Source organism: Clostridium sp. UMB9555A (assembly GCF_030222355.1).
Taxonomy (GTDB): Bacteria; Bacillota; Clostridia; order Clostridiales; family Clostridiaceae; genus Sarcina; species Sarcina perfringens.
Genome location: NZ_JASORQ010000004.1, coordinates 115,344 through 173,014 on the forward strand (window position 1 = coordinate 115,344; position 57,671 = coordinate 173,014).

Annotated in this window: 49 protein-coding genes, 2 riboswitches and 2 other annotated features (2 of these 53 cut by a window edge); of the genes, 36 read left to right on the forward strand and 13 right to left on the reverse strand. The window is 29.2% G+C overall.

Translation table 11 applies throughout. The features are described 5' to 3' along the window. The 5 genes from adhE to QP548_RS12505 all read left to right on the forward strand — a co-directional run. Nucleotides 1-912 carry the 3' portion of a bifunctional acetaldehyde-CoA/alcohol dehydrogenase gene (adhE, locus tag QP548_RS12485; protein ID WP_061429302.1) on the forward strand. Its footprint begins 1,686 nt before the window's first position, so the window shows 912 of its 2,598 coding nt (coding positions 1,687-2,598); the start codon falls outside the window, past its left edge; its stop codon occupies nucleotides 910-912. A gap of 149 nt (nucleotides 913-1,061) precedes the next feature. After that, nucleotides 1,062-2,306, forward strand: coding sequence for an aminopeptidase P family protein (locus tag QP548_RS12490; protein WP_075808048.1), 1,245 nt, complete (start codon nucleotides 1,062-1,064; stop codon nucleotides 2,304-2,306). Between the two features lie 107 nt (nucleotides 2,307-2,413). Continuing rightward, nucleotides 2,414-2,752 (forward strand): phasin family protein, encoded by a 339-nt coding sequence (locus tag QP548_RS12495; RefSeq protein WP_061429301.1) that lies wholly within the window; start codon nucleotides 2,414-2,416, stop codon nucleotides 2,750-2,752. 130 nt (nucleotides 2,753-2,882) lie between these two features. After that, nucleotides 2,883-4,496, forward strand: coding sequence for an ABC1 kinase family protein (locus QP548_RS12500; protein ID WP_061429300.1), 1,614 nt, complete (start codon nucleotides 2,883-2,885; stop codon nucleotides 4,494-4,496). Between the two features lie 92 nt (nucleotides 4,497-4,588). Next, a riboswitch (Lysine riboswitch) is annotated at nucleotides 4,589-4,758 on the forward strand. Nucleotides 4,759-4,922: 164 nt separating this feature from the next. Then, complete coding sequence (locus QP548_RS12505) at nucleotides 4,923-6,638, forward strand: Na+/H+ antiporter NhaC family protein (RefSeq protein ID WP_075808049.1); 1,716 nt, start codon at nucleotides 4,923-4,925, stop codon at nucleotides 6,636-6,638. 129 nt (nucleotides 6,639-6,767) lie between these two features. On the opposite strand, the gene QP548_RS12510 is transcribed toward QP548_RS12505, so the two are convergent. Next, complete coding sequence (locus QP548_RS12510) at nucleotides 6,768-7,277, reverse strand: FUSC family protein (RefSeq protein ID WP_003450550.1); 510 nt, start codon at nucleotides 7,275-7,277, stop codon at nucleotides 6,768-6,770. 21 nt (nucleotides 7,278-7,298) lie between these two features. Then, nucleotides 7,299-7,880, reverse strand: a complete 582-nt coding sequence (locus tag QP548_RS12515; protein ID WP_003450545.1) for an FUSC family protein — start codon at nucleotides 7,878-7,880, stop codon at nucleotides 7,299-7,301. A 157-nt stretch (nucleotides 7,881-8,037) separates the two neighbouring features. Next, nucleotides 8,038-8,292: a binding site (T-box leader), on the forward strand. Between the two features lie 77 nt (nucleotides 8,293-8,369). Here QP548_RS12515 and metG point away from each other — a divergent pair. Together metG and QP548_RS12525 are read left to right on the forward strand one after the other, a co-directional pair. Continuing rightward, entirely contained in the window at nucleotides 8,370-10,307 is a 1,938-nt protein-coding gene (gene metG, locus QP548_RS12520; RefSeq protein WP_061429298.1) for a methionine--tRNA ligase, read from the forward strand. Nucleotides 10,308-10,407: 100 nt separating this feature from the next. Beyond that, entirely contained in the window at nucleotides 10,408-11,952 is a 1,545-nt protein-coding gene (locus tag QP548_RS12525; protein WP_061429297.1) for a methionine--tRNA ligase, read from the forward strand. 263 nt (nucleotides 11,953-12,215) lie between these two features. Here the strand turns inward: QP548_RS12525 and QP548_RS12530 are convergent, their stop codons facing one another. Then, nucleotides 12,216-12,896 carry a Crp/Fnr family transcriptional regulator gene (locus QP548_RS12530; protein ID WP_061429296.1) on the reverse strand — a complete coding sequence of 227 codons (681 nt, stop codon included), beginning with the start codon at nucleotides 12,894-12,896 and terminating at the stop codon, nucleotides 12,216-12,218. A 101-nt stretch (nucleotides 12,897-12,997) separates the two neighbouring features. Here QP548_RS12530 and QP548_RS12535 point away from each other — a divergent pair, with 101 nt between their 5' ends. The 11 genes from QP548_RS12535 (at nucleotide 12,998) to QP548_RS12585 (ending at nucleotide 23,474) form a co-directional block, all read left to right on the forward strand. Then, nucleotides 12,998-14,497, forward strand: a complete 1,500-nt coding sequence (locus QP548_RS12535) for a DUF445 family protein (RefSeq protein ID WP_061429295.1) — start codon at nucleotides 12,998-13,000, stop codon at nucleotides 14,495-14,497. 18 nt (nucleotides 14,498-14,515) lie between these two features. Then, the gene (locus QP548_RS12540) at nucleotides 14,516-15,286 is read left to right on the forward strand and encodes a TatD family hydrolase (RefSeq protein WP_061429294.1); all 771 of its coding nucleotides are present in this window, start codon (nucleotides 14,516-14,518) and stop codon (nucleotides 15,284-15,286) included. A 238-nt stretch (nucleotides 15,287-15,524) separates the two neighbouring features. Beyond that, on the forward strand, nucleotides 15,525-16,547 hold the full coding sequence (locus tag QP548_RS12545) for a ubiquitin-like domain-containing protein (RefSeq protein WP_061429293.1): 1,023 nt from the start codon (nucleotides 15,525-15,527) through the stop codon (nucleotides 16,545-16,547). 140 nt (nucleotides 16,548-16,687) lie between these two features. After that, complete coding sequence (rnmV, locus tag QP548_RS12550) at nucleotides 16,688-17,236, forward strand: ribonuclease M5 (protein WP_003450530.1); 549 nt, start codon at nucleotides 16,688-16,690, stop codon at nucleotides 17,234-17,236. A gap of 11 nt (nucleotides 17,237-17,247) precedes the next feature. Then, the gene (rsmA, locus tag QP548_RS12555; protein WP_061429292.1) at nucleotides 17,248-18,105 is read left to right on the forward strand and encodes a 16S rRNA (adenine(1518)-N(6)/adenine(1519)-N(6))-dimethyltransferase RsmA; all 858 of its coding nucleotides are present in this window, start codon (nucleotides 17,248-17,250) and stop codon (nucleotides 18,103-18,105) included. Nucleotides 18,106-18,204: 99 nt separating this feature from the next. Then, on the forward strand, nucleotides 18,205-19,842 hold the full coding sequence (locus QP548_RS12560; protein ID WP_061429291.1) for a hypothetical protein: 1,638 nt from the start codon (nucleotides 18,205-18,207) through the stop codon (nucleotides 19,840-19,842). A 148-nt stretch (nucleotides 19,843-19,990) separates the two neighbouring features. Continuing rightward, on the forward strand, nucleotides 19,991-20,563 hold the full coding sequence (locus QP548_RS12565) for a hypothetical protein (protein ID WP_061429290.1): 573 nt from the start codon (nucleotides 19,991-19,993) through the stop codon (nucleotides 20,561-20,563). A gap of 102 nt (nucleotides 20,564-20,665) precedes the next feature. After that, complete coding sequence (locus QP548_RS12570) at nucleotides 20,666-21,436, forward strand: prolipoprotein diacylglyceryl transferase (protein WP_061429289.1); 771 nt, start codon at nucleotides 20,666-20,668, stop codon at nucleotides 21,434-21,436. After that, complete coding sequence (locus QP548_RS12575) at nucleotides 21,426-22,265, forward strand: hypothetical protein (protein WP_061429288.1); 840 nt, start codon at nucleotides 21,426-21,428, stop codon at nucleotides 22,263-22,265. Before QP548_RS12570 ends, QP548_RS12575 begins: the two co-directional genes overlap by 11 nt. Nucleotides 22,266-22,285: 20 nt before the next feature. Continuing rightward, entirely contained in the window at nucleotides 22,286-23,140 is an 855-nt protein-coding gene (locus QP548_RS12580) for an Mrp/NBP35 family ATP-binding protein (RefSeq protein ID WP_061429287.1), read from the forward strand. Between the two features lie 145 nt (nucleotides 23,141-23,285). Next, nucleotides 23,286-23,474 carry a ferredoxin gene (locus tag QP548_RS12585; protein ID WP_003450562.1) on the forward strand — a complete coding sequence of 63 codons (189 nt, stop codon included), beginning with the start codon at nucleotides 23,286-23,288 and terminating at the stop codon, nucleotides 23,472-23,474. Between the two features lie 51 nt (nucleotides 23,475-23,525). Here QP548_RS12585 and QP548_RS12590 read toward each other — a convergent pair whose 3' ends face one another. From QP548_RS12590 to QP548_RS12600, 3 genes are all read right to left on the reverse strand, one after another. After that, nucleotides 23,526-23,966 (reverse strand): PadR family transcriptional regulator, encoded by a 441-nt coding sequence (locus tag QP548_RS12590; RefSeq protein WP_061429286.1) that lies wholly within the window; start codon nucleotides 23,964-23,966, stop codon nucleotides 23,526-23,528. 2 nt (nucleotides 23,967-23,968) lie between these two features. Further along, nucleotides 23,969-24,814: a DegV family protein gene (locus tag QP548_RS12595; protein ID WP_061429285.1), complete on the reverse strand. Its 846-nt coding sequence runs from the start codon at nucleotides 24,812-24,814 to the stop codon at nucleotides 23,969-23,971. A 259-nt stretch (nucleotides 24,815-25,073) separates the two neighbouring features. Next, nucleotides 25,074-26,141 carry a DUF3048 domain-containing protein gene (locus QP548_RS12600; protein ID WP_061429284.1) on the reverse strand — a complete coding sequence of 356 codons (1,068 nt, stop codon included), beginning with the start codon at nucleotides 26,139-26,141 and terminating at the stop codon, nucleotides 25,074-25,076. A gap of 259 nt (nucleotides 26,142-26,400) precedes the next feature. Here QP548_RS12600 and QP548_RS12605 point away from each other — a divergent pair, with 259 nt between their 5' ends. From QP548_RS12605 to QP548_RS12615, 3 genes are all read left to right on the forward strand, one after another. Continuing rightward, nucleotides 26,401-28,518: an anaerobic ribonucleoside triphosphate reductase gene (locus QP548_RS12605; RefSeq protein ID WP_284905449.1), complete on the forward strand. Its 2,118-nt coding sequence runs from the start codon at nucleotides 26,401-26,403 to the stop codon at nucleotides 28,516-28,518. A gap of 179 nt (nucleotides 28,519-28,697) precedes the next feature. Then, nucleotides 28,698-28,797: riboswitch (purine riboswitch) on the forward strand. Nucleotides 28,798-28,913: 116 nt separating this feature from the next. Next, nucleotides 28,914-29,912 carry an adenosine deaminase gene (add, locus tag QP548_RS12610; RefSeq protein ID WP_061429282.1) on the forward strand — a complete coding sequence of 333 codons (999 nt, stop codon included), beginning with the start codon at nucleotides 28,914-28,916 and terminating at the stop codon, nucleotides 29,910-29,912. A 381-nt stretch (nucleotides 29,913-30,293) separates the two neighbouring features. After that, nucleotides 30,294-31,685, forward strand: a complete 1,392-nt coding sequence (locus QP548_RS12615; RefSeq protein WP_061429281.1) for an MATE family efflux transporter — start codon at nucleotides 30,294-30,296, stop codon at nucleotides 31,683-31,685. A gap of 56 nt (nucleotides 31,686-31,741) precedes the next feature. Here the strand turns inward: QP548_RS12615 and QP548_RS12620 are convergent, their stop codons facing one another. Continuing rightward, nucleotides 31,742-32,350 carry an HD domain-containing protein gene (locus QP548_RS12620; RefSeq protein WP_061429280.1) on the reverse strand — a complete coding sequence of 203 codons (609 nt, stop codon included), beginning with the start codon at nucleotides 32,348-32,350 and terminating at the stop codon, nucleotides 31,742-31,744. 108 nt (nucleotides 32,351-32,458) lie between these two features. On the opposite strand from QP548_RS12620, the gene nrdG reads away from it, so the two are divergent. From nrdG to QP548_RS12635, 3 genes are all read left to right on the forward strand, one after another. Further along, on the forward strand, nucleotides 32,459-32,968 hold the full coding sequence (nrdG, locus tag QP548_RS12625; protein ID WP_061429279.1) for an anaerobic ribonucleoside-triphosphate reductase activating protein: 510 nt from the start codon (nucleotides 32,459-32,461) through the stop codon (nucleotides 32,966-32,968). 129 nt (nucleotides 32,969-33,097) lie between these two features. Continuing rightward, nucleotides 33,098-33,649 (forward strand): YcxB family protein, encoded by a 552-nt coding sequence (locus QP548_RS12630; protein WP_061429278.1) that lies wholly within the window; start codon nucleotides 33,098-33,100, stop codon nucleotides 33,647-33,649. A gap of 148 nt (nucleotides 33,650-33,797) precedes the next feature. Beyond that, on the forward strand, nucleotides 33,798-35,279 hold the full coding sequence (locus QP548_RS12635) for a leucyl aminopeptidase (RefSeq protein ID WP_061429277.1): 1,482 nt from the start codon (nucleotides 33,798-33,800) through the stop codon (nucleotides 35,277-35,279). Nucleotides 35,280-35,392: 113 nt separating this feature from the next. Here the strand turns inward: QP548_RS12635 and asnS are convergent, their stop codons facing one another. Next, nucleotides 35,393-36,790, reverse strand: coding sequence for an asparagine--tRNA ligase (asnS, locus tag QP548_RS12640; RefSeq protein ID WP_061429276.1), 1,398 nt, complete (start codon nucleotides 36,788-36,790; stop codon nucleotides 35,393-35,395). A 64-nt stretch (nucleotides 36,791-36,854) separates the two neighbouring features. After that, nucleotides 36,855-37,096, reverse strand: a binding site (T-box leader). Between the two features lie 105 nt (nucleotides 37,097-37,201). Here asnS and QP548_RS12645 point away from each other — a divergent pair. Next, nucleotides 37,202-38,416, forward strand: coding sequence for a cytochrome b5 domain-containing protein (locus tag QP548_RS12645; protein WP_061429275.1), 1,215 nt, complete (start codon nucleotides 37,202-37,204; stop codon nucleotides 38,414-38,416). 139 nt (nucleotides 38,417-38,555) lie between these two features. Here QP548_RS12645 and QP548_RS12650 read toward each other — a convergent pair whose 3' ends face one another. Next, the gene (locus QP548_RS12650; protein WP_061429274.1) at nucleotides 38,556-39,254 is read right to left on the reverse strand and encodes a metallophosphoesterase family protein; all 699 of its coding nucleotides are present in this window, start codon (nucleotides 39,252-39,254) and stop codon (nucleotides 38,556-38,558) included. Between the two features lie 174 nt (nucleotides 39,255-39,428). On the opposite strand from QP548_RS12650, the gene QP548_RS12655 reads away from it, so the two are divergent. Beyond that, the gene (locus tag QP548_RS12655; RefSeq protein WP_061429273.1) at nucleotides 39,429-40,505 is read left to right on the forward strand and encodes a M24 family metallopeptidase; all 1,077 of its coding nucleotides are present in this window, start codon (nucleotides 39,429-39,431) and stop codon (nucleotides 40,503-40,505) included. Between the two features lie 75 nt (nucleotides 40,506-40,580). Here QP548_RS12655 and QP548_RS12660 read toward each other — a convergent pair whose 3' ends face one another. The 4 genes from QP548_RS12660 to murC all read right to left on the reverse strand — a co-directional run bounded on the left by QP548_RS12660 (nucleotide 40,581) and on the right by murC (nucleotide 45,424). Further along, complete coding sequence (locus QP548_RS12660) at nucleotides 40,581-41,807, reverse strand: NupC/NupG family nucleoside CNT transporter (RefSeq protein ID WP_003450597.1); 1,227 nt, start codon at nucleotides 41,805-41,807, stop codon at nucleotides 40,581-40,583. Between the two features lie 79 nt (nucleotides 41,808-41,886). Beyond that, nucleotides 41,887-42,705: a purine-nucleoside phosphorylase gene (locus tag QP548_RS12665; protein ID WP_061429272.1), complete on the reverse strand. Its 819-nt coding sequence runs from the start codon at nucleotides 42,703-42,705 to the stop codon at nucleotides 41,887-41,889. Nucleotides 42,706-42,819: 114 nt separating this feature from the next. Next, nucleotides 42,820-43,839, reverse strand: a complete 1,020-nt coding sequence (locus tag QP548_RS12670) for a LacI family DNA-binding transcriptional regulator (RefSeq protein ID WP_061429271.1) — start codon at nucleotides 43,837-43,839, stop codon at nucleotides 42,820-42,822. A 211-nt stretch (nucleotides 43,840-44,050) separates the two neighbouring features. Further along, nucleotides 44,051-45,424: a UDP-N-acetylmuramate--L-alanine ligase gene (gene murC / locus QP548_RS12675; protein ID WP_061429270.1), complete on the reverse strand. Its 1,374-nt coding sequence runs from the start codon at nucleotides 45,422-45,424 to the stop codon at nucleotides 44,051-44,053. 359 nt (nucleotides 45,425-45,783) lie between these two features. On the opposite strand from murC, the gene purR reads away from it, so the two are divergent. The 10 genes from purR to QP548_RS12725 form a co-directional block, all read left to right on the forward strand. After that, nucleotides 45,784-46,587: a pur operon repressor gene (purR, locus tag QP548_RS12680; RefSeq protein WP_060795094.1), complete on the forward strand. Its 804-nt coding sequence runs from the start codon at nucleotides 45,784-45,786 to the stop codon at nucleotides 46,585-46,587. 110 nt (nucleotides 46,588-46,697) lie between these two features. Next, complete coding sequence (gene spoVG, locus QP548_RS12685) at nucleotides 46,698-46,970, forward strand: septation regulator SpoVG (protein WP_057258181.1); 273 nt, start codon at nucleotides 46,698-46,700, stop codon at nucleotides 46,968-46,970. Nucleotides 46,971-47,179: 209 nt separating this feature from the next. Then, the gene (glmU, locus tag QP548_RS12690; protein ID WP_061429269.1) at nucleotides 47,180-48,544 is read left to right on the forward strand and encodes a bifunctional UDP-N-acetylglucosamine diphosphorylase/glucosamine-1-phosphate N-acetyltransferase GlmU; all 1,365 of its coding nucleotides are present in this window, start codon (nucleotides 47,180-47,182) and stop codon (nucleotides 48,542-48,544) included. A gap of 56 nt (nucleotides 48,545-48,600) precedes the next feature. Continuing rightward, nucleotides 48,601-49,560: a ribose-phosphate diphosphokinase gene (locus QP548_RS12695; protein ID WP_060795098.1), complete on the forward strand. Its 960-nt coding sequence runs from the start codon at nucleotides 48,601-48,603 to the stop codon at nucleotides 49,558-49,560. A gap of 272 nt (nucleotides 49,561-49,832) precedes the next feature. Next, nucleotides 49,833-50,519 (forward strand): response regulator transcription factor, encoded by a 687-nt coding sequence (locus tag QP548_RS12700; RefSeq protein WP_003450635.1) that lies wholly within the window; start codon nucleotides 49,833-49,835, stop codon nucleotides 50,517-50,519. Further along, nucleotides 50,519-51,928 (forward strand): sensor histidine kinase, encoded by a 1,410-nt coding sequence (locus tag QP548_RS12705; RefSeq protein WP_061429268.1) that lies wholly within the window; start codon nucleotides 50,519-50,521, stop codon nucleotides 51,926-51,928. The genes QP548_RS12700 and QP548_RS12705 overlap by 1 nt, the downstream gene beginning before the upstream one ends. A gap of 20 nt (nucleotides 51,929-51,948) precedes the next feature. Beyond that, on the forward strand, nucleotides 51,949-53,106 hold the full coding sequence (locus QP548_RS12710; RefSeq protein WP_061429267.1) for a S1C family serine protease: 1,158 nt from the start codon (nucleotides 51,949-51,951) through the stop codon (nucleotides 53,104-53,106). Nucleotides 53,107-53,231: 125 nt separating this feature from the next. Next, a complete protein-coding gene (gene pth / locus QP548_RS12715; RefSeq protein ID WP_003450588.1) occupies nucleotides 53,232-53,798 on the forward strand; it encodes an aminoacyl-tRNA hydrolase in 567 nt (188 codons plus the stop codon). A gap of 30 nt (nucleotides 53,799-53,828) precedes the next feature. Further along, nucleotides 53,829-57,335: a transcription-repair coupling factor gene (gene mfd / locus QP548_RS12720; RefSeq protein ID WP_061429266.1), complete on the forward strand. Its 3,507-nt coding sequence runs from the start codon at nucleotides 53,829-53,831 to the stop codon at nucleotides 57,333-57,335. A 100-nt stretch (nucleotides 57,336-57,435) separates the two neighbouring features. Further along, nucleotides 57,436-57,671, forward strand: the beginning of a protein-coding gene (locus QP548_RS12725; RefSeq protein ID WP_075808050.1) for a peptidylprolyl isomerase. The gene runs 793 nt beyond the window's last position; 236 of the gene's 1,029 nt are visible here — the first part of the coding sequence; the start codon lies at nucleotides 57,436-57,438; its stop codon lies off the right edge, out of view.

The window sequence follows — 57,671 nt, forward strand, 5'->3', positions numbered from 1 at the left end:
GCTTTCGAAGATTTAGCAATGAGATTTATGGATATAAGAAAGAGAGTTTACCCATTCCCAACTATGGGTCAAAAAGCTATGATGATTTCAGTTCCAACATCAGCTGGTACTGGTTCAGAAGTAACACCATTCGCAGTTATAACTGATGAAGAATCAGGAGTAAAATATCCATTAGCAGATTACGAATTAACTCCAGATATGGCTATCATAGATGCTGAGCTTATGATGAACATGCCAAAAGGATTAACAGCTGCATCAGGTATAGACGCATTAACTCATGCTTTAGAAGCTTACGTTTCAGTTTTAGCATCAGAGTACACTAATGGATTAGCTTTAGAAGCTATAAGATTAATATTCAAATACTTACCACAAGCTTACGCTGAAGGTACTACAAACATAAAAGCAAGAGAAAAAATGGCTCATGCTTCAACAATGGCTGGTATGGCATTTGCTAACGCATTCTTAGGAGTATGTCACTCAATGGCACACAAATTAGGATCAGAACACCATATAGCTCATGGAGTTGCTAACGGAATTTTAATAGATCATGTAATAAGATTCAATGCTGTTGACAATCCAAGAAAACAAGCTGCATTCCCACAATACAAATATCCAAATGCTAAATGGAGATATGCAGTAGTTGCTGACTACTTAGGATTAGGTGGAAAGAACGAAGAAGAAAAAGTTAATAACTTAATCAAGGCTATAGATAACCTTAAGAAAACAGTTGGAATTCCTGCAACAATAGCTGACTGTGGAGTTTCAAAAGAAGCATTCTACGCTACATTAGAAAAAATGAGTGAAGATGCATTCGATGACCAATGTACAGGTGCTAACCCAAGATACCCATTAATCAGTGAAATCAAGCAAATGTACATCAATGCTTTCGAAGGTAAAAAAGACAGAGTTTAATAGCTTTGAAATAAGATAATAAAAAATACTCACTAGATTATCTAGTGAGTATTTTTTTCTATAAAAACATATAAAGATGTACTATTTGTTAAGATTTTAAATCTTATCTATGGTAAAATTTAATAAATAGGAATTGGAGGGATTAAGAGATGAAAAGTTCAGTTTTTACTAAAAACAGAGAGAATTTATTAAAGAAACTAGAAGACAATTCATTGTTAGTTTTATTTGCAGGAGAGGCTAAAAGAAAAACAGCAGATGAATATTTTCAATTTACTCCAAATAGAAATTTTTATTATTTAACAGGAGTAGATGAAGAAAAGCATATACTAATGATAAAGAAAATAAATGGTGTAGTTGATGAAGTCCTTTATATACTAAAGCCAAATTTAGAACAAGAAAGATGGACTGGAAAAACTATAAGAGATTATGAGGCTAAAGAAGTATCTGGCATAGAAAATATAAAATATTTAGAAGAGTTTAAAAGTGATTTAAATATGATTTTTACTAATGGAATTGCAGAAAATCTTTATTTAGATTTAGAAAGAGTTTCATTTAATGAAGAAATGAGCAAAAGTCAAAGCTTTGCAAAGGAAGTTAAGGAGAGATATCCTCAAATAGTTATAAAGGATGTTTATTCTGATATAGCTTCTTTAAGACAAATTAAATGTAAAGAAGAAGTAGAAGAAATAAAGAAGGCTGCTCATATAACAGCTAAAGGTGTAGAACTTTTAATGAAAGAATGTAAGCCTGGAATGAAAGAATATGAATTAGAAGCATATTTTGATTTTTACTTAAAACAAAATGGAGTTAAAGATTATGCTTTTAAAACTATAGCAGCTGCTGGAGTAAATGCTGCTACTTTACACTATGTTGATAATAATAGTGAAATAAAAGATGGAGATTTAATTCTTTTTGATTTAGGGGCTCAAGTAAATTATTATAATGGAGATATTTCAAGAACATTCCCTGCAAATGGTAAGTTTACTAAGAGACAAAAAGAAGTTTATGAAGAAGTTTTAAAGGTAAATGAAGAGATAATAAACTCTATTAGACCAGGAGTTGGATTCTATGAAATAAATGATAAAGCAAATAATCTTTTAGCTGAAGCTTGTGTAAGATTAGGTCTTATAGAAGATAAAAAGGATTATAGAAAGTATTATTTCCACTCAATAGGACATAGTTTAGGTCTTGACACTCATGATGTTGGTAAGAGAGATATCATTCTTGAAGAAGGTATGGTTTATACTGTAGAGCCAGGTTTATATATTGAAGAAGAAGCTATAGGAATAAGAATAGAGGATGATGTTTTAGTTACTAAAGATGGCTGTGAAGTTCTAACAAAAGAATGCATTAAGTCTGTAGAAGATATAGAAAATTTCATGAGTAATAGATAATTTTATAATTAACATTATTTTAAGAATAATAAGCTTTAAATTTGAAGAAATTAAGAGTAAAATGTAATAAAAATTAAAGAGCAAACTATGGTTTAGGAGATGATTTCATGATAAATGAATTAAAAAAAGCTATATTAGCTGGAATTGGAACTGCAGCTACTGCTTATGAAAAAACAGATTCCTTTATACAAGATATGGTTACTAAGGGAAAAATAACTGTTGAGGATGGTAAAGTTTTATCTGAAGAATTAAAAAGAGATATGGAAGAAAAAACTACACAAGCAACTAGTGAAATAATAACTAAGTTAGATAACATGAAACCTTTCACAAAAGAAGATTTTAAAGCTATGTTTGATGAAGCTAATAAATCTACTTTAGAAGAAATAAATAAATTAAAAGAAAGAATAGCCGTATTAGAAGCTAAATTAAATGAAGAAGAAATTTAGGCTATAAAATATAGAACTCTACAAGAAATATGAGGAGTAGAATTTATAGCTATGTAAATAGCTAGGATAAGTAAGCTTTTCAGTATCTTGTAGAGTTTTTATAGTTTATTATCTTATAGGAGGTGAATTTATGAGTAAGGGACAGAGTGCAAAAAGGTTAAAAGAAATAGTTAGAGTATTTACTTATTATGGTTTTGACTTTTTAATTTCATCAAAGTTGCCTAATAGTAAAAAGGCTGAGCCAAGGCCTCAAGCACTTAGAGAGGCTTTAGAAGAATTAGGGGCAACCTTTGTTAAAATTGGACAGATATTGAGTACAAGACCAGATTTACTTCCTAAAGCTTATATTGAAGAGTTGGAAAAGTTACAAGATAATAATGAAATAACAGACTTTAATAAAGTAAAGGAAATATTTTATGAGTCTTTTGGGACAGATATAAATACATATTTCTTAGAGTTTAGTGAAACTCCCTTAGCTTCAGCATCAATTGCACAGGTTCATAGAGCTAAATTAATAGATGGAAGAGATGTAGTAGTTAAGGTTCAGCATTATAAAATAGATGAAAAAATGAAGCTTGACTTAAGTATATTAAGAAGACTTAGCAAATTAACCTCTAATCATATAACGAATACATTAATTAATCCTGTTGAAGCTTTTAAGGAAATTGAAGATGCTACCTTAAATGAGCTTGATTTCGAAAAGGAAGCAAAGAATACTAAAAGGTTTAGAGAGCTTAATAAAAATGTAGCCTGTGTTGGTGCACCTATAATTATTGATAAGCTTACTTCTAAGAAAGTACTTACCATGGAATATATAGATGGTTGCAAAATAACAGATTTCAATATTTTAAAAGAAGAAGGATATGACTTTGAGGATATTGCAAACAAACTAGCAAATTCATTTTTTAAACAGGTTCTTGAAGATGGATTTTTTCATGGTGATCCTCATCCAGGAAATTTATTTATAAGAGAAGGCAAAATATACTTTATAGACTTTGGCTTAGTTGGGACTTTAGAAGCAAATTTAAGAAATTGGCTTAATAAGGCCATGATTGCTATGGTTTTAGGTGATATTGATACCTTAGTTGATTTTGTAAATGCCATAGGCATAAAAAAAGGAAAGGTTGAATATTCAATATTATATGATGATTTGAAAAATATAGTCTCAAAATATATAAATGCATCTTTAAAGACAATAAAGATATCAGATTTATTTAAAGAAATCTTTGAGATTGCAGAACGAAATAATGTTCAATTTCCAAGAGAATTGGTTACTTTAGTAAGATCTATAGTTATATTAGAAGGGGTTATAGCTAAAATAGATCCAGATTTAGAAATTATGGAATGTATTTATCCTTATGTAAAAGAAAGAAATAAAGAGGAAATGTTAAAAAGTTTAAACAAGGATAAACTTATAACTGAAGCCTATAAGTTTGCTTCTAAGAGTATAGAAATTCCTACTAAATTTTCAGAACTTGTGGATAGTTTGACTAAGGGAAGAGCTAAGTTGCAATTTGAAATGAAGGGCTTAGATAAGCCACTTACAGATTTGAATAAAATGGTAAACAGAATTGCTTTCTCTTTAATAGTTGGATGTATGATAATAGGTTCCTCATTAATAGTTAATGCTAAAACTGGACCTACTTTTCAAGGGGTTCCTATTTTAGGATTAATAGGCTTTATAGTGTCAGGAATTTTTGGCTTGTGGTTATTGATTTCCATAATAAAATCAGGATTTTTTTAATAAATAGTTAATAAAGTTATTAAATACTTGAAAGAAACATAGTTATGTTGTATAAATGTATACAATATAATAATTAAAAAGTGAATAATTTAAAAAGAGGTAGAGGCGCGAGAATCAAGATTACTAAAATGGAGTTAAGTAGCGTAGAAGTTTTAGGAAAGGGATTATCGCCGAAGTTTTTGGCTAATACTTTAAGGCTAAATGCTGGGGTTGTATAGAATATATACAACACTGTCACAAAATGTGGAGAGCTATCATCTTAGGGAATTAAATAAATAAAAGTTTATTTGCAAAAGTAATTTTATTAAGTATTAAGACCTTAGGTTGATCAAGCCTAAGGTCTTTTTTGTAGAAATTTTATAATAAGAGAAAATAAGGGAACACCTCTGTAAATTAATTCACTGCATATTTAAGGGGGAATTTATAATGAGAAACAAAACTAGATTTAAAGTTTTTCTAACGGTTTTTGCAATGACAATGTTATGCTCAACCTTAGTCTTTGCTGCTGAAGATGCTGCGGCGGTAAACTCAGCTAAGTTTGGAATGTGGACAGTGCTGCCACCATTAGTTTCAATTGTATTAGCTTTTTTAACTAAGAATGTTGTAGTTTCTTTATTCATAGGAACAATGACAGGATGTATAATGCTCAAATTAAATGGATTTAATATAATTACAGCGTTAACTCAAGGATTTATTGATTTTACTTATAGAGCTTTAAATTCCTTAGCTGATCCTTGGAATGCAGGGATAATTCTTCAGGTTTTAGTTATTGGAGGAGTAATTCATTTAGTAGCTAAAATGGGAGGAGCAAAGGCAATAGCTGAGGCTTTAGCAAGAAAGGCTAAGACTGTTAAAAGTGCACAACTTACAACTTGGCTTTTAGGCTTAGCAGTTTTCTTTGATGATTATGCTAACTCATTAATTGTAGGACCAATAATGAGACCAGTTACAGATAAATTGGGAGTTTCAAGGGAAAAATTAGCCTTTGTTATAGATGCAACGGCAGCACCAATTGCAGGGTTAGCAATAATATCAACTTGGATAGGCTTAGAGGTTGGATTAATTGGAGATGCTTTAAAAAGTGTAGGAATACAAGCAGATGGTTTTGGAGTATTTTTAGAAACAATACCATATAGATTTTATAATATATTAATTTTAGCTTTTGTTGTTATATCAGCAATAACTTTAAGAGAGTTTGGACCAATGCTTAAAGCTGAGAGAAGAGCTAGAAGAGGAGAAGTTTTATCTACTACAGAAATTTCATCAGATAGTGAAGATTTAGAACCTATAGAAGGAATTAAATTAAGTGTTTGGAATGCAATAATTCCAATTGGAGTTTTAATAGTATCATCTTTAATAGGATTTTATTATAGTGGATGGGTAACTATAATGAGTGGAGAAGATTTAGCAATAATAGAGCTTATGAACAATACACCTTTTAGTTTTGCTGGAATACAAGCAGCATTCTCAAATGCAGATGCTTCCGTAGTTTTATTCCAATCAGCTTTATTAGCAACTATAGTAGCTCTTATATTAGGAGTTTCTAGAAAAATCTTTACTATTTCAGAAGGAATAGGAATTTGGATTGAAGGAATGAAAGGACTTTTAATAACAGGAGTAATTCTTATATTAGCTTGGTCTTTAAGTTCTGTAATTAAGGAATTAGGAACTGCTTCTTATTTAGTAGGAGTATTATCAGATGCAATACCAGCATTTTTATTACCAGCAATAATATTTATTTTAGGTTCAATAATAGCCTTTGCTACAGGTACAGCTTATGGAACAATGGGAATATTAATGCCACTTGCAATTCCATTATCCTTTGCAATAAATCCAGAATGGAATTTTGTTATAGTAAGTACCTCAGCAGTATTAACAGGTGCTATATTTGGAGATCATTGTTCACCTATTTCTGATACCACAATACTTTCCTCAACAGGTGCAGGATGCGATCATATAGAGCATGTTAGAACTCAAATATGGTATGCAGTGTTTGTGGGAATAGTAACTGTATTATTTGGATATATTCCAGCTGGTTTAGGATTAAGTATTTTCATAGTATTACCTTTATCCTTAGTAGCTTTATTCATATTAACAATGATATTTGGTAAAAAAGTAGATGACAAAGTAGTTAGCAATTAAAAAGGACGTGTACCAAAATAACTTTTTATAAAACTTACAAACAGTATGAAGAGGAAATTTAGTAATTCTAGGAATATGTTTGTAAGTTTTATTATTATATTTTGATACAGCCCCTTTTATTTAAATATATTAATTTGTTTTCTCTTCAGTTTTCTTTTGGTAAGGGTAGACAAGTCTGTTAATTATAATAGCTATTATTACCCCAATAAATGTATCTAGGATTCTATTAAAAGCATAGTCATATGAGCCAACACCCTTTAAGTTTGTCATTATGGCAAAAACAACTATACATGCACTATTTATTGCGCCTTTACAATTAAATAAGATACATAGGTAAATGGCTATAGTTGTACCTATGGCTGTTAAAAGAGCATAAACAATAAAGTGTTGAATACTTAATACATTAAATATGGCTGTTAATAATAAACCAACAATAGCCCCTAAAAATGTACCAAGCATTCTGTTTTTTCCCATTTTATATGAATTTTCAACTGTATCTTGCATGCACATCATTGCTGCAATACAAGCAAAAAAGGCACTAGAACGGCCTAATAGTTCAAATACTATAATGCATATAAATACTGAAAGAGAAGTTTTAAGGTTTCTAGCACCTATAGTTTGCAGGTTAAATTTAAACAAATATTTCCCTCCTAAATCATATTAGTTCTTTTTATTTTCTTCTAGATTTTTTATATCATCTTTAACTTCTTTTTCAAGTCTAGAGATTTTTTCTTCTATATTTTCTAAATCTTTTTTTACCTTATTTTCATATTTATATATGTAGTTATTTATTAATAGAGCAATTATTATACCTATAAAAGTATCTATAATTCTATCAACTGCATAGGCATATGGAGCTTTACCATGTAAGTTTGTCATAATTGCTATTAATACTATACATGCTATAGAAACAGACCCTTTTCTGTTAAAAACATTAAGTAGATAAATGGTTATAACTATTCCAATCCCTGTTATTATTCCTGAGAATCTTGTAAGATTAAAGTTTAAAGCTATAAAAGTTAAAGCTAAACCAACAAGTCCACCAGTTATTGTACCAATCATTCTGCTTTTTCCCATTTTATATGAGTTTTCAACAGTATCTTTCATACAGATTACAGCGGCTATACAAGCGTAAAAAGGATATTGTCTGTGTATTAGCTCAAAAAATCCTATGCATAAAGTTACAGCCAAAGCTGTCTTTAAGTTTCTTGCACCTATTTTAGGTAGGGCTAAACCTTTCATTTAAATAATACCTCCCCAACAATTTATATATTATTATAGATAGTATATAACATTTTTATATTAATACAAATTATGACTTAACAAGAATTTTAAAGAATTCAAAAATAAAAACGATTGACATTAATATAAAACTAATCATATAATTAAAATTAAGTGAGAAAATGCAATGAAGAGAAGAGTAATAAAGAAGATTGTATAAAAGAGAGCTGGGTTAGGTGAAAGCCAGATACATGAGACTTTATGAAGATGGACTTGGAGCAGACTTTTTGAGAATTTTAATTTTAGAAAAGTACGGTGGCAACCGTTATATTGCAAAGTAATAAAATAAGTTAAACTTAGGAGTTACTTAGTGAGATATTTATGGTGACATAAATATGAAATAGAGTGGTATCGCGTAATTAACGCCTCTATGGGATTTCCCATAGAGGTTTTTTATATTTTTGAAATATTGGAAACAATAATAAGTAAGAATACAAGGAGGAAGAAATAATGTGTAAAAAACCATATTATATTACAACGCCTATTTATTACCCATCAACAAATCTACACATAGGTAATACTTATACAACTGTGGCTGCTGATGCTATAGCAAGATTCAAAAGACTTACAGGTCATGAAGTAATGTTCTTAACAGGAACAGATGAGCATGGTCAAAAAATAGAAAGAATAGCTAATGAAAAAGGAATTACTCCAAAGGAGCATGTTGACGAAATAGTTGCAGGAATTAAAGATCTTTGGAAAATGATGAACATAAGCTATGACAAGTTTATAAGAACAACTGATGATTATCATGTGAAAGCTGTTCAAGAGATTTTCAAAAAGTTATATGATCAAGGAGATATATATAAAGATTCTTATGAAGGTCTTTACTGTACTCCATGTGAATCATTCTGGACAGAAACTCAATTAGTAAATGGAAACTGCCCTGATTGTGGAAGACCAGTTGAAAAAGCTAAGGAAGAAGCTTATTTCTTTAAAATGAGCAAATATGCTGATAGATTAATTCAGTATATAGAAGAACATCCAGATTTCATTCAACCAGAATCAAGAAAGAATGAAATGTTAAATAACTTCTTAAGACCAGGATTACAAGATCTTTGTGTTTCAAGAACAAGCTTTACTTGGGGAATACCTGTAAGCTTTGATGAAAAGCATGTTATTTATGTTTGGATAGATGCATTATCAAACTACATAACTGCCTTAGGATATGGTCAAGAAAATCAAGAATTATACAAAAAGTTCTGGCCTGCTGATGTTCACTTAATAGGAAAAGATATTTTAAGATTCCACACAATTTACTGGCCAATAATGTTAATGGCTTTAGGATTAGAATTACCTAAGCAAGTATTTGGTCATGGATGGTTACTTGTTGATGGAGGAAAAATGTCAAAATCCAAAGGTAACGTTGTTGATCCAGTAGTTTTAGTTAACATGTTTGGAGCTGACGCTGTAAGATACTACTTATTAAGAGAAATACCATTTGGTTCAGACGGATTATTCAACAATGAAATATTTATAAAGAAAGTAAATACAGACTTAGCTAATGACTTAGGTAACTTATTATCAAGAACAATAGCTATGGTTTATAAATACTTTGATGGAGTTATTCAAGCACCAACATGCAAGGAAGCTATTGATGATGAATTAATAAACTTAGCTTTATCTACTCCAGGAAAAGTTGAAGCTAGCATAGACGCATTAAAGATTCCAGAAGCGTTAGAAAGTATATGGACTTTAATAAGTAGAGCTAATAAATATATAGATGAAACAACTCCTTGGATACTTGCTAAGGATGAAGAAAAGAAAGAAAGACTAGGAACAGTTTTATATAACTTATTAGAAACCTTAAGATTTGTTTCAGTAATGATTTCACCATTCTTAACAGAAACAAGTACAAAAATAAATGCTCAATTAAACACTAAAGTTACAACTTGGGAAAGTTTAAAAGAGTTTAACGGAACTGTTGCAGGAGATAAAGTAGTTAAGGGTGATGTTATATTCCCAAGAATAGATGTTGAGGAAAAATTAGCAGAACTTGAAGCTTTAAAACCAGCTCCAGTTAAACCAGCTAACGAAGAGTTAGTTAAAAATCCAATAAAAGAAGAAATAACTATAGATGACTTTGACAAGATAGATTTAAGAGTTGTTAAAGTATTAGAATGTGAACCAGTTAAAAAAGCTAAAAAGTTATTAAAACTTAAAGTTGATTTAGGTGGAGAAGAAAGACAGGTTATTTCAGGAATAGCACAATACTATAAACCAGAAGAGTTAGTTGGAAAGTATGTAGTATTAGTTGCTAACTTAAAACCAGTTAAATTAAGAGGAGAATTATCTCAAGGTATGATACTTGCAGCAGCACCTTCAGATGATTCAGAACTTCTATTAGTTAACCCAGGAGAAATGTTAACTGGAAGCCAAGTAAGATAGTAAAATTAAAAAACTCTTATATTCATACTAGATTGTGGAATATAAGAGTTTTTTTGTATCATAATATTGTAGATAGAAGCATTTTAAGGGGGCTAATAAAATGAAAGTAATTATAGGTAATGCTTGGCCGTATGCCAATGGCTCACTTCACATAGGAAGAGTTTCATCTTGGATGGCAGGAGATATATTAGCAAGATATCATAGGGCTAAGGGTGATGAAGTTATCTTTGTTTCAGGATCTGACTGTCATGGATCTCCAATTTTAAATAAAGCCAAGGAGATTAATAAGTCACCAGAAGAGCTTATAAATAAGTACCATATGGAATTTGTTAGATGTTTTAATAAATTAGGATTTTCCTTTGATATATTTACAAGAACAGATAGTGAGTATCATGAGGAACAGGTGAAAAATATAATAAAAAGCCTTTATAATAAGGGATTTATATATGAAAAAGAAACAGAAGAATTTTATTGTCCAAAATGCTGTGAAACCTTAGATGAATTTGGGGTTAAAGATGGACTTTGTAATGAATGTAATAGTAAAGTTGAAGTTAGAAGTTCTAATAATCTTTTCTTTAAATTATCTTATTTTCAAGATTATATTCAAAATATATTAGATGAAGAAGAGAGTTGGAGAGAAAATGCCATTAAAATAACTAAGAGATATTTAGAGGGCGGGCTAAGAGATAAGATTCTAACAAGAGAAATTAATTGGGGAATAGAAGTTCCTGTAGAGGGCTTTGAAGATAAAAGAGTTTATGTTTGGATTGATGCTTTATTAGCTTATGTTACTGCATCTAAGAAAGTTATAGAGGAAAAAGGACAATCTTTAGAAGAATATTGGAACAATGAAGAAAGTAGAATATATTTAGTTCATGGTAAGGAAAATATACCCTTTCACACAACAATGTTTCCAGCAATGCTCTCTGGCATTGGATTAGATAAAAGTGAAATTAGAATATTTTCTTCTCAATATTTAACCTTAGAAGGAAAAACTTTTTCTACCAATAGAAACTGGGCTATATGGGTGCCTTACATTATGGAAAGATATAATATAGATTCTATTAGATATTATTTAATAAGTAGAGGTGCTGAAGAGAAAAATTCTGACTTTACTTGGAGAGATTTTATAAATGCAAATAATAATGAATTAGTAGGAGAACTGGGAAACTTTACAAATAGAGTTTTAACCTTTATAGAGAAAAACTTTAATAGGGAAATAAAGGGAGAAGAACTTCCTCTTCAATGGAAAAACTTAATAAGAAGAACTTATGCTTCTGTAGGTAATAAATTTGAAGAGGGAGAATTTAAATCAGGAGTAAAGGAAATATTTAATCTTATAAAACATGGAAATAATTTCTTTGACAAAAATAAACCATGGATTTTAATAAATAATAACAAGAAAAAATGTGAAGAGGTACTGTATATTTGCGCTCAAATATTAGTAGCTTTAACTGATTTAATGAATCCTATAATTCCTTTTACTTGTGAGAAGATAAGAATGTTTTTAGGTATAAAGGATACAAAGTGGAGTTTTGAAGGGATGAAGAATATAAGCGTTAATAGAGTTGAATTTTTATTTGATAAAATAGACAAGAAAGTTGCTATAGAAGAACTAAATAGATTAAAGAATAAAAAGATATAAATAAAATAAGCCTTGCTTCTATTAATATTAGAAACAAGGCTTATTCTACATCTTAAGGTTTAAGGTTAGGAATTATTATATAGAAATTTTTTAAATTGATTAAACTTAATAGCCCTTGATATTTGCGTAAGGGGGACAAACTATTCAAGGGCCATTTAAGGGGTAAAATTAAATTAGTGTTTTAGCTACGTTACAATTATTATATTAAGCTTCTTATGTGGCATTTATGTGTCAAAAAGTGTACAAAAATATTAACATTTAATTTAAAGTAAATTAGATTTTAATCCCTCTAAATCTTTTATTTCTATTATGTTTTTTGAAAAGTCTATAAGCCCTGCATCTCTCATTTTCATAAGCTCTCTAGACAATGAAGGGCGTTGAACTCCAAGTTTGTCAGCCCAATCCTTTCTTGAAAATTCTAACTTTATAGTTGTGGATTTTTCTTTGTTATATTTTTTTAATAAGTAATTGCAAATCATTTCTCTAATAGATTTCATTGTCACTTGTTTAAGTTTGGAACTTAGATTAAGAGCTTTATTTGAAAGAATTCTAAGTAGTTCTCTTAAAAAAGGTTCATTTGAGGAACAGAGCTTATAGATATAATCCTTTTTTATATGTAAAACTTGAGAATTTTCTTTAGCCACAACAGACATTGGGTAAAAGTTCCTATCTCCAAAAAGAAGATTTTCCCCAAAAACATTTCCTCTATTTAAGGTTGCAACCACTAATATGTTTCCGTTAGAATCTAATTTTTGAATTTCTATTTTCCCTTCTATAACTACACTTAAAAAATCGCAATACTCTCCTTCAGAAAACAGTAAGTCTTCCTTTGAATAGGATTTTACTGAAGCGAAACCAGAGCTTAATAATTCTTGAATATCTTGATCGCTGAAGTGGGAAAATAACCTACACTCTTTTATATTAGATAATTTTTTAAAATCCATTTTATTCACCACCCTTAAAAAATAAGTAGTATTATATTAATATAAATATATAATATTTTACACTATTTAAGTGAATTTTAAATTGATAGGAGTGAAAATAGATGAAAATTTATATTATAGGAGCCTTAATTGGAGCAGTAATAGGCTACATAACAAACTGGCTTGCTATAAAAATGTTATTTAGGCCAAGGGAAGCAAAGTATATCTTTGGTATGAAACTTCCTTTTACACCAGGATTAATACCTAAGGAAAAAAGTAGAATAGCGAATAAGGTTGGAGAAACTGTAGGCACTCATTTATTAAATTCAGATAGCTTAAGTAAGGCTTTAAAGGATGATAAAATAAAAGCAAAATTTAATGAGGTTGCTAAAGAAAAAATTAATCAAGTTATTAATAGTAATTCAACTTTAGAGGAAGCATTAAAAAATACTTTAGGGAAAAATTACTATGCTCTAAAGGGAAATATGATAGACAATATAACTAAGACTATTTTAGAATCAATTCAGGAAGAGGAATTTAAAAATAAGGTTAAATTTTATATAGTAGATTCTATTAAAGAAAGACTAAATAAAAATCCTGAAAAGATAATTGATTTTATAAATAGCAATAAATTTAGAGAAGTAATAATAAACACTTTAGAGGAAGAAAAAACAAGAGACATAATAGGAAAAGCTCTTCTTAAAGAAGTAAAAACTTTAGGAAAAGAAGATTTAACTATTGAAGAAGTAATTCCAGAAAATATTAAACCTTACATAGAAGAATATGTAAAATCTCAAAAGGATACTCTTGTAGATATCATAAAAAATCTTCTTAGAGATGATGAGGTTTCACATAAGATAAAAAGTGCAATAAATGATAATATACCATCTATAGTATCAATGTTTTTAAGTGGAGATGTAATATACGGAAAGTTAGTTTCATTAGTTGATAAATCTTTAAGTGAAGAAGAAAATAAAGAGTATATATGTGATGCGGCTTTAGCTTTTGTACATGAAAGTATGAAGAAAAAAGTAAGTGATGTAATAAATAATGTTGGAGAAGAAAAGCTACAGGTAATATCAGATGCCTTAGGAGATAAGATTTCAAAAAAATTAAATACAGAAGAAAATATAGATTCTATAATAAGAAAACTAAATTGTAAAATTTCTTCTTTTAATAGTTATGAAGAAATTATAAAAGTGTTATTCAATGACTATGAAAATATTCTAATTGATAATATAGATTCAATGATTTCTCAAATTGTTAATAATAACCAATTATCTGGTGAAATGAGTAAAATAATTGAAAAGGTATTTGATAAATTTTTACAAAATTCCTTAAATGATATATGTTATAATAAACAAAACTTAGAAAATAGTATTATGAGTATTTTAGATAATTTATATAATGATTTTGTGGAAAATAAATCAGCTAAAGTACTAGAAATTGTGGATATTTCCTCAATAGTAGAAGAGCAAATAAATGCTTTTGAAGTGGATTATGCAGAGGAAATCATAATTGGAATAGCTAATAAAGAACTTAAGGCAATAACTTGGTTGGGAGCTTTATTAGGAGGAATTCTAGGAATTTTATCACCACTTTTATCTACAATTTATATGTAAAATTCAAAGGAGAAAATTATGAAATATAAAATATTTGATACACATGCACATTATGACTCAGATAGTTTTGATGAAGATAGAGAAAATGTAATAAAAGAACTACAAGAAAATGGAGTTATTGGAGTTTTAAACTGTGGATCTGATCTTTATGGATTAAGAAAATCAGTTGAACTTGCAAAAGAGTTCGATATGTTTTATGCAGCAGTTGGTATACATCCAGAAAATGCAGATGAATTTAATGATGAGGTTGTAAAAGAAATAAAAGAATTTGTTAAGCATGAAAAGGTTAAAGCCATTGGAGAAATAGGATTAGATTATTATTGGGAAGAAAATCCTCCTAGAGAAGTTCAAAAAGAAGTTTTTAGAGCACAAATGAAATTAGCTGATGAATTAAATTTACCAGTTGTTATACATGATAGAGATGCTCATAAAGACACTTTAGAAATTATTAAAGAGTTTCCAAATGTAATTGGAGTAGTACATTGTTTTTCAGGTTCAGTTGAATTTGCAAAAGAGTGCATTAAGTTAGGATATTACATTGGATTTACAGGGGTTTTAACATTTAAAAATGCTAAAAAATTAGTAGATGTTTGTAGAGAAATACCTGCTGAAAGAATGTTAGTTGAGACTGACTGTCCTTTTATGGCGCCAGTTCCTTTTAGAGGCAAAAGAAACAAGTCAGATTACATTGAATATATCATAGATAAAATGAGTGAAATAAGAGGTATTTCAGGTGAAGAAATGAATGAAATCTTATTAAACAATAAAAAGAGATTATTTAAAATTTAATATAACTAGACTAAAGAAAAAATAAATGTAATAACATAGAAAGTACACTAATATAATATAGTGTACTTTTTTAAATATAAATCAACCGTTATTTACCAAATCCCTGTATAAGCAGAGGTCAATTATTTATTATAATTTACAACTAAAAGTATAAGTTTTAGGAGTCATCAGATTTGACATACTTGAAAAGGTAATATATAATGTCGAAATGACTCTTGCCTAAAAGGGGGAAGATTATATGAAAAAAATAATTAAGGCATTGAAAGAGAAGGTTGCCTCGAAAAATGGAAAAATTGTATTAGGAGTATTTAGTTTAGTTTTAGTAAGTTTTATAGCAGTTTTAGTTACAGCACATAAGAATATAACCATAAACTTAGATGGTGAAAATTTAGAGGTTGCCACATTTAAAGGAAATGTACAAGCAGTTTTGAGTCAACAAGGAATTTATTTATCTGACAAGGATAAAATAGAACCAAGTTTAACAAGCGAGATTTCTGATAATGATGTAATAAGCATTAAAAAAGCAGTTCCAGTGGAAGTGATGGTTGATGGAAAAAATATAGAGATAGATTCTGCGGAAGATTCAGTAAAGAATATGCTGGTTAAAGAAGGAATTAATCTAAATGATTTAGACAAAGTAGAACCTTCATTAGAAACAGAACTATCAAAGGATTTGAAAATAAAGATTACAAGAGTTGAAGAGAAGACCATAGTTGAAAAAGAGCCAATAGACTTTGAAACTGTAGTAAAAGAAGATAATAGCTTAGAGAGTGGAGTTAAAAAGACTACTCAAGAGGGTTCTGCTGGAGAAAAGGAAATAACTATGAAGTTAGTTATGGAAGATGGAAAAGAAGTATCTAGAGAAGTAGTAGAATCTAAAGTTGTTAAAGAACCAGTAGACGAAGTAGTGGTTAAAGGAACTATGGAGAAATTAGTTCTTTCAAGAGGAAACGATAATATAAATTATAAAAAAGCAATGGTAGTAGAAGCTACTGCCTATTCTGGAGATGGAATAACAGCTACAGGAACTGTACCTAAGAGAGATCCAAATGGATTAAGTACAATAGCTGTTGACCCTAGAGTAATACCTTTAGGAACTAAGGTTTATGTAGAAGGATATGGCTATGCAGTAGCAGAAGATACTGGTGGAGCTATAAAAAATAATATAATAGATTTATTCTTAAATTCAGCACCTGAATGTAAACAGTGGGGAAGAAGAAATGTTAATCTTTATATAATAGCTTATCCTGGTGAATGGTAATGCCAATTCTAAGAGAGGGATTCTAAAAGAGTATTCTTTTAGACCCTCTATTTATTTTGTATTAAAGCATTTTATTGACAGTTAAATGAGATATAGGTAAATTAAATATAGTACATATAATAAGAAAGGGAGTTTTAACCTTGATTAAAGAAGTTATAGTAGTTGAAGGTAGAGACGATATAACAGCAGTTAAGAAAGCTATAGATGCTGAAATCATAGCTGTTGGTGGATTCGGAATAAATGCAAAGGTTATAGAGAGAATAAAAGAAGCTCAAAAAAGAAAGGGAGTTATTGTATTTACTGATCCAGACTTTGCTGGAGAAAAGATAAGATCAATAATATCAAAGAGAGTTAAAGGCGTTAAGCATGCTTACATAGGAAGAGCAGAAGGAACTAGAGCTAAGGATGGAAACATAGGCGTAGAGAATGCATCACCAGAGGCTATAATTAGGGCCTTAGAAAATGCAAAAATAACTTTAGAAGAAAAAAGAGAAGAATTTACAATACAAGATCTAATATACTTTGGATTATCAGCAGATCCAAAGGCTAAAGTGAGAAGAGAGTTACTTGGTAAAGAATTAAGAATCGGTTATGGAAATGCAAACCAAGTTCTTTCAAGATTAAATAACTATGGCATAACAAAAGAAGAATTTGTTAAAGCTATAGAAAAGATAGAAAAGATGATATAGGAGAGTAGTGAATGGATATAAACGAAATAAAAGATATAAAGACAAAGGAGCTTGTTCAGAAATATAATTTTAGATTTTCAAAAAGCTTAGGACAAAACTTTTTAATTGATGATTCTGTTCCAAGAGATATAGTAAATGGAGCAGATGTTTGTGAAGATGATTTAGTAATAGAAATTGGACCTGGAGTAGGTACTCTTACTGTACAATTACTTAAAAAAGCAAAGAGAGTTGTTGCTATTGAATTAGATAGTTCACTTATTCCAATATTAACAGCTGAGCTTGGAGATAATCCAAAGTTTCAATTAATACATAATGATGCCTTAAAAGTTGACTTTAACGAAATTATAGGAGATGAAAAAAGCGTTAAGCTAGTTGCAAACTTACCTTATTATGTAACTACTCCTATAATAGTAAATTTATTAAAAGGTGGATATAACTTTAAGTCATTAACTATAATGATACAAAAAGAAGTAGCAGAAAGAATGAATGCAGAACCTAACTGTAAAGATTACGGTGCTTTATCAATTTTAGTTCAATACTACTGTAATACTAAAATAGTTAGAAAGGTACCACCTTCATGCTTCATACCAAGACCAAAGGTTGATTCTATAGTAATAAGATTAGAAAGATTAGAAGAGCCAAGTGTTAAGGTTAAAAATGAAAAATTATTCTTTGAAATTGTTAGACATGCATTTAACATGAGAAGAAAAACTTTATGGAATGCAACTAAAAATGTAAAACTTCCTAAGGAATTAATGGAAAAGGCTTATGAAGAGGCGGGAATAGATCCTAAGAGAAGAGGAGAGACTTTAAGCTTAGCAGAGTTTGGTGCTCTTTCAGATGCAATAGATAAATATATGAATAACTAGAATATTTAGAGAGAATAAGAATTTTTAAATTTTTATTCTCTTTTTTTTTGTTCTCTCATATACTGTAGAGAATAAAATTATATTGGAGGGACCAGAGAATTGGCACATAATAAATCATATAGAACTTTTATAATATTACAAGAAGATGAAAAGGGGCATTCTATAGCTTCAGATAAGCCTTTAACTGGATATGCCAAGATAGAAACTAAGAATGATAAATGTAAAGTTTCTTTTTACGCTCAAAACTTAAAGAAAGAATACAAAGATTGTTATATGATGCTTATTTGTAACAAGAAAGATTTTAAGAAGAATATAAATCTTGGTCCAATGAACATAAATCAACAAGGCAAGGCAGAAATGAGTTTAGAATATGATTCTATCAACATAGGAGATTTAAATGTATCTTATGAGAATATAGTAGGAGCTGCTATAGGAAAAAACATTAATGGTAGAACAGTATTCTTTATGTGTGGATTTTTAAATAATCAAATGCCAAAGGATAATTGGAAGAATTATGAGATTAAGATGATATCAGGCAAAGAAAAGTCTCATTACGATAAAAATAATAAAGAAGATGAAATGAAAAAAGAATGTCCTATTAACATGAAAGAGCATAAGGAAAAATATAATGATGATAAAGATTATTATAAGGACAAGAAAGACAAAGATGAAAAAGATAAGTATAAAGAGTATCTAAAAGAAAAGGACAAGGATTATTTAAAAGAAGAGAATAAAGAAAAGGAATGTAAAAAAGAATATTGCAAGGATAAAGAAGATAAAGAGGATAAAGAGGATAAAGATGATTGCAAAGAGCATTTAAAAGAAGAATATAAAGAGAAAAAAGATGACTGTAGAGGAAAAGACAAAGAAGAGTGCAAGCACCATGATAAAGAAGAGAAGCATGAAGAAAAATGTGAAGATAAGAAAGAAGATAAGTGTGATAAAGAAGACCAATATAAGAAAGAAGAGAAATATAAAGATAAAGACAAAGACGAAGTAGATGATGATTGTAAAGATAAACATGAAGAGCATAAAGAATATAAGGATAAATATACGGATAAAGATAAACATGAAGAAAAGAAAATAGAAGGTTATAAAGACTGCTATAAGGAAAAATATCACCGCAATGATAATTGGGATTATAGATCAAAATTACAAGAGTGTGATAGGTTTATAAGCAAAATAGATTTAGAAAGAGAATATGATCCTTATGATGGAGAACGTTATGAACTAGGTAGAAGATTTGCAGAGTACGAAAATGAAATAGAGCAAATGAAACTTAGAGATTGTAAGGAGAAAGAAGAAAAAACTTATGAAGTTGACTTTGATTGTCCTATAGGTGAAGTTTTAATGGGAGCTTTAGAAGGATGTAAGAAGGTCTCTAAATTTGCAGAGGATATAAAAAGATGTGCATGGTATAAGGTTGATGTTAGAAACTTCGATGATATGTGTAATATGTCAAACTATAATAAATACACAATGATGTATTATCCTATGATTAATTACTATCCTTATATAAGCAAAGCAGGTCATTTCTTCTTTGGTGTAAAGTGTGATAAGGATGGAGATATAAAATATATTTTATATGCTATTCCAGGAACTAAGGATAGAAAAGATCAACCATACGGTGGTAGAACTGGTTTCGTTACATGGGATAGATATGGAGATAGAGAAAATGGCTATTGGATAATGTTCTATGATTTTGAAAATTCATCTGTAGTTATTCCTATGAAATAATCAAGATAAAAACTGTTTATATAGATTTTATTTCTATATAAACAGTTTTTTATTTATGTAATATTAATACCCTATTTAGTAATTTTTAATTAGTTGCTGAATATATTTTAAATATAGACTTTCCTAAAAGATGAAAAGAGGTGATTTTTTGAATAAAAAACAATTTGGTATAACCCTAATATTAGTTTTGCTTATGATAATATTGGTAACTGGTGAAAATATGTTTACTGGAAATATAAAAAAAGTTGCATTAACAAATAATAATATTGAAGGGCTAAGTACATATACCGCCCTAGATGGTCTTTTAACCTATAAGTTACCTGATAGTTGGGACGTTGAAGAAAAAAAATACCCAGGAAATTATATTATTTATGATAATAGTTTCATAAGTGACACTATGGGCTTATGGGGATATGTGCAGATTTTAAATTCAAATGATGATTTAGAAAAGATGGTTGAGAAGGAAAAAGGGGTTATTAGTAAGAATGATATAAGTGACTATTTAGTATCTGATGAAAGTCTTAATGATGAATTAGTAAAGAAGGTAGTTTTTAAAGAAAAAAATGATAAGGGAATGACCTACTTTAATACTGTTTATTATAAAAAGTTGGGAGAAAATAAAATAATAAAGGTATTATTTAGTGCAAGTGAAAGTAAGCAAAAAGAAGATTATTCAATAATATATAAAGCCATAATTGATAGTATAGAGCATGGAGAGTAGAAAATTTGATTTGCTTTAATAGAAGTATTATAATTAAATTTAAAAGAGAAGCATAATAATATGCTTCTCTTTTAAATTTACAAATAAATATTGGAGGAGTTTATGAGGATTGTTTTAGGGGAAATCTTTGGACTTAAGATTTATAGCTATGGATTTATGATAGGATTAGGTATAATCTGTGCAACATTATTATTCTTAAAGCGAGGAACTCAAAGAGGCTATAACGAAGATAGGCTTTTTAATGCTACTATCTTAACTGTTATTTCAGGAATTTTAGGGGGAAAAATACTCTATATAATAACTGAGTGGAAAACAGTTATGCAAGATCCAGGTTTAATATTTAGAGATTTTGGAAATGGCTTTGTAATTTATGGAGCCATAATAGGAGGAGCCTTAGGAATTGCTCTATGCTCTTTAAAGAATAAGTGGAATGTATTAGAGCTTGCAGACTTAGTAGTGCCAGGTTTAGCCTTAGCTCAAGGATTTGGAAGAATAGGATGTTTACTTGCAGGATGTTGTTATGGGGCTGAAACTACAAGTTCTATAGGAATTATATTTCCAGCTGATTCATTAGCTCCAGCAGGGATACCATTATATCCAACACAAATCTTTTCGTCAATTTTTGATTTTGCCTTAGGTTTATTTTTACTATGGTATGGAAATAAAAACAAAGAAAAAGGAAAAACTATGAGCATGTATATGATAATATACAGTATAGGTAGATTCTTTGTAGAGTTTTTAAGAAATGATCCTAGAGGTAGCGTAGGATTATTATCAACATCTCAATTTATATCAATATTTATATTAATAGGGGGTATATTACTATATAATATAAATAAATTAAAAGGGAGAAAAGAAACAAGTGAAAAATAAGAAATTAATTCTAGTAATACTTTGCTTAGTTTTAGGATTAGGCATTGCTGGATGTTCAGCTAAAGATATAAGCTCAAAATTTGTTGGGAGTAATAATAATGACTTTGAATATATAAAAGAAAATAAAGTTGATAAAATAGTTATTCAAAGTACAAGAGATTCTGGTTTTAGGTTTTTAGTAAAAGAAAAGTCAGTAATAGACAATATATACAGTATGTTATCTAAAGCTGAGGTTGTTAGTAAAAAGACAGATTTACCTCCAGATTATATTTTTGAAATACATGTTGGTGATGAAGAAAAGAAATTCTATTATGTAACAGGTGTAAAAAATAATGGAGAAGGTAATTTCTACGATGGAGATCACTTTTATAGAATATCTAAGAGATTAGACAACTATTTAATGCAAAATATGCAGGCGATAAGAAAACCTAGAGCTTTTGATGAAATATACTATAATTCAATACTTGAAGTAATGAAAAAAGAAAAAGATGAACTAAACAAAGATAATGCCAAAGTTGGTATTGATATACTTGGAGATAGAGATTGTACAAAATATATGTTATCATCAGATATTGAAGATTTTGAAAAAGATGTAAAAAAAGTAGTTCCAAATGCTTCAATAATGAACCATAATAGAGATGACTTTGATATAATAGTTACTGTAAGAAATTATGGTTATACATCTACTATGTTTAGAACTGTAATAACTATTGAAAACAGACTAACTCATTCAGAGAAAAAATTCTATGTAGATGGAGTTTATAAGAACTCTTGGGACATCAATGTTTTTGATAGTTGGAAAGATGTTCAAAAGGAATGGGATAGATAACAGAATGGAGGATTTTTCTTATGGGAAGTTGTGCAAGTTGTGCAAATAAAGACAAATGTAGTTCAGCTAGTAAGGATGGAGGATGTAATTCATCAGTACCAGCAAAATTAGGAACTAACTATGGAAATATTAAAAATGTTATAGGTGTTATAAGTGGTAAAGGTGGAGTTGGTAAATCAACTGTTACTGGAATATTAGCTACTCAACTAGCTAAAAAAGGATATAAAGTTGGAGTATTAGATGCTGATATAACAGGACCATCAATGCCAAGATTCTTTGGGATAAATGAAAAAAGAGCAGATATAGTTGCCATGGATAGTGAAGGTAAGCAAGTTAAATTTGTTCCAGTAAAAACTGAGCTAGGAATAAAAGTTATATCAATGAACTTACTTATGGAAGTTGAAGATGATCCTGTAATTTGGAGAGGCCCAATGGTTACAGGAGTATTAAACCAAATGTTTAAAGATACTGATTGGGAAGAGTTAGACTACTTATTAATAGATATGCCACCAGGAACAAGTGACATAACATTAACAGTAATGCAAACATTCCCTATAAAGGAATTAGTAATAGTTTCAACACCTCAAGACATGGTATCAATGATAGTTAAAAAACTAGTTACTATGGCTCACAAAATGAATGTTTGTGTAAGAGGAGTAGTTGAAAATATGGCTTACATAGAGTGTGAGTGTGGTAAGAAGATGAGAGTATTTAGCAAGAAATCTTCAGAAGAGCATGCTGAATATTTAGGACTTCCTTTAATAGGAGAACTACCAATAAACTTAGACTTAACTGAAGCTTTAGAGAATGGAAAAGCTGAAGAGTATGTGGCTGAAAATCCACTATATTCATTAATCTTTGAAGGATTATATTAGTATAAATAAAAGAATGGATCAAAATAGTTATATTATTTTGGTTCATTCTTTTTATTTTTTTAATTAAGTTTATTATAAAGTAATATAAATTAAAATTTAGGGAATGATAATGTTATTAAAATAAAATTTTAAGGAGGAAATAATTATGAAAGCCAATGTAGATAAAGATACATGTATTGGATGTGGATTATGTCCAACAATAGCACCAGAAGTTTTTGATATGGATGATGATGGAAAAGCTCATACAATAGTTGAGGAAGTTCCTGAAAATAGTAAAGAAGCAGCAAAAGAAGCAGAAGGTAGTTGTCCAGTAGCAGCTATTTCAGTTGAATAATAATTAAAATTAAAAGATTCTAAAAGATTATATAATCTTTTAGAATCTTCTTTATTTATAAAGATGTGAATATATTATTTTAAAAACTTCCAAAGCTTCTTTAATCTTAGGTTTTAATAAATATTTTTTCTCTTCAAACTCTTTAAAGCCTTCTGGCGTTAAAGAATATACTTTTTGTATTTTTCTTTTAGGATCATCCCAAGAGCCAGTTACAAAGCCTTGTTTTTCTAATTTCTTTAGTAAAGGATATATTCCACCTGTACTAGGAAACCAAAGGCCATTAGTTTGTTCGCCGATTTTCTGAGCTAAATCGTTTCCGTTAGTAGGTTGAATACTAAGAATATATAATGCGTATATAGGAAGAAGACCTTTAGTAAAGACTTGTCCTACAGCATCTTTTTCTTTTTGCACTTTTTTTAGATTGGCTACTTGTTTTTTATATTCATCATAAAGGCGTTTTTCTTCAGCTTTTATAAATTCATCATTATACATAACTAAATTTCCTTTTGAATTGAAACACCTACCATACCAGGGCCGGCATGAACACCCATAGCAGCTCCTATATCTCTTACTTGAGATTTTAATAAGTTAGGATGAGAACTTATTGAATCAAGAACTTGATTAGCCTCTTCTTCTGCCATACCGTTAAGAAGGGCTACGTTACATTTATATTCATCAAGATGCTCTAAAATTATGCTAGCAAGTTTTTTCAAAGATTGTTTTCTTCCTCTGGCCTTAGAAACTGTTGTATAAGCACCATGTTCATCAACTGATATTATTGGCTTAAGATGAAGTAAATCCCCAACTGTTCCGGCAACTTTTCCTATTCTTCCACCACGTCTTAAATATTCTAAGGTATTAAGAGTATAATATCCAGTTGTAGCTTCTCTTATGCTTGGAAGAGCTTCAACTATTTCTTCAAAGCTTTTTCCTTCCTTAACAAGTTTAGCTGCTTTTATAACTATAGAACCTAAAGGATAACCGATTATTTTACTATCGAATAAGTAATATTTAAAAGAATTACGTTCTTCAATAACTAATCTAGCAGCATTGAATGTACCTGATAATGAGCTAGATATAAATATACCTATTAAGTGAGTATATCCTTCAGCTTCTAATTTATCTAATACTGAATTTATATAGTCAGGACTACATAATGAAGTTGTTGGTACTTCATTGTGTAAGTTTTCATAAACATCAATTGGTTTTATATCAAAAATATCATTATATTCTCTGTCTTTATATATTATCTTTAAAGGTAATATATTTAAATTATATTCTTTTATTTCATCTATAGTTAAGTCACAAGAGCTGTCTGTTATTATAGCAATTTTTTGCATTTTATATGCCCCCAATCATTTTATACTTACTAAATAAAATAATAAGTTATATTCTATTTAGTGAATTCAATCGCAAACCGAATAATTCAACATTTATAGAAATTAATGAGAATTAAGTTTAGCTTTAACTGAATTATATATCAATACTGATACCATTATCAATATTGATAATGGTACAAAGAGAGAATAATCTGTTAATAATATATTAAAACAGATTATTCTCTTAGAAAACGGTTTACTTATGAACTTAATTCGGGATTTAATTGAAAGACAAAGAAGAATTTTTATCTACTATATTCCAAATTGTGTTACCTCTAGATAAGTAAATTGGAGTGCCATCTTCAGTTTTTAATATGGTTTTACTATTAGAATCTTCTTTTTCCCAATGAATTTTTTCCATTCTTCCATTAGAGAAAACATAGCCCTCTCCAGTACCTGTTAAATCAATATCTAAATGAGTATTATCAGATTGGAGTGACATATCAGTTATTTGCACCACTATATTTTTAAATTTAAGAGGCGAGTTGGTATTTTTATCTATGGCAAGCTCTCCATCCATATACTTTTCATAAAAGCCATCTACATATTTATAAGAGGTTTTGTAATAGTCACTTAGATTAAGTTTTATTTCAGATATATAGTTAGAAGAATTTAATAGAGAATTATCTTTAAAACTTAATGTATTGTTTTTAGAATACTCATATCCATTATCAGAAATGAACTTTCTTATATTTTTAGCTGAAGTATAAAGATTATGAGGGGCTTTTCTTGTGTTATCTCTCCAAAAAGCACTTCCATTTTTAATTTCATTTATACTATTTAAGGATTTGTCACTAGAAATTGTAGCTAGTGCTTCTGCACTTCCTCCACAATGTGCAAAGGGTAAGTCATGTTCTTTAGAAATATCTAAAAAATAAGGGCGTACACTTCTTACTGGCCCAATAACCTCAGGAGAATTTTCATAAAATACAGCTAAGAATCTAGGAATTCCTGCCTCGGCCATGGTTTCATAAACTATATCTGCTTCTGAAAGTCCACTTTGAGGACGAGCTGCTCTAGAATTTTCAATTATACACATAAAAGGAATATTATCTATTGAATCTGATTCTAATATGTTTCCTGTGTATGGGCTAAGGGTTTCTAAAGATAACTCTTCCATATCAAAGTCATAGGGATTTTCTTCATTCATTGTTAAATCTATTGGCTTTAGTTCTTTTAAGGTATCTATTTTTTCTGATGTTTTTAAAGGCATAATTAAATTTCCAAATATGAATCCAACTAATAAACTTAATATTAATTGAAAAGCAATTAATGCTATTTTCTTCATTTAAACTCCTCCTATGAATTACTTTTCATATATTTATTATGTTACATTATATGGAATATTATTCATCTTATGGAGAAGATAAGAATAAGTTTTTGCCAATGTCAACTAAAGAAAAATTGAATATAGGCTAAGAAAAAGAAGGAAAGAGGGAGATAATAAGTATTTTTTTTAGTATAAGGATTTTTTAAAATTAGCATAACTAGTAATAGTAGAGTATAATGATTCGAGTACAAGATATAGTGGAGTGGAGGAATTGAAAATGCTACATGTTGTGAAAAGGGACGGTAGAGAATCTAGGTTTAATGCGGATAAAATAGCAAATGCAATAAAGAGAGCAGCCAATGAAGTTGGTATTGCAATAAGGGAAAGCCAAGTTTTAGATACTATACAGAAGGTAATTAATTATATAGAAATGTCAGGTAAGACAGATGTCACTGTTGAAGAAATTCAAGTTTTAGTAGAAAAGGCTTTAATGGATAATGGTTTTAATCAAGTAGCAACAGCATATAAGGCATATAGAACTGAAAGAACTAAAGTTAGAGAAATAAAATCAGACTTAATGAAAGCTATAAGTAAGATCGGAGTAGAGACTGATAGAGATAATGCCAATGTAGGAAATAACTTCTCATCAAAGCTTTTAAGAATAGCTTCAGAATCTAACAAATGGTATAACTTAGCTACAATGCCTAAAGAATTAGCAAAAGCTCATGAAAATGGAGATGTGTATTATCATGACTTAGATAGTTATAACTTAACTACTAACTGTTTACACATACCAACTGGTGAGTTATTACAAAGTGGATTTAACACTGGATACGGAACTATTAAGGCGCCAAGAAGAATAGAGACAGCAGCTGAATTATCATGTATTTTATTACAATCAACTCAAAATGACATGTTTGGAGGACAGTCACATTCAGACTTTGATAATGATATGAGTGTGTTTGTAGAACCTACAAGACAAGAAATAAGAGAAGAATACATAGGATTAGGCTTAGAAGGATCTAAGTTAGATGAACTAGTAGAGAAGAAATTAAGAGAAAGAGTACATCAAGCAATGCAAGGAGTTGTTTATAATCTAAACACTATGCATTCAAGAGCAGGATCTCAAGTTCCATTTAGTTCATTAAACTTAGGAATTCCATATAATGAAGATGCTGCTTTAGTTTGTGAAATATTCTTATTAGAATACGAAAAAGGATTAGGAAGAGGAGAACAACCAATATTCCCTAACATAATCTTTAGAGTAAAAGAAGGCGTAAATAGAGAAGTAGAGGATCCATATTTCTATTTATATGAATTAGCTTGCAGAGTAGCAGCTAAGAGAATGAATCCAACTTTCATGAATATCGATGCGGACTTTAATAAGGAATACTATGATAAAGGATATATGCCAGCAACTATGGGATGTAGAACTTATCTTATGAAAAATGTTAATGGTGAGCCAGGATGTAAAGGAAGAGGAAATATAGCTCCTACAACTATAAACCTTCCTAGACTTGGAATATTAGCTAAAAAAGATATTAATAAATTCTTTGAATTATTAGATGACAGATTAAGAATATCTAAAGAATCTTTAATGCATAGATATGGAGTTCTTAAAAACTTAAGAGTTAAGGATTTACCTTTTGTTGCAGGTCAAGGATTAATGAAAGGTGCTGAGAATTTAGGACCAGATGATTCAATAGAACCAATTTTAAAACAAGGTACTTGGGGAATTGGATTTATAGGAGTTGCAGAAACTTTAATAGCCTTAACTGGAAAACATCATGGTGAAGATGAGGCTTCAAGAGAATTAGGAATAAAAATAGTTGAAAGAATAAGAGAATATTGTGATAGATTAACTGAGGAAACTAAATTAAACTGGAGCTGTTATGCTACTCCAGCAGAAGGATTATCAGGTAAATTTATAAAACAAGATCAAAAAGCTTTTGGAATAATTAAAGGAGTAACAGATAAAGATTACTATACAAATAGTTACCATGTTCCTGTTTACTGTCCAATATCAATAAAAAATAAGATAGATATTGAAGCACCATATCATAAATTATGTAATGGTGGACATATCAGTTATATAGAAGTTGATGATTGTCCAAATGCAGAAACTATAATGAAAATAGTTAACTATGCTTACAAAGAAACTAATATAAGTTATATGGGAATTAACTTCCATATAAGATATTGTAAAAATTGTGGAACATATCTTCATAACAATGAGTGTAAGTGTACTAATTGTGGATGCCAAGATATTCAAGGAATATCAAGGGTTACTGGATACTTAAGTCTTGATGAAAGATTTGGTCCAGGAAAATATGAAGAGAGAGAAGATAGACGTTCTCATTTAGAAGGTAATAAAAAAGCTTATCATTGTGTTTAATATTTTAAATAAAATAATTTAAATAAAGCTTATAAAAAATCTATGACATGTATTTTAGAGATTATCTTAATTAGGTAAAATTCTAATACATGTGCATAGATTTTTATTTTTAGTTTAAAAATCATTTAAAATTTCTTTGATAATTTATTATTGACTATAAATTTTTATATGGTAAAATAAATAAAAAATAAATTTTGCTTCGTATAACTCTAATGATATGGATTAGAGGTTTCTACCAAGAACCGAGAATTCTTGATTACGAAGAAAGCTTATTTGCTTTCTTCGTAATCAAGAATTTTTTTTAACTTTTTTTAGGATATATAAATTCTTTATTTAATATTAGAAATTTTGATTTTAGTTGCAATATAAATATTTAATTAATGGAGGAAATATAAATGAATTTATTAGATTTACCAAAGATAGAATTACATTGTCATTTAGACGGATCCTTAAGAGTGGAGACTGCTATTGAGTTAGCTAAAAAAGAGGGAGTTAAGCTAGATAGCTATGAATATGATAAGGTAAAAGAATTATTAGTTATTCCTAAAGACTGCAATTCATTAGAAGATTATTTAAATAGATTTTCTCTTCCAGTAAAACTGTTACAAAGAGCTGAGAACTTAGAAAGGGTTACTTTTGAACTTATGGAAGATGCAAGCAAGGAAAATGTAAAATACATAGAAATAAGATTTGCTCCATTGTTGCATTTAGAAAAAGGGATGACTCAAAAAGAAGTAATATCAAGTATTATAAAGGGAATGAGAAAAGCAGAAGAGCTTTATGACATACAAGGAAATATAATATTATCTTGTTTAAGACATCATTCTGTAGATAGTGTATATGAGGTAATTGAAGAGGGAAAAAACTTCATAGGAAAAGGTGTTGTAGCCATAGACTTAGCTGGTGGTGAATTAGAAGGTTTTGTTAAGCCTTATGAAGAAGCAATGAAATTAGCAAGAGAATCAGGTTTTAGAGTTACAATACATGCTGGTGAAACTGGGGATGGTAAAAATGTTAGAGAGGCTATAGAAATTCTAGGGGCTGAGAGAATAGGGCATGGCTTATTTATATTTAATGATGAAGAGGCTTATAATTTAGTAAAAGAAAAAGGTGTAACATTAGAAATGTGCCCTAAGAGCAATATAGACACAAAGGGTGTGAATAAATATGAGGAACATCCTATTTATAAATATCATAAAGATAACATAAGAGTTAATTTAAGTACAGATAATAGAACAGTTTCTAATATAAATCTTACTGAAGAATTTGAAAATATACATAAGACATTTAATATAGATTTTGAAGATTATAAAAAGATTTATTTAAATAGTGTGGAAGCTTCCTTCTGTTCAGAAGAGTTAAAGAAAAAATTAAAATTATCCATAATTATATAAATTCAAAATAATCCACAGCAAATTAAGTTTTATTTGCCTGTGGATTATTTTTTTATTCAACAACTGTGGATATTTTTCAAAAAGTTATTCTGTGGATAAATTTTTTGAACGTATTATTGTTAGTAATTTGGTGTACTTTCACTAAAAGATTTAGTGCGATGTATATTATACAATAGAATCTTAGTGAAATTCCAGTAAAATTTTGAAAAGTAAAAAGTTTTAAGAGTAAATATTTTAAAGAAGTGTAAATAAGATAAGGATACTATTGACTAAGAATTAGATTTATTAGACAATTAATAGGATTTAAAAGCAGATGGGCGGCTAAGGACTACCCATTTGCTTTTATTTTTTTGTATTTTTTTAAAAGGGGGATTAAATTTCATGAAAGGTTTTAAGAACAAAGAATTCTTACCTACTATGATAATGATGGCTGTTCCTATAACAATTCAGAGTTTTATTACATCATCATTAAATCTAGTGGATAATTTAATGGTAGGAAAGCTAGGAGAAGAGTCGATAGCCTCAGTTGGATTAGCTAACCAATATATATTTATTTTTACCTTATGTATTCTTGGGATAAATGCTGGAGCTAGTGTTTTCATGTCTCAGTTTTGGGGGAAAAAAGATTTGAAAAATATTAAAAAAGTTTTGGGACTAGATATATCTATTGGACTTATAGTTTCAACTCTTTTTGCCTTAGGCTCTGGATTTTTTTCTTATGAAATTATGGAGATTCTTTCTAATGATTTAAATGTTATAGAATTAGGAGCTAAATATCTACAGATTGTTTCTGTAAGTTGTATATTTACTAATTTTACTCAAGCTTATTCTTCAGCTTTAAGAAGTACAGAGCAACCAAGTGTGCCTATGTATGCAAGTATAGTTGGAGTTTTTATAAATGTATTTTTAAACTGGGTATTTATATTTGGAAATTTAGGTTTTGAGCCTATGGGAGTTAATGGAGCAGCTTTGGCAACCACTATTGCAAGATTAGTAGAGATGATATTTATAGTTTCCTTTGTATATTTTAGAAAGAATAAGGTGGCATCAAGATTAAATGAGCTTATATCCTTTGATTTAAATTTTGTAAAAATATACTTTAGAACATCTTGGTCAGTTATAGTAAATGAAATAGTATGGTCTTTAGGTATGACTGCATATTCCATAGCCTATGCTAGAATAGGAACAAATGCTGTTGCTAGTATGCAGATTGCTACCACATTAAATAATATGTTTATGGTATTACTAATAGGTTTAGCCACAGCTTCCTCTATAATGATAGGGAATAAAATTGGCTCTAATGAGGAAGAAATAGCAAGAGAATATGCTAAGGATATAGCTGTAATAGCTGTTTTAGTAGGATTTATTTTAGGAATTTTAATATGGATAACAGCACCATTAGCATTAAAGCCTTTTAATGTAAGTGAAGGAACTTATTTGGACACAGTTAAAGTCTTAAGAATAATAGGATTGTTCTTTACAATAAGAGCTTTTAATATGGTTATGATTGTTGGTGTATTTAGAGGAGGTGGAGATACTACTTACTCTATGCTAGTTCAATGTGGGACAATATGGCTTTATGCTGTACCAATGGCTTTCCTTGGAGCTACAGTATTCTCTTTACCTGTATATGGAGTATATTTCTTAATTTGTACAGAAGAATTCTTAAAGATAATTTTTGAGGTAGTAAGATTAAAATCAGGAAAATGGATAAAGAATGTTATAAGTGATATTGAAGAAGATGAATCTGATAATAATTTAATTACAGTATAAATAAAAAGGTTATATTAATAGAATTTTATTTTTAAACTATTAATATAACCTTTTATTTATACTATTATTTCTTTTAATGGTAAGCAGGTTTTACTAGACATGATTTTAAGAAATTGATTACTAGCTAAAAGATTTTTCTCTAGGTCATTATTTTTAGAACTTAGATTTCCTAGCCTATTACATAGTGATAATAGAGCAACATCATGAATATCTGCTGTATTTATTAGATCTATTATGCTATAGGAGACCCTATTAATAATAAATATAGGTGCAGAATGATGTTTTACTAGAGATATAATTTTTTCGTTTAAGTAAGTATCATCACTATATTCTCTAAGTAATCTTCTTGTTATTTCTCCTCCAACTCTATCATGGATTGGATTTAAAGTTCTTATTTTTCCAATATCATGGAATAAAGCTGCCCACATAAAAGCTTTTGGGTTATTAGATAAATCTTTGTATTTTGAAGCTAGGTCTACTACATTTAATGTATGAGTCCAAGGATTAGATTGATGGATTTGATTTTCCTTATTAAGTTGGTTGAAAATATTAAAAGAAGAATTTTTAAATGATTCTTCATTTTTAATTTTATTTAAGAATATGGATGGTTTTACATCCTCTAATAAATGCTTTTCTATTTCTAAAAATAAGTTTTGATTAGTCATTTTGTACCCCCTAATTAATACTTATTTTAATGATTAACAATAGTTAGCATTTTTAAACAGATAATTTTAAAAAAAGGAACATATAAATAATATAGGAGGTAATTTTCTATGAGTAATACTATTAGATTATCAGGAATAGCCTATGAGAGCTTAGTAAATGGTCCTGGAATAAGAAGAGTTTTCTTTTCACAAGGATGTAAACATAATTGTAGAGGTTGTTTCAATCCCGATACTCATGATTTTAATGGTGGAGAAGAAAGAGACATAGAGGAATTAATAAAGGATTTAGCTGATAATCCATTTATAGATGGAGTAACATTTAGTGGTGGAGATCCCTTAGAACAAGCTAATAAATTTATATATATTGCTAAAGCTGCAAAAGAATTAGGATTAAATATTTGGAGTTATACAGGGTATAGATTTGAATATTTATTAGAGAATGCTAATGAGTTTAATAAGTGGAAAGAATACTTAGAAAACATTGATGTTTTAGTTGATGGAAAATTTGATATAAATAAAAAAGAAGATGGATTAAAATTTAGAGGTTCTTCAAATCAGAGAATAATAGATGTTAAAGAAAGCCTAAAAGAAGGAAAAGTAATTGAACTAGAATTTTAAAATTAAGATTTTAAGAAATTTCAATTGTAATATGTTCATAATAGTTTATTTAAAAGAGCTATGGTAAAATTATTTATATAAATTGTGGAAAAGTGGAGATTAAATGCTTAAGGGGAGTAGAAAGCGCATATGTTGGAATTTGTTTTAAACAAAAATGAATTTGTAAAATGTAGAAAAGAGTTTATAAGCAGAGAAATTTTCTTTTGGACTTTGTTTGAAATCATAGGGGCTATATTTGTATTTATAATGACCATGGTTTTTATTAAAGCCAGTAAAAATCTAAACAATAGTTTTTATTTTGTTACATTATTGGCATGGTTTATTTTTTCTATAGTATGTAATATTAAAAATAAAAAGATAATAGAGCGTGATATAGAAGATAAGGTTAAATTCTTAGAAAATAAAAATATGTTTGGTAACTGTAAAGTAGAGATTTTAGGAAATGGAATAAGAATTGAATATAATGAAGGAGCAGTAGAAAGAATATATCCTTGGAAAATTATAAGAGAGGTATTTTCTTTTAAGGAGAATATATATTTCTTTATATCTTCAATTGATTATGTTTCAATTCCAAAAGGAGCTTTCAAAAACAAAGAAGAGCGTATTTCTTTTTTAAACAAGATAAGTAGTGATAGAAATAATGTTAGAGAACGTATATTATCTATTATTGGATTAGCATAAGCTTAACTTTTTAGTTAAGCTTTTTTTCTTATATTTATTTGGTAATCTAGGTTACATACTTTTTTATAATTTAGGTATATATTAAAGATAGATTATTAAAGGCAAGTGTGATATATTAATTATAAAAATTTAAAGAGGTGGAAAATAAATGTATAATTTTTTAGTGAAAAAATCAAAGTGTACAGAGACAGATGCATTATTAATCCCATATTTTGAAGAGAAAACGAATATACCTAATGAAGAAATAAATAATAAGATAGATATACTTAAGAAAAAAGAACAATTTAAAGGCGCTTATGGAGAAATATTTAATATAACTAGAACAACTGAGGATAATATACAAGATATTATATTATTAGGTCTTGGAAAAGAAGCAGAGATAACTAAAGAAAAAATTAGAAGAGCTTTTGGTAAAGCTGTAAATGAGATTAAGAGATTAAAAAGTAAAAGTGTATTCTTAAGATTTGATTCAGTAGAGGCTATTGGCTTAGAAAATACATTAAAAGCAATGGTTGAAGGATTGGCCTTAGGATCATATTCATTTAATAAATATAAGAGTGATAAAAAAGAAGAGGTTAAAGTTACAGTTCATATTGGTGGACACAATATAAAGGAAGCAGAGGTAGATCTTTGTGAGAAAGCTGTTAATGAGGCTGTTCTTCTTTCGGAAACTACTTGCTTAGCAAGAGATTTAGTAAATGAGCCTGCTAATAATATGTATCCAGAAACTTTGGCCAAAGAGGTTAAAAACATAGGTTCTAAGTATGGCTTTGAAGTTGAAGTATTTGATGAAATGCAAATAGAAGAATTAAAAATGGAATCTTTCTTATCTGTTGGAAAGGGATCAGACAATTTACCTAGACTTATAGTTATGAGATACTTTGGAGATAAGGATAATATGGATCAAAGGCTAGCCTTAGTAGGAAAGGGATTAACATATGATTCTGGTGGATATTCTTTAAAAACTAATGCTGGAATGGTAACAATGAAGGCTGATATGGGTGGAGCCGCTTCTGTAATAGGAGCAATAAGTGCCATAGCTAAAAGAAATTTAAAAATAAATGTAATAGCCGTGGTAGCTGCTTGTGAAAACTTAATATCAGGGCATGCTTATAAGCCAGGGGATATTATAGGATCAATGGCAGGAAAAACTATAGAAATATTAAATACAGATGCTGAAGGAAGACTTACTTTAATAGATGCTGTAACTTATGCTATAGAAAAAGAAAAGGCTAGTGAGATAATCGATGTGGCTACATTAACTGGGGCTGCCGTAGTTTCCTTAGGAGAGGATGTTACAGCCGTAATAACTAATAAGGATGAATTCTATGGAGAGCTAAGAGAAGCTTCTTATGAGACTGGAGAAAAGGTATGGCAAATGCCTAGCTTTGAAGATTACGATAAGCTTATAAAGTCTAATATAGCAGATTTAAAAAATATAGGTGGAAAGTATGCAGGAACAATAACTGCAGGATTATTTATTGGAGAATTTGTTCAAAATAAACCTTGGTTACACTTAGATATAGCTGGCCCAGCATTCTCAGAGAAAAAAGGAGATTATTGTCCAGCTGGAGGAACAGGTGCAGGAGTTAGAACTTTATATGAATTAGCTAATAGAAGATGTAAATAATATAAAAATTAAGAATTAAGATTATAACCTTTATTAATTTTAAAATCTAATAGTTAAGAAATAAGAATTTATTTTATAAATAAAAAAAGAAGTGGAATAATCCACTTCTTTTTTTAGAATTCTGCAGTACCAGTAGTTCTTGGGAATGGTATTACGTCTCTTATGTTAGCCATTCCAGTAATGTACATGATTAATCTTTCAAAACCTAGACCAAATCCAGAGTGAACAGTTTCACCGTATTTTCTAAGTTCTAAATACCACCAGTAATCTTCTTCATTTAAGTTTAATTCAGCCATTCTAGCTTTTAAGACATCAAGTCTTTCTTCTCTTTGGCTACCACCTATGATTTCTCCTATTCCAGGAACTAAGCAGTCCATAGCAGCAACTGTTTTTCCGTCTTCATTTAATCTCATGTAGAATGCTTTAATATCCTTTGGATAATCAGTTACAAATACAGGTTTTTTGAATATTTGCTCTGTTAAATATCTTTCATGTTCAGTTTGAAGATCTATTCCCCACTCAACAGGATATTCGAATTCTTTACCTGATTCTTGAAGTAATTTAACAGCTTCAGTATAAGTAACTTTTCCGAATTCTGAGTTTACAACATGGTTTAATCTCTCTAATAAGCCTTTATCAACAAATTGGTTGAAGAAAGCTATTTCTTCTGGACATTCATCCATAACGTATTTTATAACGTATTTTAACATGTTTTCAGCAACTTCCATGTCATCTATTAAATCAGCAAAAGCCATTTCAGGTTCTATCATCCAGAACTCAGCAGCATGTTTTACTGTGTTTGAGTTTTCAGCTCTGAATGTAGGACCAAATGTATAGATGTTTCTAAATGCTAAAGCGAAACACTCAGCGTTTAATTGTCCTGAAACTGTAAGGTTAGTTTCTTTTCCAAAGAAGTCTTGTGAGAAGTCAATTCCACCTTCCTCTGCTATAGGAGGAGCCATCATGTCTAAAGTTGTTACTCTAAACATTTCTCCAGCACCTTCACAGTCTGAACCAGTTAATATTGGAGTATGAGTGTAAACAAATCCTTGATCTTGGAAGAATTTATGGATAGCGTAAGCTGCAACACTTCTTACTCTGAATGTAGCTGAGAAAGCATTACTTCTTGGTCTTAAGTGAGCTATTGTTCTTAAGTACTCAAAAGTATGTCTTTTCTTTTGTAGAGGATAATCTGAATCTGACATTCCTTCTACTATTATTTCTTCTGCTTGAATTTCAAATGGTTGTTTTGAATCTGGAGTCTCAACTAAAGTTCCTATAACTGATATTGATGAACTTATAGGTAATTTAGAAATTTCTTTGTAGTTTGCTATCTTAGCGCTATCAAAAACTACTTGAACGTTTTTAAAGAATGAACCATCGTTAACTTCTATAAATCCAAAAGCATTTGATGCTCTTAAAGTTCTTATCCAACCTGAGATTTTTACTTTTTTATCACTATATTCACTAGTGTTTCTGTAAAGACTTTTTACTAAAACTACATCTTTCATTATTATTTCCTCTCTTTCCTAATTAAGTTTTATTCCAAATAAAAAAGCCCTTCATCCACATAATTAATGGGACGAATGGCATTATTCGCGGTACCACCCAAATTGCTATAAAATAGCCGGCTTTATGAACACAAAAATGTTCTTCAAGTATAACGGCCTGAAACCGTCTAAGTCTACTCTCCTAAAAGGGATTTCGGTTAGAAACTCAGAGATGTTCTTCAAAATAGGATACACTGCAGAACTCACACCATAATCTGCTCGCTGAGAGTTACTTCCTAAGTTTACTCTTCTCTTCATAGTAAATAAAATCGTATTTAGTTCGATTAATAATGATTTTACAATAAAACATTAACATTTGCAATATTAACCACATAGAAATATATAGATATAGTGTGTAATATAGGAGTTTTTATGTGCAATTTTTTTGAAGAAAAGTTTGAGCAAATAAATAAATTGAAACATTTAATGACTTTATCTAAAGGAAATAATCAAGCTAAAATATATAAAGAACAAATAGAAGATATTTTTAAAGAATTTCAAAGGGACTATATAAGAGAAGAAAGTAATACTATGCTTATTCTGACAAAGGAGGAATTAGCAAATTTTAATGGGGAAAATGGAAATCCAGCCTATATTTCTATAGATGGTATTATATATGATATTTCAAATATAGAATTGTTTAAACAAAGTCCTTATAACAGTTTAAAACTTGGAAGTGATGTAACAGAGGCCTTTTATGAGTTAAATGATGGAGATGAATCTATATTAAGAGATATTCCTATGGTAGGGCTTTTAGCAGAGCCTGAGGAAGCTGAATTTATGGATGGAGTAGAAGAGTATTATCCACAACAAAGGCTTAAAATAATGAGTTCAGAAGAACTTAAAAAATATAATGGAGAGAATGGAAGTTTAGCATATGTAGCTATTGAAGGAATAGTTTATAATATAACTAATTCATCAGTTTTAGATCTATTTAATGGGACAAACTTAAGATTAGGCTTTGATATTACTGAAGAATTTAAAACTTATTACAGAGGGGATAAGGAGCTTTTAAAGGATGCTAAAGAAGTAGCAATATTACATGATTTTAATGAAAGTCAAAGGGGAAAACATATTGAACGCAATCTTAATGATTTAACCTTAGAGGAGTTATCAAAATATGACGGGAAAAATGGAAATCCAGCTTATGTAGCAGTTGATGGGATAATATACGATGTTACAAATGAAGATATTTTTAAAAAGAGTCCACATAATTCATTAAACTTAGGAACTAATATTACTAAAGAATTTAATGGATGTCATAATGCAGATGAAAGTGTTTTAGCTAAGTTACCTATAGTTGGAACAGTTATATGTAATAATGAACCTTTGGTGGAGTGTGATGATTCTAAAGAATTTAATATAAATGAACTTAGTAATTATAATGGAGAGAATGGAAAGCCTCCTTATATAGCAGTATTCGGTACAGTATATGATTTAACTGATGTGAATAAATGGCAAGAAAAAAACATAAAAGTAGGGTGCGATTTAACAGGAGAATATAAAGAAGTTTATGGGAATGATAAATCTCATTTAAAAAATTTAAAAGTTGCAGGGGTATTAACTTGTAGCTTAAATGATTATTAAAAAAATAAAAGCTAGATTCACTTATGAACTACTTAGTATGAAATCTAAATAGAGAATTTTATCAAGTTTTTCTTACACAAAGTACTTTAAATTCTCATTTATTGAAATATAGTAGTTTAAGTTTAATCTAGCTTTTTACTTATTCTTTACCAAATTCATAAGAGTATATTAACTTTTGTGGGAAGTTTTTTAATTCCATATCTTTCATAGTTCTTTTAAATTCATAAGGAACAGTTTTCATTTCTACCTTTAATTTAAATTCATTTGAAAAATCTAATATAACATAAGTAGCATGAGGTTTACCGTTTTTAGGTTTACCAACACTACCATCATTTATAATAACTTTATTACCTATTTTTTTAGCATATGGAATATGAGTATGAGCACAAACTAACACATCTTCCTTAAGCTCATCCATTATCTTATCTAATTCAGAATAATCTTCACTTAAATATTCATTTATTCTTCTTGGACTACCATGGACAAATTTTATTGATTTTCCACATACATTCATTGAAAGATTATCAGGTAAGTTATCTAAATAGTATCTATTAGATGTTCTTAATTCTTCCACTGTCCAAGGAAGAGAAAATGAGTTTATATCTGTGTCTCTAATGTATGTATAATCATTATCTACAACAGAAGCATCATAGTTTCCTTTTAAACATAAAATATTTCTTCTTTTTATAAGAGCTATTACTTCATTAGGATGAGGTCCATAACCAACTAAGTCTCCTAAACATATTATAGAATCAATATTTTGGTTATCTATATCTTCTAAAACTTCTCTTAAGGCATATAAGTTTCCATGTATATCTGATATTACTGCTATTCTCAATTTTAAGACCTCCTATTTGTTAAAAAAATTTACTATAAATATTATATAACAATTTAGTGGACAAAATAAAAAAATAAATATTACAAATAACAAACAAATGGAGATTATTAGATAATTTGAAATTATGATATAATTTATTTAAAGAATTTTAACTACTAGAGAGGAGCGATCAAGGTGAAAGAAGGAAGAGTAAAAAGAATTTTAGAAGCTATGAAGGCAAATGATATACCTCAAATGTTAGTTTCTTCACCTGCATCAATATTTTATTTAACAGGTAAGTGGATATCACCTGGAGAAAGAATGATAACACTTTACTTAAATACAAAGGGTGAACAAAAATTTATAGTAAATGAATTATTTCCAATAAACGAGGACTTAGGTGTTGATATTTTATGGTACAACGATACTATGAATCCAATAGACATCTTAGATAAGATAATAAATCATGAAGAAGTATTAGGAATAGATAAGGATTGGAAAGCACATTTCTTAATTCAATTATTAGATAGAAATTCAGCAAAGAAATTTGTTAATGGATCTCCTATAGTTGATAGAGTTAGAATGAGAAAAGATGATGAAGAAATAGCTTTAATGAAAGAAGCTTCAAGAATAAATGATATTGTAGTAGAAAAAGCAATAAAGAGTTTAAAAGAGGGTATGACTGAAAAAGAAGTAGTAGAAGTTTTAGGAAAAGGTTATGCTGAATATGGATGTCAAGGATATTCTTTTGAACCAATAGTTGCTTTTGCAGCTAATGCAGCAGATCCACATGCAGAGTCAGGAGAACAAAAATTAGAAAAAGGTATGGGAGTTCTAATAGATACTGGATGTAGAAAAGATTATTACTGTTCAGATATGACTAGATGTGTATTCTTTGGTGAGCCAACAGAACATCAAAAAGAAATATTTAATACAGTTTTAGAAGCTAATAAAAAAGCTATAGATATGATTAAACCAGGAGTTAGATTCTGTGATATAGATAAAGCTGCTAGGGATGTTATAGAAAATAAAGGTTATGGCAAGTATTTCACTCATAGAACAGGTCATTCAATAGGAATAGAAACTCATGATTTTGGTGATGTTGGATCAACTAATACTGATGAAGTTAAACCAGGTATGATTTTCTCAGTAGAACCAGGAATATATCTTCAAGGAGATATGGGAGTAAGAATAGAGGATTTAGTATTAGTGACTGAAGATGGATGTGAAAGATTAAATCACTTAAACAAAGAATTAGTTGTTATTAAATAATAGTTTAAATAAAAAGAACATTCTTCAATTGAAGAATGTTCTTTTATTTTTAAGTAATTTAAATTTTTCTAATTATTAAGCACTAAATAAGATACCTGCTATAGTAGCTGTCATACAAGTAGCTAATACACCACCTAAAAGTGCTTTGAATCCTAACTTAGCTATAATTGGTTTCTTTTCTGGAGCTAATCCACCAATACCACCTAATTGTATAGCAACTGAACTTAAGTTAGCGAATCCACAAAGAGCATAAGTTAATATCATTATAGTCTTAGGTTCTAAAGTTCCACTTGCTATGTAGTTTGATAATTGTGAGTAAGCTAAGAATTCGTTAACTGCTAATTTAATTCCTAGTAAGTCTCCAGCTGCGAAAACGTCTTTAGTTGGAACTCCCATTATAAATGCTAATGGAGAGAATAATCTACCAAGAATCCAGTTTAAGCTTAACCAAGGTGCACCAAATATTCCACCTATTGCTCCAAATAAAGCATTAATCATAGCTATAAGAGCAACGAATGCAAGAAGCATAGCACCAACGTTTAAAGCTAATCCTAAACCTTCTGAAGCACCATTTGCAGCAGCTTCAATAACATTTTCACTTTCAACTTTAAGTTCTAAAGTTCCGCCACCTTTAGTCTCAGGAACTTCAGTTTCAGGAACTAATATTTTAGCTAATATTAATCCAGCAGGGGCTGCCATGATTGATGCTGCTAATAAGTTACCAGCGTTAACACCCATAGCTACATAACCAGCCATAACACCACCAGCAACAGTAGCCATACCACCTACCATGATTGCACATATTTCTGATCTAGTCATGTTCTTTATGTATGGTTTAACTAGTAGAGGAGCCTCTGTTTGGCCTAAGAAGATATTACCAACTGCACTGAAAGTTTCAGCACCACTTGTTCCTAATACTTTAGCAACACCTTTAGCAATAACTTTAACTACTACTTGAACTATACCTAAATGATAAAGTACACTCATTAATGATGAGAAGAAGATAATAGTTGGTAATACTTGTAGAGCAAATATCATACCGAATTTGTCTGTATCAAGTAATGGTCCAAATAAGAATGAACTACCTTCTTTAGTAAAATCTAATAACTTAGTTATTCCGTTACTAATCCATTCAAATACTGCTCTACCAGCAGGAACTTTTAGGATTAATAAGGCGAAAATAATTTGTAATAAAAGACCTGTTCCAACCAATCTCCAGTTGATCTTCTTTCTGTTTTCAGAAAAAAGAACAGCTATACCAATAATACAAATAAGACCGATTACACCAATAAACCTATCCACATTTATTCTCCTTTTCTTATGTTTTTATACTAGTTTTATATTTAACAAAAGTTAAAAAATATATTAATTTAACTTTTTATTAAATCTCTTTTATAATGTTAGTCATTAACTCTATGAATGTCTTTCTAACTTTAGCTGAAGTTTCCATAACCTCTTCATGGTTAAGTGGTTGTTCTAAGATACCAGCAGCCATGTTAGTCATGCATGATACACCTATAACTTTCATTCCGCTATGGTTAGCTATTATAACTTCAGGCACTGTTGACATACCAACTGCATCTGCTCCTAATATTCTAGCCATTCTTACTTCCGCAGGAGTTTCGTAAGTTGGGCCACTAAACATAGCATAAACACCTTCTTTTACTTCTATACCTAAATTTTTAGCTATATCTTTAACTTGTAATCTTAATTCTTTGTCATATGCATTTGACATATCAGGGAATCTAGTACCGAATTCACTTAAGTTTTTACCTACTAAAGGATTTGATCCTGATAAATTTAAATGGTCTGATATTATCATTAAATCTCCAGGAGTATACTCTTTGTTAACTGCTCCAGCAGCGTTAGTAACTACTAAAGTTTCAACTCCTAATAATCTCATTACTCTTACTGGGCAAGTAACTTCTTGCATTGAGTAACCTTCGTAGTAGTGGAATCTTCCTTGCATTGCAACAACTTCTTTACCTTGGAATTTTCCTATAACTAATCTTCCAGCATGACCTTCAACTGTAGATACAGGGAAGTTTGGAATTTCATTATATGGGAAATATTCAGCATCTTCGATTTGATCAGCTATAGCTCCTAATCCTGATCCTAATATTAATCCTATTGTTGGGTTATATTTACTTTTACCTTTTATGTACTCAGCAGCAGCTTTAATTTTGTTTGATAAATCCATAACTCTACACCTCTTTAATGAAATTTATTTTAGTAATGATTTTAATTGTGGAATATTTCTAGTATGTGGTAACGCTTACTTTAAAATGTATAAAATTCTAAATTAAACTTGAAATTATTTTATTAACTTTTCTGAACCTTTCAAAATAAGTTCAGGAGTTATTATTATACTATTTAATTCTTTTTTAGAGTCATTATTTAAAGATTCTATTAATAAATTCATACCAATCTCCCCAAGTTCTCTAGTTGGACCATTTATGTGACTAAGATTTATACCTAGTGTATCTAATATAGGTATATTATCAAAGGAAATTAATGAAATATCTTTTGATAATTCAAGGTTTGCTTCTCTTAAAGCTTTTAAGCAACCTAAGGTCATAAGATTATTACATACAAAAATGGCTGAAGGTCTATTTTTCATAGCTAAGATTTTCTTAGTGCATTCATATCCACTTTCTTCTTCATAATTTCCATAAAAGATTAAGTCATTATTTATAGGAATATTATTCATTAATAATGCTTTTTCATATCCTAATAATCTGTCCTGAGCTGGTTTAGATGTCATACGACCAGTAATTATAGCTATATCAGTATGATTAGCTTTAATTAAAGCTTCTATAGCATCATAAGAACCTTTAATGTTGTCCACAAAAACGCCGTTAAAATTATGATATTTAAGACTGCCATCAACTAATATGACTGGTATGCCTAAATTTGTAATAGCTTTTAAGTACTCGCTATTTAAATCATTTTCAACAGAGGTTGGACAAATTATAATTCCTCTAATTCTTTGTTCTTTTAATGTTTTAATAGCCTTTATTTCCCTATCGATACTCTCGCTAGAGTCACAAAGAATCAAATTAAGATTATGCACTTCTGCAACATCACTTATTCCTTTTATTATTGATCCAAAGAATGGGTTTGTAATATCAGGAACTATAACTCCAATAGTATTAGTGATACTTTTGGAAAGACTTCTAGCAATAGCACTAGGAGTATAGTTATATTTATTTATAACTTTCATAACCTTTTCACGAGTTTCATCTTTAACATATCCAGAATTATTTATAACTCTAGAAACTGTAGCTAAAGAAACTCCTGCTTCTTTTGCGATATTATTTATTGTTACAGACATTTCATTCACCCCCCTTGTACATTATTATAAATTAACTAGAAAAATAATTAAACAAATATTTTCCAATAAAGAGATTCAATTTAAATTTTTGTGTTATCGCTTACACAAAAATGTACAAAGAGAGAATCACTATATGTAAATGATAACATTATTTTTAGAAGAATGCAAATAAAAAAAGACTATTTTTTAATAAAATAGTCTTTAAATTAATTTACTTTAAAAAAAGTTCACCAACTTTAACTACATCACCAGCTCCAACTGTTAAAAGTAAGTCACCTTTTGATAAGTTAGTACTTACATATTCTAATGCTTCTTCATGAGAGTGTACATTTGTACATTTAACCCCATGAGCTCTTATAGCATCTCCTAATTGATTTGAATTTATTTCACCTAAATCTTTTTCTCTAGCTGCGTATATATCCATTAAAACAAGCTCATCACAATCATCAAAACATTTAACAAAATCATTGAAAAGAGTTTTTGTTCTTGTGTAAGTGTGTGGTTGGAATACACAAACTATTTTATTGTGATTCATTTTTTTAGCTGTGCTTAGAGTAGCTTTTATTTCAACAGGGTGATGAGCGTAATCATCAATAACAGTTATATCATTTTTAGTACCCTTATATTCAAATCTTTTATGAGCTCCTCCAAATGATGATAGTCCTGAAACTATTGCATCAGCATTTATATTAAATATTTCTGCTAAACATACAGCTGATAATGAGTTTGATACATTATGCATACCAGGTACATTTAAAGAAAGAGAAAGAATTTTTTCTTCATGTCTAAACACATCAAAAGTAGCACAACCTTTTTCATTAAACTCGATGTTTCTAGCTTGTATATCCCCGTTGTTAATTCCATAAGTTAATACATTACATTTAGCTACTTCAAGAACTTCCATAACTTTTTCATCATCAGCATTTCCTATGATATATCCATCATTAGGTATAAGTCTAACGAATTGTTTAAATGTATCTTTTATATGATTTATGTCCTTATAGAAATCTAGATGATCTGCATCTATGTTTAATATTATTCCAACATAAGGGAAGAATCTTAAGAAACTTTGTTTATATTCGCAAGCTTCTGTTATAAAATACTCACTGTTTCCAACTCTAAAGTTTCCATGAATAATGTCTAAATCTCCACCAACTAATATTGTAGGATCTAAATCAGCACTAAGGGCAACATGAGAAATCATTGAAGTAGTAGTAGTTTTTCCATGAGTTCCAGCTACAGCAACATTGAATTTATGACCTTTCATAATTTGTCCTAAAAATTCAGCCCTGTCCATTAAAATAAGATTATCCTCTTTAGCCTTAATTATTTCAGGGTTATCGCTAGGTATTGCTGCAGTATATACAACTACATCAACATCTTGTAAATTATCTTTACTGTGACCTATGTATATTTTTGCACCTTCTTCTTTTAATCTATTAGTAATTTCTGATTCTTTTGAATCAGATCCTGAAACTTTGTAACCAGCGTTAAGTAATACAGCAGCTAAGCCACTCATACTAACTCCACCAATTCCTATGAAATGAACTTTTTTATTAATATCTTTTAATAAATCGAAAGACAAGATATCAACTCCTTTACTTATATACACTAATAATTATATACACTTTTTTGGAAAAGCACACAAAAAAATTCTTTTTAAAATCATTTTATGAAAATTTATTTAGTTTAGTGCCAAAAATAACTGACAAATATTTATAGGGTTATTATAGAATAACTTAATAATTATCAATAAAAAAGTCTTAAAATTCGCAATGAGTGATACATAACCGGTTAACAGTATTAACAAAGTTTGTTATAATTATTTTAAATGCAGAATAAGAAGGAAAATATTTATAAAAATATATGTGTTTTATAAAGAATAAAATATGAATTATAAGTGGAAAATATATACTGGAAATTTATATAGGTCAGGTGATTAATATGGAGAAGTTAAGTAGAAATAGTAGAGTATCGATTATAACAAAAGTTCTTATAGAAAATCCTAATAAAATAATAGGGTTAAATAAGTTTTCAGATCTTTTAAATGCAGCTAAATCAACTATAAGTGAAGACATAGTTATTGTTAGAGAAGTGTTAGCTAAATTTTCTATGGGAAAAGTTGAGACAATAGCTGGTGCTGCTGGTGGAATAAGATATATTCCAGAAGTAGGAGAAGTTGAAAAAAGAAAGTTTTTAGAAGAATTATGTGAGATTGCAAGTGAAAGCAATAGAGTTGTTCCAGGTAATTTTTTATATGTTACAGATATAATGTTTAATCCAAGTATAATAAGTAAGGCTTCTATTATATTAGCATCTTATTTTCAAGACATGGATATAGATTATGTAATAACTGTGGAAACTAAGGGAGTTCCATTAGCATATGAAGTAGCTAAATGCTTAGGAGTACAATTAATAACAGCAAGAAGAGATAGTAAAGTAACAGAAGGATCTACAGTTTCAATAAACTATGTTTCAGGAACATCAGGTAAGATACAACAAATGTGTTTATCTAGAAAATCATTAAAGCAAGGAAGTAAATGTATATTTATAGATGATTTTATGAGAGGTGGCGGAACTGCTAAGGGTTTAGTTGATTTATTAAAAGAATTCGATTCTGAGCTTATGGGAATTGGAGTATTAATAGATAATAAATTATCAACAAACAAAATAACAAAAGATTATGTATCTTTAATTGATATTGTTGAGATAAATGAGGATGGAGTGAAAATGGTACCATCTATGTAATTTCTACAGTTGTTGTGTTAAAGAATAATTTACAAAAAATATGAAAAAAAGAAGGATTTCTATATTTTTCATAGAATATACATAATAACAACAACTGGAGGTGTACCATAATGAATATTACAGATGTAAGAATTAGAAAAATATCTGCAGAAGGTAAAATGAAAGCTATAGTTTCAGTAACTTTTGAAAATCAATTCGTAGTACATGATATCAAAGTTATAGAAGGACAAAATGGACTTTTCATAGCGATGCCTAGCAGAAAGACACCAGATGGAGAGTTTAAGGATATAGCTCATCCTATAAATACAGAAACTAGAGAGCAAATTCAAAAAGCTATTCTTGATGAATATGAAAAGGTTAAAAACTTAGAGGTACAAGAATAATTTTAATAAAAGGAAGATATCTTCCTTTTATTTTTTTGTCTAACATAATAAATTTCATGTAAATGGCATTAATAAGTTATTATTGAAATAAGTAATTTATTAACATATAATTGAAACTGAGAAATTTGAAGATTTCTCAAAAAAAGAAGAGATTAAATTTAAATAGTATAGCTTATATAATAAAATGAGTATCACAAAGAGGTGTTTTTATGAATAAATGTGCTATAATATTAGCAGCAGGTCAAGGAACTAGAATAAAATCTAAGTTACCAAAAGTTCTACATAAAGCTTGTGGAAAAGAAATGGTTAATCATGTTATTGATGCTATGAGAAATGCAGAGATAGAAGATGTTAATGTAATAATAGGAAAAGGTGCTGAATTAGTTAAAGAAAGAACTACATCAAGAAATGTTAGTTATTCTTTACAAGCAGAGCAGTTAGGAACTGGACATGCTGTTAAATGTGCAAAAGACTTTTTAGAAGGAAAGACAGGAGTAGTAGCTATATTCACAGGAGATGCTCCTTTAATAAAGCCTGAAACTGTTAAGAATTTAGTTGATACACATATCAATGAAAAGAATTCAGCTACACTGTTAACATCAGTGATAGAAAATCCAACTGGCTATGGAAGAATAGTTAGAAATGGTGAATCAGTTGAGAAAATTGTAGAACATAAAGATTGTAATGAACAAGAAATAAAAATACAAGAAATAAATGCAGGAATGTATTGTTTTGATATAGAAAGTTTATTAACTTCTTTAGAACAACTTTCAAATGATAATGCTCAAGGAGAATATTACTTAACAGATGTTATAGAAATATTAAAGAAAGAGAGCAAGAAGGTTGGAGCAATGATCACAGATTTTGAAGAAACTTTAGGGGTTAATTCAAGAGCTGAGCTTGCTAAAGTTGAAAGCATAATGAGAAATAGAATAAATAGAACTCATTTAGATAATGGAGTTACTATAATAGATCCTCTAAACACATATATAGAACCAGAAGTAGTTATTGGTAAGGACACTATAATCTATCCAGGCAATGTTATAGAAGGAAAAACAGTAATTGGAGAAGATTGTGTTTTATATCCTAATTCAAGAATTAATAATAGTACAATAGGAAATGGTGTTGAAATTCAAAGTTCAGTTATTTTAGATAGTAAAATAGGCGATGAAACAACTGTAGGACCATTTGCTTATGTTAGACCAGAAAGTAATATTGGAGAACATGTTAGAATTGGTGATTTTGTTGAAATTAAAAAATCAACAATTGGAAATAATACAAAGGTATCACACTTAACTTATATTGGAGACGCTGAAGTTGGAGAAAGATGTAACTTTGGATGCGGTACAGTTGTAGTTAACTATGATGGAAAGAAAAAACATAAAACAATCATAGGTGATGATTCATTTATAGGATGTAATACTAATTTAGTTTCACCTGTAGAAGTAAAAGATAATACTTATATAGCTGCAGGATCAACAATAACTAAAGAGGTTCCAGAAGGAAGTTTAGCAATAGCAAGAGCTAAACAAAAGAACATAGAGGGCTGGGTTGAAAGAAAAAAGCTTAAATAAGCATTAAATATACAAATGCCAAAGGCTAGGTTTAATTTTAAGGAGGTCTTCACTAAATGGAAAATCATTCAAAAAACATAAAAATATTTACAGGTAATTCTCATCCAGAATTAGCTAGAGAGATTGCAGAGGCGCTAAACATTCCTCTAGGTAAAGCTGAAGTTGGTACTTTCAGTGATGGAGAAATATCAGTAAATATAAAAGAAACTGTTAGAGGTTGCGATGTATTTATAGTTCAATCAACTTGTAGTCCTGTAAATAATAACTTAATGGAGTTATTAATAATGATAGATGCCTTTAAAAGAGCATCAGCAGGAAGAATAAATGCAGTTATACCTTACTATGGATATGCTAGACAAGACAGAAAAGCTAAATCAAGAGATCCAATAACAGCTAAGTTAGTAGCTGACCTATTAACAGCAGCTGGTGCAGATAGAGTTCTTACTATGGATTTACATGCATCACAAATTCAAGGTTATTTTGATATACCAGTAGATCACTTATTAGGCTCACCAATTTTAGCAAAATATTTTGTTGATAAAGGGTTAGCTGATAGAGATGATGTAGTTGTTGTTTCACCAGATTTAGGTTCAGTAACTAGAGCGAGAAAGTTTGCAGATAAACTTAATGCTCCAATAGCTATAATTGATAAAAGAAGACCAAAAGCAAATGTATCTGAAATAATGAACATAATAGGCGATGTTAAGGACAAAGTTTGTATCTTAATAGACGATATGATAGACACTGCAGGAACAATAACTAATGCAGCTAATGCTCTTAAAGATTTAGGAGCAAAAAATGTATATGCTTGTTGTACTCATGGAGTATTATCAGGTCCTGCATTCGAAAGAATAAATAACAGTGCTATTGAAGAGTTAGTTATGTTAAATACTATAGCTCTTCCAGAGGGAGAAGGTTTAAATAAGTTTAAATCATTATCCGTTGCACCTATTATGGCAGATGCAATAAATAGAATTTATGATGATGAACCATTAAGTGGATTATTCCAAGACTAAAAAAAAGAGCGCATATGTCGCTCTTTTTTTTATAAAATCACTAAAAATTGAAACTTTTTTTTAAACAAAAACGTTTAAATTTGATTAAAATGTAAAAATAAAATAATTTTGTTAATTATAAATTGATAAAAATCAATAAATGTTTTACACTTTATTTATATACATTAATAATATGTTAAATGAAAAATATTTCATGTTTTTAAAGTATAAAATTGCACAAAATAAGGACAAATGTAGAATAGTTACAGAAAGGATTTTAAGAGGTGAATTTTATGGAAGGTTTATTAGGAAAGATTTTAATTGTAGACGACGATGAGAATATATGTGAAGTCATAAAAATGTATCTAGAAACTACAGGATATAACGTTAAAGTAGCACATGATGGAAAAGCTGCTAAAGAAGAATTTGTTAACTTTAGCCCTAACCTAGTTGTGTTAGATATGATGCTACCTGGAATTGACGGAATGGAAGTATTAAAGTGGATAAGAAAAGATAGTAACGTTCCAGTAATAATGTTAACTGCTAAAGGAGAGACTTTTGATAAGGTATTAGCTTTAGAAATTGGTGCAGATGACTATGTAGTTAAACCTTTTGAACCAAAAGAATTATTAGCTAGAGTAAAAGCTGTTATGAGAAGATATTCAGGAGAAGAGCCTGATAATGTAGTATTAAACTTCCCAGGTTTAACTATAGATGCTAACTCATATAAAGTTATATACAATGGAGAAGAAGTTAAAACTCCTCCTAAAGAATTTGAACTTTTACACTATCTTGCAAGTAACAAGAATAAAGTTTTCACAAGAGATCAATTATTATGTGAAGTTTGGGGCTATGATTACCCAGGTGATTCAAGAACTGTTGATGTTCACATAAAGAGATTAAGAGAAAAATTAAACGGTGGAGAAGACTGGCAACTTGAAACTGTTTGGGGTGTTGGGTATAAATTTGAGGTGAAATAATGAGATGTCGTGGCTTAGTTCCAAAGTTAATCTTAACACTAAGCGTAACAATATGCATTACTTTCTTTATTGTAGGTATAATACTTTCTAGCTTGTTTAGAGAAGAATATTATCAAGAAAGATTAAAAACTTTATCTGGAGAAGCAGAAGTTATAGAACAAGTTGTAAATTCATTTATGAATAGTGAAACTACTTTAGGTGAATTAGATAAATCTATATCATTTATAGGAGATTCATTAAAAGCAGATATTTATTTAATTGATAGTTATGGTTACATATATTCAGTTTCTAATGAAAAATATGATTATTTAAAACGCACAAAAATAGATGATAATGATATGAAAACATTAAAGGAAAATATTCCTATAGAGGAGAAGAAAAAGAATGAATTTATATATTCTAAACCTATCTTCTATAAGGGGGTATTTACAGGAGCTGTTTCAATAGTTACTCCTTTAAGTGCTTTATCAGATTCTCTTGTTAGAATTAATCAAATAGTATGGATGTGTGTAGCTATAGCTATAATTTTTTCAGGATTGGCAATATATTTTATTTCAAAAAAGATAATAATAAAACCTTTAAAAGTTATAAATAATGCTGCTAAAAAGATTGCTAATGGAGAAATTGGAAATAGAGTTAATGTTTCTTATGATGATGAGGTTGGTGAGTTAGCTGAATCATTTAATATAATGGCAACTTCTATTGAGGAAGCAGAGCTAAATAGAAGGGAATTTATATCTAATGTATCTCATGAGTTAAGATCACCAATGACATCAATTAAGGGCTTTATAACTGCCATATTAGATGGAGTTATTCCTAAAGATAAGGAAGAATATTATCTTGTTATAGTAAATGATGAGATAAGTAGATTAACTAGACTTATAAATGACTTACTAGATTTATCTGCTATGCAAGCTGGAAAACTAGAGTTTAATATAAGTGAGTTAGAATTAAATAGAATTATAGAGACAACTGTATTAAAGATGAATCAAAAGGCTGCAAGTAAAAATATAAAAATTGAAGTTCTATTAGAGAGCGAAAAATTATATGTTTATGGAGACAATGACAGATTAATACAAGTTGTTACTAACTTAGTTGATAATGCCATAAAATACTGTGATGAAAATGGTGAGGTAAAGATATCAACTAAGACAAAGGGAAGTAAGATTGTTGTTAGCATATTTAACACTAGTAAAGGAATAGATGAATATGATTTAACTCATATTTGGGATAGATTCTATAAAGTTGACAAGGCAAGAAGTAATAAAACTAGTACAGGGTTAGGATTATCTATTGTGAGAAATATAATACTGCAACTAGAAGAAGATATTTGGGCTGAAAATGTCAAAGATAAAAATGGTGAAATAAAAGGTGTTAGATTTAATTTTACTTTAACTAAAGTTAAATAAGTATTGCATAGGGGGTCTTTATGGGGAATTTTTTTAAGAACTCTAAAAAGGGGAAGGATCTCCATGGAGTAAATGAAAAAAACTATGACAATATAGTAATTAAAAAGGATAAAAAAAGGTTTTGGATAAAGAGCTTATTAAAGTTAGTTAGTTTTGTTATTCTAGTTGTTTTAGTAAGTTTTATTGCCTTTAAACACTATACAAAAGATTTAACCATGAAAGAACAAAAAGCAAATCTTTTAAATGAAATAAAAGATGGAAGATATGATATAACTAATTTAGTGAATAAATCAGGGTGTAGTTTAGTTACAATCGGTGATGATAGTAATAACTTAGCTATAGGAAAAGATAATGGTAAAAATGTTACTGGATCTATCATAAGAACAGATGGGTACATAATAACTAGTTATAGTGCAATAAAGGATTTTTCAAAAGTTTATGTAAAAATATCAAGTAATGATATAAGTCCTTTTGAGGCTAGAATTGTTGGATTTGATAAGGATACTGACATTGCAGTATTAAAAATAGGGGCTAATGGATTAAAGAGTATTTCAACATCAGAATTAGAGGTTCTAGAAATAGGTGAAAAAGTTGCAACATTAGGAAACACAACAAGTGAGGAACCCTTAGGTTTTGTATCTAATGGAATAGTTAGTGCGCCTATAAAGAAAACAAGTATAGGAGAAGAGGGGCATTCTGATTCTAAGGTTTTTGATCTTATAGAAACTAATTCTTTAATAAATTCAGATAATAATAGTGGTATATTATGTGACTATAATGGAATAGTTATTGGTATAAATAGTTTGTATTTTACTAATAAATTTTCTAAGCCAGGAGTATATTATGCACTAGAAATAAATGATGCTTTAAGAATAGCAGATTCCATAATAAGAGATGGCGGTGTTACTGCCAGTGTAACCTTAGGTGTTACAGGGTCTACTGTTGCAGATGAAAAGAGTAATGTTTATGGAATTTATGTAGAAGATGTTGATAAAGGTAGCAATGCATTTAATGCTGGAATAAAACCAACAGATATAATAGTTGAAGCTGATAATGAGAAGGTTAAGAATATAGAAAGCTTAGCTGACTTATTGAAAAAACATTCTGTAGGCGACATAATTAAACTTAAAGTTATAAGAGGAGATACCATAAAAGATATTTCTGTAACTTTAAAGTGATTAAAAGAATATAACCCTTCACATAATTTAGTGAGGGGTTTTTTGTTGTTTTATATTAATATTAAAAGTATAATTAAAGAATGATTTAATTAAAAAATAAGAATTTAATCAACATGGAGGTTAATATGATTTTAATAGTTGGATTAGGAAATCCGGGAAAACAATATGAACAAACTAGACATAATATTGGATTTGATGTAATTGATTATATGGCAAATAAGTATAATATTGATGTAAATAGGGAAAAATTTAAAGGTATTTGCGGCGAAGGATTTATAGAGAATAAAAAGGTTATTTTATTAAAACCTTTAACATATATGAATTTAAGTGGAGAAAGTATAAGAGAACTTGCTAACTTTTATAAGTTAGAAGATGATGAGATAATAGTAGTTTATGATGATATAAGTTTAGATATAGGAAGACTAAGAATAAGAGAAAAAGGTAGTGCTGGTGGACATAATGGAATCAAGAGCATAATACAAAATCTTGGTGGAGATAAATTCCCAAGGGTTAAAGTTGGTGTAGGACAACCTAAGGATAACTTAGTAAATCACGTCTTAGGAAAATTCTCAAAGGAAGATAGGGAACATATAGAAAAGGTTATTCCAGTAGTAAGTGATGCAATAGTTGAAATTGTAAAAAATGATGCTAAGGAATCAATGAATAAATTTAATGGAGTTAATATAGAATAGTTTATTTATTTTAGAATGGTGGTGTTTAGATTGAGGTTACAGGGGTTAATGGCTCCCTTATTAAATAGTGAGGCTTTTCAAAAGGTTAAATCTTTTATGGAAAGCGGAAATTATCCAGTAATGATAAATGGTTTATCTGATTCGGGGAAATCATATTTTATAAATGGTATATATGAGGAATCAGATAAGCCTATAGTTGTTGTTACACATAATGATATTGAAGCTAGAAATATATATGAGGATTTATCTTTTTACTTACCTAATGTGTATTATTTACCTTCAAGAGAGATTGTGTTTTACAATATAGATGCTATTTCTGGAGATTTAAGATGGGCAAGGTTAAAGGTTATAAAGGAAATGCTAAGAAGCACTAAAAAAATTATAGTTACGTCTATAGATGCTTTTGCAGCAACTTATACACCTAAGGAGCTTTATAAAAGTCATATATTAAAGATTAAAGTTGGAGATGAAGTCGATTTTAAGGAGATTTCTCATAAACTTATTGAATCAGGTTATGAAAGATTAGAAACAGTTGAAGGAAAAGGTGAATTTTCATTAAGAGGAGGAATATTAGATGTATTTCCTCCTAATTCAGCTAATCCTTTTAGAATAGAGTTATTTGGAGATGAAGTTGATTCTATTAGAACCTTTAATGTAGAATCACAAAGAAGTATAGAAAAGGTAAAGAGGGCAGAAATATTCCCTGCTAAGGAAGTTATATTAAGTAAAGAAACTATAGAACATGCTATAGAAAAGATGAGAAAAGAGCTTTCTGAGTTTGAAAACAAAGTTTCTGATAAGGAAGTAAAAGAGAGACTTAGAAAATTAATAGAAAGAAACATAGAATCACTACAAGAAAATTGGAGTTTTGAAACTATAGATAGTTATCTCCCATTTTTCTTTGATAAACCAGCAACATTATTCGATTATTTAAATAATTATACCTTTATAATTGATGATGCTAAAAGATGTAAGGGAAAGTTAGAAAGTACTGTATTTGAGTTTACTGAAAACTATGAAGCTTTTCTAGAAAGAGGAAGCATATTACCTTCTCAAATTAATTTAAGCTTAAGTGCTGAAGTGGTAGAAGAATCATTTAAGGGGAATAAAGTAATAAATTTAGCTCCTTTTGGAGATGGTGGATTTATAGAAGCTTTCAACAAAGTTGAAGTGAAACAAAGTACTAAAAGTGGATATCAAGGTCAGCTTGATATGCTTATAGATGATATAAAAGAGAATAAGAAAAATGGATTTAGAACTTTAATACTTTCAGGAACAAGACCAAGAGGAGAAAGATTAGTAAACACTTTAAGAGAGTTAGAGATAGAGAGTGTATATAAAGATGATGTTGATGAAATAAATAATGGAGAAGTTGTAATAACTTTTGGAGAGCAGAATAAAGGATTTGAGTACCCTGATATAAAACTTTGTTTAATATCAGATAAAAGTGTTTTTGGTGAGGGTAAAAGAGCTAAAAAAACTAAGAGAAAAAAATCAAAAGGTGTATCTAAAATTAAGAGTTTTGCTGAGTTAAAGCCTGGAGATTATGTAGTTCATGTAAATAGTGGTATAGGTGTCTATAAAGGTATAAAACAAATAGAAGTTCAAGGACATAAAAGAGACTATTTGGATATTGAATATTCAAAAGGTGATAAGTTATATGTACCAGTTGAACAATTAGACTTAGTTCAAAAATATATTGGATCAGATAGTGCCTCTCCTAAGATAAGTAAATTAGGAGGAAATGAGTGGCAAAAAGCTAAGGCTAAGGTAAGAAAGTCCATAAATGACATAGCTGGTGACTTAGTAAAATTATATGCTGAGAGATCTACTGTAAAGGGATATAAATTCTCAAAGGATACTCAATGGCAAAAGCAATTTGAAGATGAATTTCCATATGAAGAAACACCAGACCAATTATCAGCTATTGAAGATATAAAGAGTGATATGGAAGCAAACAAAGTTATGGATAGATTGCTTTGTGGTGATGTTGGTTATGGAAAAACTGAGGTTGCTATTAGAGCCGCATTTAAGGCCGTAATGGAAGGAAAACAAGTAGCATTTTTGGTTCCTACAACAATATTAGCAGAGCAACATTATAAGAATATGAAAAAAAGATTTGCAGGATTCCCTATAACTATTGATATGATAAGTAGATTTAGGACTAAGAAGCAACAAACAGAAACTTTAAAAGCTTTAAAAGAAGGAAATGTTGATATATTAATAGGTACTCATAGACTTGTTTCTAAAGATATTCAGTTTAAGGATTTAGGTCTTCTTATTGTGGATGAAGAGCAAAGATTTGGGGTAGCTCAAAAAGAAAAGATTAAGAGTTTTAAGAAGAATGTTGATGTTCTTACTTTAAGTGCAACGCCAATACCTAGAACTCTTCATATGTCACTTACAGGGGTAAGAGATATTTCTGTAATAGAGACACCACCAGAGAATAGATATCCTATTCAAACCTATGTTGTAGAACAAAATGATCAACTTATTAGAGATGCAATTTTAAGAGAAATTAATAGAGATGGTCAAGTTTATTTTGTTCATAATAGAGTTGAAAGTATTCAAGAGGTAGCTAATTATATACAAGAGCTTGTTCCAGAGTGTAAGGCAACTGTTATTCATGGACAAATGACAGAGAGACAGTTAGAAACTGAAATGATAGACTTTATGGAAAGAAAGTACGATGTTTTAGTATGTACTTCCATAATAGAAACAGGAATTGATATTTCAAATGTAAATACAATGATAGTAAATGATGCAGATAAAATGGGACTTTCTCAGCTTTATCAATTAAGAGGAAGAGTTGGTAGAAGTAACAAGGTTGCTTATGCATATTTCCTATATCAAAGAGATAAGGTATTAACTGAGGTAGCAGAGAAGAGACTTAAAGCCTTAAAAGATTTTACAGAGCTTGGATCAGGATTTAAAATAGCCATGAGAGACCTTGAAATAAGAGGAGCCGGAAATATGATGGGATCAGCTCAGCATGGGCATATGGCGGCTATAGGATATGATTTATACTGTAGAATGTTAGAAGACACTATAAAAATTGTTAAGGGTGAAATAGAAAGAGAGCCAGTAGAGACAACTGTAGATTTAAAAGTGGATGCATTTATTCCTTCAAGTTATATAAAAGATGAAATTCAAAAGATTGAAGTATATAAGAAAATTGCTGCTATAGAAAATGAAGAGGATTATGAATATGTTAGAGAGGAATTAGAAGATAGATTTTCTAATATACCAAATACAGTTTATAATCTTATGGACATAGCTTATATAAAAAGCAAAGCTAAACTTTTAAATATTGAAGAAATAAAAGAAAAGAATGAAGATATAATATTTATATTTGAAGGTAGAGAAAGAACAGATAAGAGAATATTTAAAGTACTTTTAGAAGAATATAAAGATGATATATTAATTGAATTTGGAGATAAACCAACAATTTTATATAGAGTGAAGGACAAGAAAAAAGAAGATGTTTTATTTACTTTTAAAGAGATGTTAGATAAGTTAATAGCTTTAAATAATTAATAATTTATAAATTGAAATATTACTGTAACATTGATATACTAAAATAGAATTTGACTAGAATATTATGTAAATTTTAATAGGAGAAAGGCGAGGTATTAGAATGGTAAGTGTAAAAAAAATAGTCGCATCTGCACTAGTGGGAGTTTTAATGTTTAGTGCTGTTGGGTGTAATATGGTAGAAAAAACTCAAGCCGCTATTGATAAGACGACTGTAGCTACAGTTAACGGAGAGAAAATAACTTTAGGAGAGGTTGATTCACATTTAAAAGGAGTCTTTGCTCAAATGAAAAGCCAATATGGTGATAAATATATGGATGACCCTCAAGTTGCACAACA

Coding starts and splice junctions, on each gene's coding strand:
- asnS (WP_061429276.1), bottom strand. CDS start 36,790: ATGAAAGATGTAGTTTTAGTAAAAAGTCTTTACAGAAACACTAGTGAA.
- QP548_RS12635 (WP_061429277.1), top strand. CDS start 33,798: ATGTATAATTTTTTAGTGAAAAAATCAAAGTGTACAGAGACAGATGCA.
- QP548_RS12630 (WP_061429278.1), top strand. CDS start 33,098: ATGTTGGAATTTGTTTTAAACAAAAATGAATTTGTAAAATGTAGAAAA.
- QP548_RS12515 (WP_003450545.1), bottom strand. CDS start 7,880: ATGAAAGGTTTAGCCCTACCTAAAATAGGTGCAAGAAACTTAAAGACA.
- QP548_RS12505 (WP_075808049.1), top strand. CDS start 4,923: ATGAGAAACAAAACTAGATTTAAAGTTTTTCTAACGGTTTTTGCAATG.
- QP548_RS12700 (WP_003450635.1), top strand. CDS start 49,833: ATGGAAGGTTTATTAGGAAAGATTTTAATTGTAGACGACGATGAGAAT.
- nrdG (WP_061429279.1), top strand. CDS start 32,459: ATGAGTAATACTATTAGATTATCAGGAATAGCCTATGAGAGCTTAGTA.
- QP548_RS12495 (WP_061429301.1), top strand. CDS start 2,414: ATGATAAATGAATTAAAAAAAGCTATATTAGCTGGAATTGGAACTGCA.
- QP548_RS12665 (WP_061429272.1), bottom strand. CDS start 42,705: ATGGATTTATCAAACAAAATTAAAGCTGCTGCTGAGTACATAAAAGGT.
- QP548_RS12525 (WP_061429297.1), top strand. CDS start 10,408: ATGAAAGTAATTATAGGTAATGCTTGGCCGTATGCCAATGGCTCACTT.
- QP548_RS12645 (WP_061429275.1), top strand. CDS start 37,202: ATGTGCAATTTTTTTGAAGAAAAGTTTGAGCAAATAAATAAATTGAAA.
- QP548_RS12545 (WP_061429293.1), top strand. CDS start 15,525: ATGAAAAAAATAATTAAGGCATTGAAAGAGAAGGTTGCCTCGAAAAAT.
- QP548_RS12585 (WP_003450562.1), top strand. CDS start 23,286: ATGAAAGCCAATGTAGATAAAGATACATGTATTGGATGTGGATTATGT.
- metG (WP_061429298.1), top strand. CDS start 8,370: ATGTGTAAAAAACCATATTATATTACAACGCCTATTTATTACCCATCA.
- glmU (WP_061429269.1), top strand. CDS start 47,180: ATGAATAAATGTGCTATAATATTAGCAGCAGGTCAAGGAACTAGAATA.
- QP548_RS12490 (WP_075808048.1), top strand. CDS start 1,062: ATGAAAAGTTCAGTTTTTACTAAAAACAGAGAGAATTTATTAAAGAAA.
- QP548_RS12710 (WP_061429267.1), top strand. CDS start 51,949: ATGGGGAATTTTTTTAAGAACTCTAAAAAGGGGAAGGATCTCCATGGA.
- QP548_RS12580 (WP_061429287.1), top strand. CDS start 22,286: ATGGGAAGTTGTGCAAGTTGTGCAAATAAAGACAAATGTAGTTCAGCT.
- add (WP_061429282.1), top strand. CDS start 28,914: ATGAATTTATTAGATTTACCAAAGATAGAATTACATTGTCATTTAGAC.
- QP548_RS12600 (WP_061429284.1), bottom strand. CDS start 26,141: ATGAAGAAAATAGCATTAATTGCTTTTCAATTAATATTAAGTTTATTA.
- QP548_RS12590 (WP_061429286.1), bottom strand. CDS start 23,966: ATGTATAATGATGAATTTATAAAAGCTGAAGAAAAACGCCTTTATGAT.
- QP548_RS12705 (WP_061429268.1), top strand. CDS start 50,519: ATGAGATGTCGTGGCTTAGTTCCAAAGTTAATCTTAACACTAAGCGTA.
- QP548_RS12620 (WP_061429280.1), bottom strand. CDS start 32,350: ATGACTAATCAAAACTTATTTTTAGAAATAGAAAAGCATTTATTAGAG.
- QP548_RS12570 (WP_061429289.1), top strand. CDS start 20,666: ATGAGGATTGTTTTAGGGGAAATCTTTGGACTTAAGATTTATAGCTAT.
- pth (WP_003450588.1), top strand. CDS start 53,232: ATGATTTTAATAGTTGGATTAGGAAATCCGGGAAAACAATATGAACAA.
- purR (WP_060795094.1), top strand. CDS start 45,784: ATGGAGAAGTTAAGTAGAAATAGTAGAGTATCGATTATAACAAAAGTT.
- QP548_RS12605 (WP_284905449.1), top strand. CDS start 26,401: ATGCTACATGTTGTGAAAAGGGACGGTAGAGAATCTAGGTTTAATGCG.
- QP548_RS12670 (WP_061429271.1), bottom strand. CDS start 43,839: ATGTCTGTAACAATAAATAATATCGCAAAAGAAGCAGGAGTTTCTTTA.
- QP548_RS12595 (WP_061429285.1), bottom strand. CDS start 24,814: ATGCAAAAAATTGCTATAATAACAGACAGCTCTTGTGACTTAACTATA.
- rsmA (WP_061429292.1), top strand. CDS start 17,248: ATGGATATAAACGAAATAAAAGATATAAAGACAAAGGAGCTTGTTCAG.
- QP548_RS12535 (WP_061429295.1), top strand. CDS start 12,998: ATGAAAATTTATATTATAGGAGCCTTAATTGGAGCAGTAATAGGCTAC.
- QP548_RS12530 (WP_061429296.1), bottom strand. CDS start 12,896: ATGGATTTTAAAAAATTATCTAATATAAAAGAGTGTAGGTTATTTTCC.
- QP548_RS12540 (WP_061429294.1), top strand. CDS start 14,516: ATGAAATATAAAATATTTGATACACATGCACATTATGACTCAGATAGT.
- spoVG (WP_057258181.1), top strand. CDS start 46,698: ATGAATATTACAGATGTAAGAATTAGAAAAATATCTGCAGAAGGTAAA.
- QP548_RS12615 (WP_061429281.1), top strand. CDS start 30,294: ATGAAAGGTTTTAAGAACAAAGAATTCTTACCTACTATGATAATGATG.
- QP548_RS12695 (WP_060795098.1), top strand. CDS start 48,601: ATGGAAAATCATTCAAAAAACATAAAAATATTTACAGGTAATTCTCAT.
- QP548_RS12500 (WP_061429300.1), top strand. CDS start 2,883: ATGAGTAAGGGACAGAGTGCAAAAAGGTTAAAAGAAATAGTTAGAGTA.